71 protein-coding genes and 2 other annotated features (1 of these 73 only partly in view) are annotated in these 55,182 nt (G+C 39.7%); of the genes, 68 read left to right on the top strand and 3 right to left on the bottom strand.

Annotation, left to right across the window (positions count from 1 at the left end; all coding sequences use genetic code 11):
- From clpC to AC1VNJ_RS23435, 67 genes are all read left to right on the top strand, one after another.
- Positions 1 to 1,090: the final stretch of an ATP-dependent protease ATP-binding subunit ClpC gene (clpC, locus tag AC1VNJ_RS23765; protein WP_014462041.1), read on the top strand. The gene continues 1,352 nt to the left of window position 1, outside the view; 1,090 of the gene's 2,442 nt are visible here — the last part of the coding sequence; the start codon falls outside the window, past its left edge; its stop codon occupies positions 1,088 to 1,090.
- Between the two features lie 123 nt (positions 1,091 to 1,213).
- Positions 1,214 to 2,590, top strand: coding sequence for a DNA repair protein RadA (radA, locus tag AC1VNJ_RS23760; RefSeq protein WP_013054899.1), 1,377 nt, complete (start codon positions 1,214 to 1,216; stop codon positions 2,588 to 2,590).
- Between the two features lie 3 nt (positions 2,591 to 2,593).
- A complete protein-coding gene (gene disA / locus AC1VNJ_RS23755) occupies positions 2,594 to 3,673 on the top strand; it encodes a DNA integrity scanning diadenylate cyclase DisA (RefSeq protein WP_013054900.1) in 1,080 nt (359 codons plus the stop codon).
- A gap of 147 nt (positions 3,674 to 3,820) precedes the next feature.
- Entirely contained in the window at positions 3,821 to 4,918 is a 1,098-nt protein-coding gene (locus tag AC1VNJ_RS23750) for a PIN/TRAM domain-containing protein (protein WP_014462040.1), read from the top strand.
- Between the two features lie 25 nt (positions 4,919 to 4,943).
- Positions 4,944 to 5,645 carry a 2-C-methyl-D-erythritol 4-phosphate cytidylyltransferase gene (ispD, locus tag AC1VNJ_RS23745; RefSeq protein WP_328174114.1) on the top strand — a complete coding sequence of 234 codons (702 nt, stop codon included), beginning with the start codon at positions 4,944 to 4,946 and terminating at the stop codon, positions 5,643 to 5,645.
- Positions 5,642 to 6,121 carry a 2-C-methyl-D-erythritol 2,4-cyclodiphosphate synthase gene (gene ispF, locus AC1VNJ_RS23740; RefSeq protein ID WP_013054903.1) on the top strand — a complete coding sequence of 160 codons (480 nt, stop codon included), beginning with the start codon at positions 5,642 to 5,644 and terminating at the stop codon, positions 6,119 to 6,121. The genes ispD and ispF overlap by 4 nt, the downstream gene beginning before the upstream one ends.
- Before the next feature lie 105 nt (positions 6,122 to 6,226).
- On the top strand, positions 6,227 to 7,684 hold the full coding sequence (gene gltX, locus AC1VNJ_RS23735; RefSeq protein ID WP_028412658.1) for a glutamate--tRNA ligase: 1,458 nt from the start codon (positions 6,227 to 6,229) through the stop codon (positions 7,682 to 7,684).
- 39 nt (positions 7,685 to 7,723) lie between these two features.
- Positions 7,724 to 7,947 (top strand) — a binding site (T-box leader).
- A gap of 72 nt (positions 7,948 to 8,019) precedes the next feature.
- A complete protein-coding gene (cysE, locus tag AC1VNJ_RS23730) occupies positions 8,020 to 8,676 on the top strand; it encodes a serine O-acetyltransferase (RefSeq protein WP_025753192.1) in 657 nt (218 codons plus the stop codon).
- A complete protein-coding gene (cysS, locus tag AC1VNJ_RS23725) occupies positions 8,666 to 10,063 on the top strand; it encodes a cysteine--tRNA ligase (protein WP_033580789.1) in 1,398 nt (465 codons plus the stop codon). Before cysE ends, cysS begins: the two co-directional genes overlap by 11 nt.
- Positions 10,064 to 10,070: 7 nt before the next feature.
- Positions 10,071 to 10,496 carry a Mini-ribonuclease 3 gene (locus AC1VNJ_RS23720; RefSeq protein ID WP_013054907.1) on the top strand — a complete coding sequence of 142 codons (426 nt, stop codon included), beginning with the start codon at positions 10,071 to 10,073 and terminating at the stop codon, positions 10,494 to 10,496.
- Positions 10,486 to 11,229, top strand: a complete 744-nt coding sequence (rlmB, locus tag AC1VNJ_RS23715) for a 23S rRNA (guanosine(2251)-2'-O)-methyltransferase RlmB (protein WP_014462034.1) — start codon at positions 10,486 to 10,488, stop codon at positions 11,227 to 11,229. The genes AC1VNJ_RS23720 and rlmB overlap by 11 nt, the downstream gene beginning before the upstream one ends.
- 2 nt (positions 11,230 to 11,231) lie before the next feature.
- Positions 11,232 to 11,741: an NYN domain-containing protein gene (locus AC1VNJ_RS23710; RefSeq protein ID WP_013081364.1), complete on the top strand. Its 510-nt coding sequence runs from the start codon at positions 11,232 to 11,234 to the stop codon at positions 11,739 to 11,741.
- Between the two features lie 68 nt (positions 11,742 to 11,809).
- Positions 11,810 to 12,460: an RNA polymerase sporulation sigma factor SigH gene (gene sigH, locus AC1VNJ_RS23705; protein ID WP_028412660.1), complete on the top strand. Its 651-nt coding sequence runs from the start codon at positions 11,810 to 11,812 to the stop codon at positions 12,458 to 12,460.
- 81 nt (positions 12,461 to 12,541) lie between these two features.
- A complete protein-coding gene (gene rpmG / locus AC1VNJ_RS23700) occupies positions 12,542 to 12,691 on the top strand; it encodes a 50S ribosomal protein L33 (RefSeq protein ID WP_013081365.1) in 150 nt (49 codons plus the stop codon).
- Between the two features lie 53 nt (positions 12,692 to 12,744).
- On the top strand, positions 12,745 to 12,924 hold the full coding sequence (gene secE / locus AC1VNJ_RS23695; RefSeq protein ID WP_013054912.1) for a preprotein translocase subunit SecE: 180 nt from the start codon (positions 12,745 to 12,747) through the stop codon (positions 12,922 to 12,924).
- A 195-nt stretch (positions 12,925 to 13,119) separates the two neighbouring features.
- Positions 13,120 to 13,653 carry a transcription termination/antitermination protein NusG gene (gene nusG / locus AC1VNJ_RS23690; protein WP_014462032.1) on the top strand — a complete coding sequence of 178 codons (534 nt, stop codon included), beginning with the start codon at positions 13,120 to 13,122 and terminating at the stop codon, positions 13,651 to 13,653.
- 165 nt (positions 13,654 to 13,818) lie between these two features.
- Complete coding sequence (gene rplK / locus AC1VNJ_RS23685) at positions 13,819 to 14,244, top strand: 50S ribosomal protein L11 (RefSeq protein ID WP_013054914.1); 426 nt, start codon at positions 13,819 to 13,821, stop codon at positions 14,242 to 14,244.
- Between the two features lie 110 nt (positions 14,245 to 14,354).
- Positions 14,355 to 15,050, top strand: coding sequence for a 50S ribosomal protein L1 (gene rplA / locus AC1VNJ_RS23680; RefSeq protein ID WP_013054915.1), 696 nt, complete (start codon positions 14,355 to 14,357; stop codon positions 15,048 to 15,050).
- Between the two features lie 65 nt (positions 15,051 to 15,115).
- Positions 15,116 to 15,259: a sequence feature (ribosomal protein L10 leader region), on the top strand.
- 40 nt (positions 15,260 to 15,299) lie between these two features.
- Positions 15,300 to 15,800: a 50S ribosomal protein L10 gene (gene rplJ / locus AC1VNJ_RS23675; protein ID WP_013054916.1), complete on the top strand. Its 501-nt coding sequence runs from the start codon at positions 15,300 to 15,302 to the stop codon at positions 15,798 to 15,800.
- Between the two features lie 44 nt (positions 15,801 to 15,844).
- Positions 15,845 to 16,207, top strand: a complete 363-nt coding sequence (gene rplL / locus AC1VNJ_RS23670; protein WP_013054917.1) for a 50S ribosomal protein L7/L12 — start codon at positions 15,845 to 15,847, stop codon at positions 16,205 to 16,207.
- A gap of 112 nt (positions 16,208 to 16,319) precedes the next feature.
- The gene (locus AC1VNJ_RS23665; RefSeq protein ID WP_034263652.1) at positions 16,320 to 16,922 is read left to right on the top strand and encodes a class I SAM-dependent methyltransferase; all 603 of its coding nucleotides are present in this window, start codon (positions 16,320 to 16,322) and stop codon (positions 16,920 to 16,922) included.
- 245 nt (positions 16,923 to 17,167) lie between these two features.
- Positions 17,168 to 20,731, top strand: a complete 3,564-nt coding sequence (rpoB, locus tag AC1VNJ_RS23660; RefSeq protein ID WP_028412662.1) for a DNA-directed RNA polymerase subunit beta — start codon at positions 17,168 to 17,170, stop codon at positions 20,729 to 20,731.
- A gap of 62 nt (positions 20,732 to 20,793) precedes the next feature.
- On the top strand, positions 20,794 to 24,387 hold the full coding sequence (gene rpoC, locus AC1VNJ_RS23655) for a DNA-directed RNA polymerase subunit beta' (RefSeq protein ID WP_013081369.1): 3,594 nt from the start codon (positions 20,794 to 20,796) through the stop codon (positions 24,385 to 24,387).
- 131 nt (positions 24,388 to 24,518) lie between these two features.
- Entirely contained in the window at positions 24,519 to 24,767 is a 249-nt protein-coding gene (locus AC1VNJ_RS23650) for a 50S ribosomal protein L7ae-like protein (RefSeq protein ID WP_013054921.1), read from the top strand.
- Positions 24,768 to 24,866: 99 nt separating this feature from the next.
- Complete coding sequence (gene rpsL / locus AC1VNJ_RS23645; RefSeq protein ID WP_013054922.1) at positions 24,867 to 25,289, top strand: 30S ribosomal protein S12; 423 nt, start codon at positions 24,867 to 24,869, stop codon at positions 25,287 to 25,289.
- Positions 25,290 to 25,339: 50 nt separating this feature from the next.
- Positions 25,340 to 25,810, top strand: a complete 471-nt coding sequence (rpsG, locus tag AC1VNJ_RS23640; RefSeq protein WP_013054923.1) for a 30S ribosomal protein S7 — start codon at positions 25,340 to 25,342, stop codon at positions 25,808 to 25,810.
- A 57-nt stretch (positions 25,811 to 25,867) separates the two neighbouring features.
- On the top strand, positions 25,868 to 27,946 hold the full coding sequence (fusA, locus tag AC1VNJ_RS23635; protein WP_028412663.1) for an elongation factor G: 2,079 nt from the start codon (positions 25,868 to 25,870) through the stop codon (positions 27,944 to 27,946).
- A gap of 116 nt (positions 27,947 to 28,062) precedes the next feature.
- A complete protein-coding gene (tuf, locus tag AC1VNJ_RS23630; protein WP_013081371.1) occupies positions 28,063 to 29,253 on the top strand; it encodes an elongation factor Tu in 1,191 nt (396 codons plus the stop codon).
- A gap of 315 nt (positions 29,254 to 29,568) precedes the next feature.
- A complete protein-coding gene (rpsJ, locus tag AC1VNJ_RS23625; RefSeq protein ID WP_013054926.1) occupies positions 29,569 to 29,877 on the top strand; it encodes a 30S ribosomal protein S10 in 309 nt (102 codons plus the stop codon).
- A 41-nt stretch (positions 29,878 to 29,918) separates the two neighbouring features.
- Positions 29,919 to 30,548, top strand: coding sequence for a 50S ribosomal protein L3 (rplC, locus tag AC1VNJ_RS23620; RefSeq protein ID WP_013054927.1), 630 nt, complete (start codon positions 29,919 to 29,921; stop codon positions 30,546 to 30,548).
- A gap of 28 nt (positions 30,549 to 30,576) precedes the next feature.
- Positions 30,577 to 31,200, top strand: coding sequence for a 50S ribosomal protein L4 (rplD, locus tag AC1VNJ_RS23615; RefSeq protein ID WP_013081372.1), 624 nt, complete (start codon positions 30,577 to 30,579; stop codon positions 31,198 to 31,200).
- A complete protein-coding gene (gene rplW / locus AC1VNJ_RS23610; protein WP_028412664.1) occupies positions 31,200 to 31,487 on the top strand; it encodes a 50S ribosomal protein L23 in 288 nt (95 codons plus the stop codon). The genes rplD and rplW overlap by 1 nt, the downstream gene beginning before the upstream one ends.
- A gap of 27 nt (positions 31,488 to 31,514) precedes the next feature.
- Complete coding sequence (gene rplB, locus AC1VNJ_RS23605; RefSeq protein ID WP_013081374.1) at positions 31,515 to 32,345, top strand: 50S ribosomal protein L2; 831 nt, start codon at positions 31,515 to 31,517, stop codon at positions 32,343 to 32,345.
- Positions 32,346 to 32,402: 57 nt separating this feature from the next.
- Positions 32,403 to 32,681, top strand: coding sequence for a 30S ribosomal protein S19 (rpsS, locus tag AC1VNJ_RS23600; RefSeq protein ID WP_013054931.1), 279 nt, complete (start codon positions 32,403 to 32,405; stop codon positions 32,679 to 32,681).
- Between the two features lie 19 nt (positions 32,682 to 32,700).
- A complete protein-coding gene (gene rplV / locus AC1VNJ_RS23595; protein ID WP_013054932.1) occupies positions 32,701 to 33,042 on the top strand; it encodes a 50S ribosomal protein L22 in 342 nt (113 codons plus the stop codon).
- Positions 33,043 to 33,045: 3 nt separating this feature from the next.
- A complete protein-coding gene (gene rpsC, locus AC1VNJ_RS23590) occupies positions 33,046 to 33,702 on the top strand; it encodes a 30S ribosomal protein S3 (RefSeq protein ID WP_013054933.1) in 657 nt (218 codons plus the stop codon).
- Between the two features lie 2 nt (positions 33,703 to 33,704).
- Entirely contained in the window at positions 33,705 to 34,139 is a 435-nt protein-coding gene (gene rplP / locus AC1VNJ_RS23585) for a 50S ribosomal protein L16 (RefSeq protein ID WP_013054934.1), read from the top strand.
- Positions 34,129 to 34,329, top strand: coding sequence for a 50S ribosomal protein L29 (gene rpmC, locus AC1VNJ_RS23580; RefSeq protein ID WP_013054935.1), 201 nt, complete (start codon positions 34,129 to 34,131; stop codon positions 34,327 to 34,329). Before rplP ends, rpmC begins: the two co-directional genes overlap by 11 nt.
- 25 nt (positions 34,330 to 34,354) lie before the next feature.
- Positions 34,355 to 34,618 (top strand): 30S ribosomal protein S17, encoded by a 264-nt coding sequence (gene rpsQ / locus AC1VNJ_RS23575; RefSeq protein ID WP_013054936.1) that lies wholly within the window; start codon positions 34,355 to 34,357, stop codon positions 34,616 to 34,618.
- A gap of 51 nt (positions 34,619 to 34,669) precedes the next feature.
- Complete coding sequence (gene rplN / locus AC1VNJ_RS23570; RefSeq protein WP_013054937.1) at positions 34,670 to 35,038, top strand: 50S ribosomal protein L14; 369 nt, start codon at positions 34,670 to 34,672, stop codon at positions 35,036 to 35,038.
- A 49-nt stretch (positions 35,039 to 35,087) separates the two neighbouring features.
- Positions 35,088 to 35,399 (top strand): 50S ribosomal protein L24, encoded by a 312-nt coding sequence (gene rplX, locus AC1VNJ_RS23565; RefSeq protein ID WP_013054938.1) that lies wholly within the window; start codon positions 35,088 to 35,090, stop codon positions 35,397 to 35,399.
- A gap of 31 nt (positions 35,400 to 35,430) precedes the next feature.
- Positions 35,431 to 35,970: a 50S ribosomal protein L5 gene (gene rplE, locus AC1VNJ_RS23560; protein ID WP_013054939.1), complete on the top strand. Its 540-nt coding sequence runs from the start codon at positions 35,431 to 35,433 to the stop codon at positions 35,968 to 35,970.
- Between the two features lie 33 nt (positions 35,971 to 36,003).
- Positions 36,004 to 36,189 (top strand): type Z 30S ribosomal protein S14, encoded by a 186-nt coding sequence (locus tag AC1VNJ_RS23555; RefSeq protein ID WP_013054940.1) that lies wholly within the window; start codon positions 36,004 to 36,006, stop codon positions 36,187 to 36,189.
- A 30-nt stretch (positions 36,190 to 36,219) separates the two neighbouring features.
- Complete coding sequence (gene rpsH, locus AC1VNJ_RS23550; protein WP_013054941.1) at positions 36,220 to 36,618, top strand: 30S ribosomal protein S8; 399 nt, start codon at positions 36,220 to 36,222, stop codon at positions 36,616 to 36,618.
- 30 nt (positions 36,619 to 36,648) lie between these two features.
- Entirely contained in the window at positions 36,649 to 37,188 is a 540-nt protein-coding gene (gene rplF, locus AC1VNJ_RS23545) for a 50S ribosomal protein L6 (protein ID WP_013054942.1), read from the top strand.
- 32 nt (positions 37,189 to 37,220) lie between these two features.
- Positions 37,221 to 37,583, top strand: a complete 363-nt coding sequence (gene rplR, locus AC1VNJ_RS23540) for a 50S ribosomal protein L18 (RefSeq protein WP_013054943.1) — start codon at positions 37,221 to 37,223, stop codon at positions 37,581 to 37,583.
- 20 nt (positions 37,584 to 37,603) lie between these two features.
- Positions 37,604 to 38,104, top strand: a complete 501-nt coding sequence (gene rpsE, locus AC1VNJ_RS23535; protein ID WP_013054944.1) for a 30S ribosomal protein S5 — start codon at positions 37,604 to 37,606, stop codon at positions 38,102 to 38,104.
- 14 nt (positions 38,105 to 38,118) lie between these two features.
- A complete protein-coding gene (gene rpmD / locus AC1VNJ_RS23530) occupies positions 38,119 to 38,301 on the top strand; it encodes a 50S ribosomal protein L30 (RefSeq protein ID WP_013054945.1) in 183 nt (60 codons plus the stop codon).
- Between the two features lie 33 nt (positions 38,302 to 38,334).
- Positions 38,335 to 38,775, top strand: coding sequence for a 50S ribosomal protein L15 (rplO, locus tag AC1VNJ_RS23525; RefSeq protein WP_013054946.1), 441 nt, complete (start codon positions 38,335 to 38,337; stop codon positions 38,773 to 38,775).
- Positions 38,775 to 40,067, top strand: a complete 1,293-nt coding sequence (secY, locus tag AC1VNJ_RS23520) for a preprotein translocase subunit SecY (protein WP_013054947.1) — start codon at positions 38,775 to 38,777, stop codon at positions 40,065 to 40,067. The genes rplO and secY overlap by 1 nt, the downstream gene beginning before the upstream one ends.
- 66 nt (positions 40,068 to 40,133) lie before the next feature.
- The gene (locus AC1VNJ_RS23515) at positions 40,134 to 40,787 is read left to right on the top strand and encodes an adenylate kinase (protein WP_013054948.1); all 654 of its coding nucleotides are present in this window, start codon (positions 40,134 to 40,136) and stop codon (positions 40,785 to 40,787) included.
- Positions 40,784 to 41,530 carry a type I methionyl aminopeptidase gene (map, locus tag AC1VNJ_RS23510; protein WP_482641363.1) on the top strand — a complete coding sequence of 249 codons (747 nt, stop codon included), beginning with the start codon at positions 40,784 to 40,786 and terminating at the stop codon, positions 41,528 to 41,530. The genes AC1VNJ_RS23515 and map overlap by 4 nt, the downstream gene beginning before the upstream one ends.
- 235 nt (positions 41,531 to 41,765) lie before the next feature.
- A complete protein-coding gene (gene infA / locus AC1VNJ_RS23505; protein ID WP_010285101.1) occupies positions 41,766 to 41,984 on the top strand; it encodes a translation initiation factor IF-1 in 219 nt (72 codons plus the stop codon).
- Between the two features lie 37 nt (positions 41,985 to 42,021).
- Positions 42,022 to 42,135 (top strand): 50S ribosomal protein L36, encoded by a 114-nt coding sequence (rpmJ, locus tag AC1VNJ_RS23500; RefSeq protein ID WP_003156543.1) that lies wholly within the window; start codon positions 42,022 to 42,024, stop codon positions 42,133 to 42,135.
- A gap of 24 nt (positions 42,136 to 42,159) precedes the next feature.
- Positions 42,160 to 42,525, top strand: coding sequence for a 30S ribosomal protein S13 (gene rpsM, locus AC1VNJ_RS23495; RefSeq protein WP_013054950.1), 366 nt, complete (start codon positions 42,160 to 42,162; stop codon positions 42,523 to 42,525).
- Between the two features lie 23 nt (positions 42,526 to 42,548).
- Positions 42,549 to 42,938 (top strand): 30S ribosomal protein S11, encoded by a 390-nt coding sequence (gene rpsK / locus AC1VNJ_RS23490; RefSeq protein ID WP_028412666.1) that lies wholly within the window; start codon positions 42,549 to 42,551, stop codon positions 42,936 to 42,938.
- Between the two features lie 180 nt (positions 42,939 to 43,118).
- Positions 43,119 to 44,063 (top strand): DNA-directed RNA polymerase subunit alpha, encoded by a 945-nt coding sequence (locus AC1VNJ_RS23485; RefSeq protein WP_013054952.1) that lies wholly within the window; start codon positions 43,119 to 43,121, stop codon positions 44,061 to 44,063.
- A gap of 44 nt (positions 44,064 to 44,107) precedes the next feature.
- Complete coding sequence (gene rplQ / locus AC1VNJ_RS23480; RefSeq protein ID WP_013054953.1) at positions 44,108 to 44,470, top strand: 50S ribosomal protein L17; 363 nt, start codon at positions 44,108 to 44,110, stop codon at positions 44,468 to 44,470.
- A gap of 138 nt (positions 44,471 to 44,608) precedes the next feature.
- On the top strand, positions 44,609 to 45,448 hold the full coding sequence (locus AC1VNJ_RS23475; protein ID WP_013054954.1) for an energy-coupling factor ABC transporter ATP-binding protein: 840 nt from the start codon (positions 44,609 to 44,611) through the stop codon (positions 45,446 to 45,448).
- On the top strand, positions 45,424 to 46,293 hold the full coding sequence (locus AC1VNJ_RS23470) for an energy-coupling factor ABC transporter ATP-binding protein (protein ID WP_034263658.1): 870 nt from the start codon (positions 45,424 to 45,426) through the stop codon (positions 46,291 to 46,293). Before AC1VNJ_RS23475 ends, AC1VNJ_RS23470 begins: the two co-directional genes overlap by 25 nt.
- Positions 46,290 to 47,087 carry an energy-coupling factor transporter transmembrane component T family protein gene (locus tag AC1VNJ_RS23465; protein WP_028412724.1) on the top strand — a complete coding sequence of 266 codons (798 nt, stop codon included), beginning with the start codon at positions 46,290 to 46,292 and terminating at the stop codon, positions 47,085 to 47,087. The genes AC1VNJ_RS23470 and AC1VNJ_RS23465 overlap by 4 nt, the downstream gene beginning before the upstream one ends.
- An 18-nt stretch (positions 47,088 to 47,105) precedes the next feature.
- Complete coding sequence (gene truA, locus AC1VNJ_RS23460) at positions 47,106 to 47,846, top strand: tRNA pseudouridine(38-40) synthase TruA (protein WP_013054957.1); 741 nt, start codon at positions 47,106 to 47,108, stop codon at positions 47,844 to 47,846.
- 156 nt (positions 47,847 to 48,002) lie between these two features.
- Positions 48,003 to 48,440, top strand: a complete 438-nt coding sequence (gene rplM, locus AC1VNJ_RS23455) for a 50S ribosomal protein L13 (protein WP_013054958.1) — start codon at positions 48,003 to 48,005, stop codon at positions 48,438 to 48,440.
- Positions 48,441 to 48,462: 22 nt separating this feature from the next.
- Positions 48,463 to 48,855, top strand: coding sequence for a 30S ribosomal protein S9 (rpsI, locus tag AC1VNJ_RS23450; protein WP_013054959.1), 393 nt, complete (start codon positions 48,463 to 48,465; stop codon positions 48,853 to 48,855).
- Positions 48,856 to 48,966: 111 nt separating this feature from the next.
- Positions 48,967 to 49,389, top strand: coding sequence for a DUF2521 family protein (locus tag AC1VNJ_RS23445; protein ID WP_028412723.1), 423 nt, complete (start codon positions 48,967 to 48,969; stop codon positions 49,387 to 49,389).
- A gap of 70 nt (positions 49,390 to 49,459) precedes the next feature.
- On the top strand, positions 49,460 to 50,167 hold the full coding sequence (cwlD, locus tag AC1VNJ_RS23440) for an N-acetylmuramoyl-L-alanine amidase CwlD (protein ID WP_014462005.1): 708 nt from the start codon (positions 49,460 to 49,462) through the stop codon (positions 50,165 to 50,167).
- A gap of 90 nt (positions 50,168 to 50,257) precedes the next feature.
- A complete protein-coding gene (locus AC1VNJ_RS23435; protein ID WP_014462004.1) occupies positions 50,258 to 51,331 on the top strand; it encodes an Mrp/NBP35 family ATP-binding protein in 1,074 nt (357 codons plus the stop codon).
- Positions 51,332 to 51,369: 38 nt separating this feature from the next.
- Here AC1VNJ_RS23435 and AC1VNJ_RS23430 read toward each other — a convergent pair whose 3' ends face one another.
- Positions 51,370 to 52,278, bottom strand: a complete 909-nt coding sequence (locus AC1VNJ_RS23430) for a LysR family transcriptional regulator (RefSeq protein ID WP_482641362.1) — start codon at positions 52,276 to 52,278, stop codon at positions 51,370 to 51,372.
- Positions 52,279 to 52,465: 187 nt separating this feature from the next.
- Positions 52,466 to 53,095 (bottom strand): spore germination lipoprotein GerD, encoded by a 630-nt coding sequence (gerD, locus tag AC1VNJ_RS23425; RefSeq protein WP_033580786.1) that lies wholly within the window; start codon positions 53,093 to 53,095, stop codon positions 52,466 to 52,468.
- Between the two features lie 145 nt (positions 53,096 to 53,240).
- Between gerD and AC1VNJ_RS23420 the strand changes: the two genes are divergently transcribed.
- Positions 53,241 to 53,861: a KinB-signaling pathway activation protein gene (locus AC1VNJ_RS23420; RefSeq protein ID WP_176544787.1), complete on the top strand. Its 621-nt coding sequence runs from the start codon at positions 53,241 to 53,243 to the stop codon at positions 53,859 to 53,861.
- A 44-nt stretch (positions 53,862 to 53,905) separates the two neighbouring features.
- Here the strand turns inward: AC1VNJ_RS23420 and pdaB are convergent, their stop codons facing one another.
- Positions 53,906 to 54,670, bottom strand: a complete 765-nt coding sequence (gene pdaB, locus AC1VNJ_RS23415; RefSeq protein ID WP_482641361.1) for a polysaccharide deacetylase family sporulation protein PdaB — start codon at positions 54,668 to 54,670, stop codon at positions 53,906 to 53,908.
- Positions 54,671 to 55,182 lie beyond the last annotated feature (512 nt).

Genomic DNA, 55,182 nt, shown 5'->3' with positions numbered 1-55,182 from the left:
CGAAGAATTAGAAGACACAAAGAAAATTTGGAAAGAGCAGCAAGGTAAAGAAAACTCAGCTGTAACCGTAGAAGATATTGCGATGGTGGTATCTAGCTGGACGGGTGTACCGGTCTCTAAACTGGCACAGGAAGAGACAGAAAGACTGCTAAACATGGAAGAGATTCTTCACTCTCGTGTAATTGGGCAAGAAGAAGCGGTAAAAGCAGTTGCAAAAGCTGTGCGCCGTGCTAGAGCAGGCTTGAAAGATCCAAAACGCCCAATTGGTTCATTCATTTTCTTAGGACCAACAGGGGTTGGTAAAACAGAGCTTGCACGCGCATTAGCGGAGTCAATCTTTGGCGACGAAGACGCAATGATTCGTATCGATATGTCTGAGTACATGGAGAAACATTCTACTTCACGCTTAGTAGGTTCACCTCCAGGATATGTTGGATACGAAGAAGGCGGCCAGTTAACGGAAAAAGTAAGAAGAAAACCTTACTCAGTTGTTCTTTTAGACGAAATTGAAAAAGCACATCCGGATGTATTTAACATTTTATTACAAGTGTTAGAAGATGGACGCTTAACAGATTCAAAAGGCCGTACAGTTGATTTCCGTAATACGATTTTAATTATGACATCAAACGTAGGTGCGGACACATTAAAACGAAGCAAGCACTTAGGGTTCACAGTAGAAGCAGAAGGCCAAGACTACAAAGATATGAAAGGAAAAGTAATGGCGGAAATGAAGCGCGCATTCCGTCCGGAGTTCCTAAACCGTATCGATGAAATTATCGTCTTCCATTCATTGGAGAAACCTCACTTAGCTGAAATCGTTAAATTAATGGCGGACCAGTTAACAAAACGCTTAAAAGAGCAAGAAATTGATCTTGAATTAACAAAAGAAGCAATTGATAAGATTGCAGAGGAAGGTTTTGACCCAGAATACGGCGCTCGTCCACTTCGTAGAGCAATTCAAAAACATATTGAAGACCGTTTATCTGAAGAGCTGCTAAAAGGGGTTGTTCAAAAAGGTCAGAAAGTGACGCTAGATGTAGACAAAGGAGAATTTGTTGTTAAATCCTCCGCTCCAAGCAGCATCAGCTAAATTTACTCAAACCAAGACGAGGCATACGAAAAAACACGTATGCCTCCCTTTTTATTTTAGCTTAGGAAATAGTGTACAATAGAGATAGAAATCGATTGAATGAACGGAGAGATTGATAACATAATGGCGAAACGAAAAACAAAATTTGCATGTCAGCATTGCGGATATGAATCCGCAAAATGGATGGGGAAATGTCCTGGATGCGGAAGCTGGAATTCGATGGTGGAAGAAATGGAAGAAACGAAATCATCACGCCGAGGAGCTTTTTCCGGAGCTACTGCTTCTAAAGTTCAAAAACCTCAGTCAATTACAGCGATTGAATCTACAACAGAACCACGGATTTTTACACCTTCTGCAGAGTTAAACCGTGTATTAGGAGGCGGTATTGTCAGAGGGTCACTCGTTTTAATAGGGGGAGATCCGGGTATCGGAAAGTCTACTTTACTTTTGCAAACCTCCGCGCAGTTAGCAATGAAACAAAATAAAGTACTATATATTTCGGGAGAGGAATCAACCAAACAAACGAAGTTAAGAGCGGACAGGCTAGGTGTAAAAGCTGAAGAGCTTTATGTTCACGCAGAAACAAACTTAGAATTAATACTAGAGGCCATCTCAAGCATGCAGCCTGATTTTGTGGTGATTGATTCAATTCAAACCATTTACCATGCTGATGTGACATCAGCGCCAGGAAGCGTCTCACAGGTGCGAGAGTGTACGGCTGAACTAATGCGTGTTGCTAAAACGAATGGCATTGCCATCTTTATTGTGGGTCATGTAACGAAAGAAGGGGCCATTGCGGGTCCAAGACTTCTTGAGCATATGGTAGATACGGTTCTTTATTTTGAAGGAGAGCGCCATCATACGTATCGTATATTAAGAGCGGTTAAGAACCGATTTGGATCTACAAATGAAATGGGCATTTTTGAAATGAAAGAAAGTGGGCTAGAAGAAGTATTGAATCCATCTGAAATCTTTCTAGAAGAACGGTCTCAGGGAGCAGCAGGTTCGGTTGTTGTCGCTTCAATGGAAGGGACAAGACCCGTATTAGTAGAGCTGCAGGCGCTAATCAGTCCAACGAGCTTTGGAAACCCTAGAAGAATGGCGACAGGAGTAGATCATAATCGCGTTTCGCTTATCATGGCTGTCTTAGAAAAGCGTGTAGGAATGCTGCTGCAGAATCAAGATGCTTATTTAAAAGTAGCAGGTGGAGTGAAATTAGATGAACCAGCAATCGATTTAGCTGTAGCCGTTAGCATTGCTTCAAGCTTCAGAGATGCTGCTTCTAGCGCTACAGATGTTATTGTAGGAGAGGTAGGATTAACAGGCGAAGTACGCCGAGTGTCTAGAATTGAACAGCGCGTTCAAGAAGCGGTAAAATTAGGGTTCCAACGAATTATTATTCCGGAGAAAAATTTAGGAGGATGGAAAGTCCCAGATGGTATTGATGTGATTGGGGTATCAACAGTAGCGGAGGCTCTGCAATATACATTAGGAGGATAAGCAGTGGAAGGAGAAAAAACAACAGTTAGTCAAAAACAAATATCAGAAATTCTGCAGTTTGTAGCACCAGGAACCCCTATTCGTGACGGTATCGATAACGTCTTGCGGGCAAAGACGGGCGGCTTAATTGTTATGGGCTACAATGAACAAGTCAAAAAGATGGTAGATGGAGGATTTTCGATTAATTGTGCATTTACACCTGCGCATTTATACGAGTTAGCCAAAATGGATGGAGCGCTTATTTTAAACGACAGCGGAAGCAAGATATTGTTTGCTAATGCTCAGCTCATGCCAGATCCCTCTACCCCTTCTTCACAGACAGGAATGCGTCACCGTACAGCGGAGCGCGTAGCTAAGCAGTCAGGTGTATTGGTGATAGCCATTTCACAAAGACGGAATGTGATTACGCTTTACAAAGGGTCTCTGCAGTATGTATTGAAAGACATTAGCGTTATTTTAGCAAAAGCGAATCAAGCGCTTGGAACCCTTGAAAAGTACAAGGCGGTATTAGATGAATCGATTACAAGTCTCAGTGCATTAGAGTTTGAAGAGCAAGTAACTCATACAGATGTGCTGCAGTCGCTTCATCGTACAGAAATGGTTTTGCGTATTAAAAATGAAATTTTGAGCTATATTAGCGAGTTAGGAACAGAAGGAAGGCTAATTCGTCTCCAAATGAATGAACTGCTTTCTCACTTAGAGGAAGAAGCAACTTTATTAATCAAAGATTATATGTATGACCTCAGCTTTGACCCTTACCGAGTGATTGAACGCATGCAGCAGCCGTCAAATAATGTTCTTCTCGATGACCAAACGCTCCTTCGCTTAATGGGATATCCTATGTATACAAGCTTTGAAGACAGCGTTATTCCTAGAGGGTATCGAATGCTTCATAAAATTCCAAGACTTCCATCGATTATTATTGAAAATCTCATTGATGAATTAGGGGATTTAAAAACGATAGCAGATGCGTCGGTAGAAGAATTGGATGAGGTAGAAGGCATCGGTGAAATTCGAGCACGGAAAATTAGAGAAGGCCTAAAAAGACTAAAAGAGCAGCATCTTACAAATCGTCAGCTATAGGATATTAATTGACATTAAATGTTTGATTCATTAAGATATTGTGAAAATACAAAAAAAGTGACAGTTTGTTTACAAATTCTGTTTTTTGGTTAAATAACAGGTTTCAATCATTGTAAACTGTTTATAATGATAAAGGGAGGTGAAGGCGTGTTAAAACGTTTTGTACAGTTATTTTTTATTATTACAGGTGGTACATTGGGCGTCTTTTTTATACCTGAACTTATTCAATTATTAAATCTGCAAGATGTAGCATTTCTAGAAAAACCTTACGTCGATGCAATACTGGGAGCTATTTTGTTTTTCCTTGTCACGTTTTGGATTGTTGATTATATAGTTGAATTAATTCGCCGAGTGGAAGAGGCGTTGCTGAAGGCGCCTGTAACGGATGTACTTTTTGGTAGCTTAGGATTGATTTTAGGGCTTATTGTAGCCTACTTGGTCGGAGCTTTTTTAGGCAGAATTCAACTTCAAGTAGTAAGTACCATTTTACCAATCTTTCTAAGTATTCTTTTAGGTTACTTAGGGTTTCAAGTCGGGTTTAAAAAACGTGATGAGCTTGTGAACGTGTTTTCCATGCCATCTCGAATTGGGAAGAAAAAAGGGCAAGAAGAAGAAGCAGATAATGAAGAATCACTAAAGTCTCTTAAAATTTTAGATACAAGCGTTATTATTGACGGTCGTATCGCAGATATTTGTCAAACAGGATTTTTAGACGGAACGATTGTTATTCCGCGCTTTGTGCTTGAGGAACTTCAGCATATTGCTGATTCGTCGGATGTTCTAAAACGAAACAGAGGTAGACGAGGTCTAGATATTCTAAACCGTATTCAAAAGGAACTGGCAATGAAGGTAGAAATTTATGAAGGCGATTTCGAAGACATTCAAGAAGTGGACAGTAAGCTGGTCAAATTGGCAAAGCTGACTTCTGGGTTGGTCGTTACAAACGACTTTAATTTAAATAAAGTATGTGAACTTCAAAATGTCGGCGTCTTAAATATTAATGACTTAGCAAATGCCGTTAAGCCAATTGTGCTTCCGGGAGAAGAAATGAATGTGTTGGTTATAAAAGACGGTAAAGAGCATAATCAAGGTATTGCCTATCTTGATGACGGTACAATGATCGTGGTAGAAGAAGGAAGAAATTACATTGGAAAGCAAATTGATGTACTGGTGACGAGCGTACTCCAAACCTCAGCAGGCCGTATGATTTTTGCGAAACCCAAGTTATTAGAAAAAGCACTGTGACGTAACAGGTAAAGGGAGTATACCTATGAAGTATGAAATTATCGTTTTAGCTGCAGGGCAGGGGAAGCGAATGAAAGCGGGGCGGAACAAACAATTTTTAACTATTCAAAACGTTCCGCTTATCATTCATACGCTGCAAAAATTCGAACAAGATCCTTGGTGCAGTGGAATTGTACTAGTTGTAAACGAAAAAGAAGTGGCGATTTTTGAAGAGTTATTAACTGAATATCCAATTCAAAAGGTTCAATCATTGACAGTTGGAGGCGATGAACGTCAACATAGCGTTTATAACGGCCTTAAAAGTCTAAAGCAGGCTCAGATGGTATTAATTCATGATGGCGCTCGACCATTTGTTCAACAAAACACAATCCATGAGTTAGTAGAAAAAGCTTCTAGTGATAAGGCTGCTGTACTGGCTGTTCCAGTAAAAGACACAATTAAGCGTGTGGAACAGGGGACTGTCATTGAAACAGTTGAGCGCTCTAGCTTGTGGGCTATTCAAACGCCGCAGGCTTTTCTTTTTGATGTAGTAATGGATGCACACGAAAAAGCAAAAACAAATGAATACTTAGGCACCGATGATGCAAGCTTAGTAGAAAAAGCAGGACAAAAAGTATCGATTGTAGAGGGAAATTACGATAATATAAAACTAACAACACCAGAAGATTTGTTATATGCAGAAGCTATATTAACAAAGCTAAACAGGACTGAAGGAGTGGAAAAATGAACATTCGAGTAGGACAAGGTTTCGACGTACATGAATTTGCAGAAGGAAGACCTTTAATCATCGGCGGTTTAGAAATTCCGTATGAAAAAGGATTATTAGGCCACTCAGATGCAGATGTGCTGTTACATACAATCGCAGATGCCTTATTAGGAGCGGCGGCTAAAGGAGATATCGGAAAGCATTTTCCGGATACAGACCCTGAATTTAAAGATGCTGATTCAGCAAAGCTTCTTCAACACGTATGGAAACTACTAAAAGATGAAGGTTATGAATTAAGCAATGTAGATTGCACGATTATCGCGCAAAAACCTAAAATGGCTCCTTACATTGAACCAATGAGAGAGCGTATTGCGCAGCTGTTAGAAGCAAGCATTTCTCAAATTAACGTCAAGGCAACAACAACAGAAAAGTTAGGTTTTACGGGACGTGAAGAAGGAATCGCTGCCCAAGCAGCCGTTTTAGTTTATCAAAAATAAAAACAGTTGACTTTGACAGATACCTATTTGGTGATAAAATTAGAACATGTCTAAAACATATAAATACATACTATAAGTAATATTAAATTGGAGGTCATCTTAGTTATGTCAAGCGAAGTAAGAGTTCGTTATGCCCCGAGTCCAACTGGACATCTTCATATAGGGAATGCAAGAACAGCACTATTTAATTATTTATTTGCACGAAATCAAAACGGTAAATTTATTATCCGTATTGAAGATACAGATCAAAAGCGTAATATCGAAGGCGGCGAAGAAAGTCAGCTGCGCTATTTAAAATGGTTAGGTATTGAATGGGATGAAAGTATCGACGTAGGCGGGGAGTACGGTCCTTACCGCCAGTCTGAACGTACGGAAATCTATCAAAAATATACGGAAGAACTTCTTGAAAAAGGATTAGCTTATCACTGTTACTGTACGTCAGAAGAGCTTGAAAAAGAGCGTGAAGAACAGCAGGCGAACAGTCAAATGCCGCGCTATTCAGGTAAGTGCCGTAACTTAACAGCTGAACAGCGTGCTGAACTAGAAGCAGAAGGCCGTGAGCCGAGCATTCGCTTCCGTGTTCCTAGTAACACAGAAATTAAGTGGAATGATATTGTCAAAGATGAAGTATCGTTTGAGTCTGAAGGCATTGGTGATTTCGTTATTGTGAAAAAAGACGGTACACCAACATATAACTACGCTGTAGCCATTGATGATTATCTAATGAAGATGACACATGTTCTACGCGGAGATGACCATATTTCCAATACACCGAAGCAAATTCTTGTGTATGAAGCTTTAGGCTGGACGCCTCCTGTATTTGGTCATATGACGTTAATCGTAAATGAAAATCGTCGCAAGCTAAGTAAACGTGATGAGTCAATCATTCAGTTTATCGAGCAATATAAAGAATTAGGCTACTTGCCAGAAGCACTATTTAATTTTATTACAATGCTTGGCTGGTCACCTGTGGGAGAAGAAGAGATTTTCTCTAAAGAACAGTTTATTGAAATTTTTGACCCAGCTCGTTTATCAAAATCTCCAGCACTATTTGATACAAGCAAATTACGTTGGATGAACAACCAATACATGAAACAATTGGATTTAGACGAGGTAGTAGCTTTATCAGTTCCTCACTTAGTGAAAGCTGGAAAAGTTGAAGAAACGCGCGATGCAGAAACAGAACAATGGGTACGTGACTTAGTCGCTCTATACCAAGAACAAATGAGCTTTGGCGCTGAGATTGTTGAACTTACTGAAATGTTCTTTAAGAAAGAAATTGATTACAGTGAAGAAGCAAAAGCAGTACTTGCTGAAGAACAAGTACCGGAAGTGTTAAAAGCATTTGCTGAAGAGATTTCTTCCTTAGAAGAATTCAGCGCTGATGAAATTAAGGCAGCAACAAAGGCTGTACAAAAAGCAACAGGTCAAAAAGGTAAAAAACTATTTATGCCAATTCGTGTAGCAACAACAGGCGAAACACACGGTCCCGAGCTTCCAAAAGCTATTTCTCTTTTAGGGAAAGAAACAGTTTTAGCTCGTCTAGAAAGCATTTATAGTTAACAAATTTCTATTTTGCCCATATGATAAAATAATCAAATATGGATATCGTTGAGAAGGAAGAGTAGGCAAGTTCATTGCATATCAGAGAGGGTTATCACCGGCTGAAAGTAACCTATGACAAAACTTGTTGAAGTGCGCCTTTGAGTCTTTTGTTGAATGCTACTAAGTAAGTAGGCAAAAGCGGTTACTTTCACGTTATGAGAGAAGAGTTGGGATTGTTTGTTGATCCAAACAGAGTGGAACCGCGTATATACGTCTCTGTGTCATTTGACATAGGGGCGTTTTTTTATACAATCAATGAGTAGATAAAGGAATAGCGGAATTGGGGTGAGATGATGCTAAAGTTGTTAAAGGAAGACATTGAGGCCATATTTGAACAAGATCCTGCAGCAAGAAGTTATATTGAAGTGATATTAACCTATTCAGGGTTGCATGCTATTTGGGCACATAGATTCGCTCACGGGCTTTTTAAAAGAAAGTGGTTTTTTCTGGCACGTGTAATCTCACAAATTAGCCGATTCTTCACAGGGATTGAAATTCATCCGGGTGCGAAAATTGGCCGCCGCTTTTTTATTGACCACGGAATGGGAATTGTTATTGGGGAAACGTGCGAAATTGGAGATAATGTAACAGTATATCAAGGAGTAACACTCGGAGGAACAGGGAAAGAAAAAGGAAAGCGTCACCCGACGATTGAAGACAATGTCTTAATTGCAACAGGTGCTAAAGTGCTAGGGTCGATTACGATTCATGCGCACTCCAAAATTGGAGCAGGCTCAGTTGTGTTAAATGACGTCCCAGAAAACTCAACGGTTGTTGGTATCCCTGGCCGAGTCGTCATTCAAAATGGCGTCCGGATTCCAAAAGATTTGAATCATCAAGATTTGCCAGATCCAGATGCAGAGCGTTTCAAACAGCTAGAGAAAGAAATTTTACACCTGCAAAATCAATTAAAGGAATTAAAAGAAGGGAAGATTCACCATGGCAATTAAGCTATATAACACGTTAACACGTCAAAAAGAGACGTTTGTACCGCTAGAAGAAAACAAAGTCAAAATGTACGTGTGCGGACCGACCGTGTATAACTATATTCATATTGGAAATGCACGTCCTGCGATCGTATTTGATACGGTGCGCCGCTATTTAGAATTTAGAGGCTACGACGTGGAGTATGTCTCAAACTTCACAGATGTGGATGATAAATTAATTAAGGCAGCAAAAGAGTTAGGAGAAGATGTTCCAACGATCGCAAACCGCTTTATCGATGCCTACTTTGAAGATACGTCAGCTCTTGGATGCAAGCATGCCGATGTGCATCCACGCGTAACTGAAAATATGGATATCATTATTGAATTCATTGATGAACTGGTGAAAAAAGGCTATGCGTATGAGTCAGAGGGCGACGTATACTATCGTACGCGTAAATTTGAAGGATACGGAAAATTATCACATCAGTCCATTGATGAATTGCAATCCGGTGCTCGCATCGAAGTTGGAGAAAAGAAAGAAGATCCATTAGACTTTACTCTTTGGAAAGCAACCAAAGATGGAGAGATTGCATGGGATAGTCCTTGGGGTCAAGGAAGACCAGGCTGGCATATTGAATGCTCGGCGATGGCGCGCAAGTATTTAGGTGATACAATTGATATCCACGCAGGAGGTCAGGATTTAGCTTTCCCTCATCACGAAAATGAAATTGCTCAATCAGAAGCGCTCACTGGGAAATCGTTTGCGAAATACTGGCTTCATAACGGATATATCAATATTGATAATGAAAAGATGTCTAAATCACTAGGGAACTTCGTGTTAGTTCATGACATTATTAAAAAGCATGATCCTTCCCTACTTCGATTCTTTATTTTATCTGTTCACTATCGTCACCCAATTAACTATAACGAAGAAATTTTAGAGAATACGCGCAAAGGGTTTGAGCGTCTGCAAACAGCTTACGGCAACTTAACTCACCGTCTAGAGGCAGCAACAAATCTTCAAGAAGATGCTTCAGAATGGTTTGAAAAGCTAAAAGAGCTTCGCGAGACCTTTGTTGAAGAGATGGATGATGATTTTAATACGGCAAATGCCATTTCTGTTCTGTTCGAGCTAGCAAAGCAAGCTAACTTGTATTTATTAGAACAAACAACGTCTACAGATGTAATTGAAGCCTTTATTAAAGAGTTTAAAGAACTAGGTGCTGCAATAGGCATTGCGTTTGGAGAAGCTGAACTTTTAGACGAAGAAATTGATCAATTGATCCAAGATCGTATTCAAGCTCGTAAAGATCGTAATTTCCAATTAGCAGATCAAATTCGAGATGAATTAAAGGCTAAAAATATTATTTTAGAAGATACGGCGCAAGGAACAAGATGGAAAAGAGGATAATAGTGTTATGAGCAGCAGTAAATTAGATGTAAAACAGCTAAATAGCTTAGCTCTTGCTTATATGGGTGATGCGGTGTTTGATTTACATGTTCGCCGCCACCTGCTGGTGTTAGGGACAGTGCGCCCTAACCAGCTTCATAATAAAGCTAAAAAATATGTATCAGCAAAAGCACAAGCACAAATCGTATATTATTTTAAAAATGAAAACTTTTTTACTGAAGAAGAAGAAGGTGTACTGCGCCGAGGACGCAATGCAAAGTCTGGTACAGTCCCTAAAAACACAGATGTGCAAACGTATCGCTACAGTACAGCATTTGAAGCGGTCGTAGGCTATTTGTATCTTTTAGGTGAAGAAGAAAGAATGATGGAACTTATTACTAAAGCTATCTCTTTCGTCGATGAAGGAGAGGGAGGAATGAATCATGGAACATGAATTTATCATTGGACGTAATCCGGTCCTAGAAGCCCTAAAGTCTGGGCGTGACATTAACAAGCTATGGATTGCCGAAGGATCGCAAGGCGGTTCTATGGGGCAAATCACGCAGTTAGCAAAACGTAATGGTGTATTGGTGCAGTTTGTACCGAAAAAGAAAATTGAGCAAATGGTAGACGGTATTCATCAAGGAGTAGCTGCACAAGTTGCTGCTTATCAGTATGCAGAGTTAGATGATTTATTTAACTTAGCGGAAAAACGTAATGAAAGTCCGTTTTTCCTTCTGTTAGATGAGCTCGAAGATCCCCATAATTTAGGTTCTATTATGCGAACAGCCGATGCCGTTGGCGCACACGGTATCATTATTCCAAAGCGCCGTTCAGTTGGATTAACGGCCACTGTAGCAAAGGCGTCTACAGGAGCGATTGAACATATTCCTGTAGCAAGGGTAACAAACCTATCAAGGACGATTGATGAATTAAAAGATCGAGGCGTATGGATTGTTGGAACGGATGCGAAAGAAAGTGACGATTACCGCAACTTAGATGGAGGTATGCCGCTTACGTTAGTGATTGGAAGTGAAGGAAAAGGCATGAGTCGTTTGATTCGTGAAAAATGCGACTTTCTTGTACAGCTTCCAATGGTTGGGCATGTTACATCGTTAAATGCATCTGTAGCAGCTAGTCTTCTCATGTATGAGGTTTACCGAAAACGCCATCCTCTAGGTGAATAGAAATGGATATTCTACTGGTGGATGGTTATAACATGATAGGTGCGTGGCCCGACCTAAGAAAGCTTAGAGATAATGATTTAGCGGGTGCTCGAGACCTGTTAATTGAAAAGATGGCAGAGTATCAAGCATATATGGGGTATCGTGTCATTATTGTCTTCGATGCTCATATGGTCGAAGGAATTGAAAAGAAGGCAAAAAATCATAAGGTTGACGTTGTATTTACACGAGAAAATGAAACAGCGGATGAGTACATTGAAAAGCTGGCTCAAGAGCTAAACAATGTAAAGACACAGATTCATGTTGCTACATCTGATTTTACGGAGCAGTGGGCAATCTTTGGACAAGGTGCGCTTAGAATTTCTGCTCGAGAATTGTACAACGAAATTGAGCAAATTGAGAAACATATTAATCTTGATGTGAAGTCTATTCAAAATCAAAAGCCAGCGGCACGCATTCAACTTTCCAATCAAGTAGCCGAAATTTTCGAAAAATGGCGCCGGGGACAGCGGTGAGGTTATTGACGGTACGGAATTAGCTACTGTATAATATTTCTATCTACTGTGCGGTCGGGGGGATCGATATGGGCGATACTTATGGGAGAAAACTGCATGCTCATTTCGAACAACAAGAGGATGAAACAGTTGTCGATCTTGTGCATAAAGGCGATATTGACGCATTAGAGTATTTGATTCATAAATACAAAAACTTTGTGCGAGCAAAGGCGCGGTCGTATTTTTTAATTGGGGCAGACCGTGAAGATATTGTACAAGAAGGTATGATAGGGTTATACAAGGCAATTAGAGATTTTAGAGAAGATAAGCTAACTTCGTTTAAAGCTTTTGCTGAACTTTGCATTACCAGGCAAATTATTACCGCTATTAAAACCGCAACAAGGCAAAAACATATTCCATTAAACTCTTATGTATCATTGGACAAGCCAATATATGATGAAGAGTCCGACCGAACCTTAATGGATGTTATTTCGGGGACAAAAGTAGCAAATCCAGAAGAGTTGCTCATTAATCGAGAGAAGTTTGATGATATTGAATTAAAGATGGCTGAACTGTTAAGTGATCTTGAGCGAAAAGTTCTCGTTCTTTATTTAGATGGTCAATCTTATCAAGAAATTTCAGAAGAGTTAAACCGCCACGTCAAATCCATCGATAATGCACTTCAGCGTGTGAAGAGGAAATTAGAGCGCTACCTCGAGATTCGTGAAATCACAATGTAGCCTTCTATCCTCATATTGACATGCTAAGAAAGTCTGTGATACTTTTTTATAGACATTATCACTCTATAGGTGGTTGACATTATGCGTAAAAAAGTTGTACTTGCGTGTGTGCAATGCGCTAGTCGTAACTATACGACTATGAAAAACACACAGCAAAACGAAGAGCGTTTAGAAATGAAGAAGTTTTGCAAAACGTGTAACGCACATACGATTCATCGTGAAACAAAGTAGATCAATAATCTGCACAGACTAATACCCCTTTTAATTTATTGGAGGTTACAAACATGAACCGTGTAGGAAATTTCTTGCGTGATGTTGGGCGTGAGATGAAGAAGGTAAGTTGGCCTAAAAAAAATGAGCTAACTCGTTATACAATTACTGTTATTTCTACAGTTGTATTTATGACACTCTTTTTTGTAGTAGTTGATTACGGAATTTCGTCACTTATTCGTTTAATCCCTTGAATAAATTGACTTAAATCATGGTATAATAAAGCTAAATTATGTTTTTTTCAGAAAAGCCCGGAGACGGGTTTTTTAATTTGCTTTAAGAATGATTGTGCTAGGAGTCAACTATTTTCCTAGTGCGTTGTCTGTGCAATAGATTAGGACATCTTATTTTATAGTGAGCTGGGAGGGAAGGACGTATAGTCCTCAGAAATGGAGAAAAATTGGTATGTAGTCCATACTTATTCTGGATATGAAAATAAAGTAAAAACAAATTTAGAAAAGCGCGTAGAAACAATGGGTATGCAAGATAAAATTTTCCGCGTTGTTGTTCCTGAAGAAGAAGAAAGAGAAATTAAGAACAACAAAGAAAAGATTACAAAGAAAAAAGTATTCCCAGGGTACGTGTTAGTTGAAATCATCATGACAGATGATTCATGGTATGTAGTTCGTAATACACCTGGCGTTACGGGCTTTGTAGGTTCAGCAGGTTCTGGATCAAAGCCAACTGCTCTTCTACCAGAAGAAGTAGAAATGATCTTAAAACAAATGGGCATGGACGAGCAGCATGCTGACTTTGACTTTGAACTAAAAGAAACAGTATTGGTTCAAGAAGGTCCGTTTGCAAACTTCGAAGGTACCATTGAAGAAATCGATACAGATAAACGTAAAGTTAAGGTTCATGTCGATATGTTCGGAAGACAAACGCCAGTAGAGCTAGACTTTACACAAATTGAAAAAATATAATCTGTAAGACCTTGCAATTCATGAAGTTTAATGTTAATATTTCATAAGTCAGTATGTCTCAAAACTAGAGACTAAAACAACTATTTCTTTATTTTATATATAAAGAACATTGAGTGGGAGGGCATCGCCCTATTACCACATCACGGACTTAAGGAGGTGTGTCTCGTGGCTAAAAAAGTAATTAAACTTGTTAAGTTACAAATTCCTGCAGGTAAAGCAAATCCAGCGCCACCAGTTGGTCCTGCATTAGGTCAAGCCGGTGTTAACATCATGGGTTTCTGTAAGGAGTTTAACGCTCGCACAGCTGATCAAGCTGGTCTTATCATTCCTGTTGAAATCACGGTATTTGAAGACCGTTCATTTACATTTATTACGAAAACTCCACCTGCTGCTGTACTACTTAAGAAAGCGGCTGGTATTGAGTCTGGTTCTGGTGAACCAAACCGTAATAAAGTTGCAACAGTCAAGCGTGACAAAGTGCGTGAGATTGCTGAAACTAAAATGCCTGACTTAAACGCTGCTAGCGTTGAATCTGCAATGCGCATGGTAGAAGGTACAGCGCGCAGTATGGGAATCGTAGTTGAAGACTAATTCCATTTGATTGGGTGTTAGAAGGTTGCGAGAAATGGAAGTTTTCCTATGCTCGCAACCTTTATTAGTGGGAGGTTATTCCGTTAAAACCACATAAGGAGGAAACAAAAATGGCTAAAAAAGGTAAAAAGTACGTTGAAGCTGCTAAGCTTGTAGATCGTACACAAACTTATTCAGTACAAGAAGCGATTGAATTAGTAAAGAAAACAAACACAACTAAATTTGATGCAACTGTAGAAGTAGCATTCCGTTTAGGAGTTGACCCTAAGAAAGCTGACCAACAAATTCGTGGTGCAGTAGTACTACCAAACGGTACAGGTAAAACTCAACGTGTATTAGTATTCGCTAAAGGCGAAAAAGCTAAAGAAGCTGAAGCTGCAGGCGCTGACTACGTTGGCGATGCTGACTACATCAACAAAATCCAACAAGGTTGGTTCGAGTTCGATGTAATCGTAGCTACTCCAGACATGATGGGTGAAGTTGGTAAACTTGGTCGTGTATTAGGACCTAAAGGTTTAATGCCAAACCCTAAAACTGGTACAGTAACATTTGATGTTCAAAAAGCAGTTAACGAAATCAAAGCTGGTAAAGTAGAATACCGTGTTGATAAAGCTGGTAACATCCACGTACCAATCGGTAAAGTATCTTTCGAAGAGAGCAAGTTAGTTGAAAACTTCACTACAATCTTCGAAACTATGGTAAAAGCTAAGCCGGCAGCAGCAAAAGGCACATACATGAAGAACGTAGCTGTTACTTCAACAATGGGCCCTGGTATCAAAGTTGATACTGCTTCATTCTCTGCTTAATAAATTTGGAAATAAATCGGTGTTGACTTTTTGAAAGTCCCTGATTATAATAGATAATGTTGTTAAAAAGAATAACATTTGTACCGTAGACAGTAGGTGCTGCAAAGCTTAATTTCCTACCGAGGTGTGTGAGATAAATTAGTGAAACGTTATGGTTCGCTTACTACACCTCCATGTCTTTATTGTCATGGAGGTTTTTTATTGCACCTTGTCTGAGTGTACGGAAGGAAATCTACAGGAGGTGTAAAGATGAGCAACGTAATTGAACAAAAGAAACAAGTCGTAGACGAAATTGCTGAAAAACTTCAAGCGAGTAACTCAATAGTTGTCGTTGACTACCGTGGTTTGAATGTTGCTGAAGTTACTGAACTTCGTAAGCAATTACGTGAAGCAGGCATTGAGTTCAAAGTTTACAAAAACACTTTAACTCGCCGTGCTGTAGAAAAACTTGAACTAACAGATCTTAATGATGCGTTAGTAGGTCCAAATGCAATCGCATTTGGTGGAGAAGATGTTGTTGCTCCAGCTAAAATTTTAAACAACTTCGCTAAAGAACACGAAGCGTTAGAAATCAAAGCTGGTGTAATTGAAGGTAATGTTGCATCTGTTGAAGAAATTAAAGCACTTGCAGAACTACCATCTCGCGAAGGCTTACTTTCTATGTTGCTTAGCGTGCTTCAAGCTCCAATTCGCAACCTTGCTCTTGCTACAAAAGCTGTGGCAGATCAAAAAGAAGAACAAGGTGCATAATCTAGTCTGTTATATATAACACAATCACAAGGAGGAAATTAACAATGACTCAAGAACAAATCATTGAAGCAGTTAAAAATATGACTGTTTTAGAACTTAACGATTTAGTAAAAGCAATCGAAGAAGAATTTGGCGTAACTGCTGCTGCTCCTGTAGCTGTAGCTGGCGGTGCTGCTGGTGAAGCTGCTGCTGAGAAAACTGAATTTGACCTAGTACTTGAAAGTGCTGGCGGACAAAAAATCAAAGTTATCAAAGTAGTACGTGAAATCACTGGTCTTGGCTTAAAAGAAGCTAAAGAAATCGTTGATAACGCTCCAAAAGCTCTTAAAGAAGGTATTTCTAAAGAAGAAGCTGAAGAAGCAAAAGCTAAACTTGAAGAAGTTGGCGCTTCTGTAGAAGTTAAGTAATTATTGCTTAACAACTGATATAAAAAAGCTCGCTTGTACAAGCGAGCTTTTTTGCTTCTGTCATCCTTTTCATTTATAGTAAAGAAGAACATATTGATTAGGAGGTTCTATTTTGACAGAACATTATTTTTCTAATACACCATCGTCTGCAAGTAATGAAGAGCGCTTTTCATTTGAATTGAGAGGAACCTCTTTTTCATTTACGAGTGACAGCGGTGTTTTTTCAAAAAAAGAGATCGATTTTGGATCGCGCCTGTTAATTGAAACGTTTCAAATGCCTGAGAGTCCCGGCCCGCTTCTGGATGTTGGGTGCGGATATGGCCCGATTGGGTTGGCTCTTGCAAAAGAGGATAGCCAAAGAAACGTTCATATGGTCGATGTTAATGAACGTGCATTAGCACTAGCTCAAAAAAATGCTGAAGTTAATTCAGTATCAAATGTTTCAATCTATCAAAGCTCTTGCTATGAAAATGTGAAGGAAACGAATTTTGCAGCTATTCTTAGTAATCCGCCGATCCGTGCGGGTAAAAAAGTTGTTCATGAAATTCTAGAAAAGTCATTAGATCACCTTGCTGACCAAGGAGAACTTTGGATTGTGATTCAGAAAAAGCAAGGAGCGCCATCTGCTCTTGCGAAATTAGAATCTCTATTTAATGAAGTAGAAGTAGTAGAAAAGAAAAAAGGGTATTATATCATATGTGCTAAAAAATGTTGACTAATATTTTTTAGTATGTTAGCATTATAAAATGCCAATATATAAATATTCCATATAAGCTCGGGTTATACATAAAATAAAAGGTATAATTTTGAATTATATGGGAAAAACTAATAAAATCAATAGTACGTTTTTATGAAATTGTGGTTTTCTATTTAAAGAGACCATTTTTCTTTTGTTCAATAATAAACATATGGTTTATTATATATTTTGAATAATAACGCTTGATTTGAGGGGTGAATCAGTTGACAGGTCAACTAGTTCAGTATGGACGCCACCGCCAACGCAGAAGTTATGCTCGTATTAGTGAAGTTTTAGAGTTACCGAACTTAATCGAGATTCAAACGGCTTCATACCAATGGTTTTTAGATGAAGGTTTACGAGAAATGTTCCAAGATATTTCTCCAATTGATGATTTTACAGGTAACTTATCACTAGAATTTATTGATTACAGCTTAGGTGAGCCAAAGTATTCAGTAGGAGAGTCTAAAGAACGTGATGTAACTTATGCAGCACCTCTTCGTGTTAAGGTGCGGTTAATTAATAAAGAAACAGGTGAAGTAAAAGACCAAGATGTGTTCATGGGAGATTTCCCATTGATGACCGAAACAGGTACCTTTGTAATTAATGGTGCTGAGCGTGTTATCGTATCACAGTTGGTTCGTTCACCAAGTGTTTACTATAGTGGAAAGCTTGATAAAAACGGTAAAAAAGGATATACAGCAACTGTTATCCCTAACCGTGGTGCATGGCTAGAATATGAAACTGATGCAAAAGATGTAGTATACGTGCGTATTGATCGTACTCGTAAACTGCCAGTAACAGTGCTGTTACGCGCGCTAGGTTTCGGTTCTGACCAAGAGATTATCGATTTAATCGGTGATAATGAATACATCCGTAATACGCTTGAAAAAGATAATACGGAAACAACGGAAAAAGCGCTATTAGAAATCTATGAGCGTTTACGTCCGGGTGAACCACCGACAGTTGAGAATGCGAAGTCTCTATTAGTATCTCGCTTCTTTGATCCAAAACGATATGACTTAGCGAACGTAGGTCGCTATAAAATTAATAAAAAGCTTCATATCAAACATCGCTTATTTAATCAAAAGCTAGCTGAAACATTAGTTGATCCTGAAACAGGTGAAATTATTGCAGAAAAAGGCGCAATGATTGATCGCCGTCTGCTAGATCGCTTGATTCCGATGCTTGAAGGTGGAGTAAACTTCAAAACTTATAGTCCGGTTGGTGGAGTAGTAGAAGACGATGTTACATTACAATCTATTAAGATTTATGCGCCAAATGATCCAGAAGGTGAAAAAGTCATCACTGTATCAGGCAACGCTTATGTAACAGAAGAAGTTAAAAATATCACACCTGCTGATATTTTAGCATCAATCAGTTACTTCTTTAACTTGCTTCATCAAGTAGGAGACACAGATGATATCGACCACTTAGGTAACCGTCGTCTGCGTTCTGTAGGTGAATTGTTACAAAACCAATTCCGTATCGGTTTATCTCGTATGGAACGTGTTGTTCGTGAAAGAATGTCAATTCAAGACACGAATACAATCACACCTCAACAATTAATTAATATTCGTCCAGTTATTGCGGCGATTAAAGAGTTCTTTGGAAGTTCTCAATTATCACAGTTCATGGATCAAACGAATCCATTAGGCGAATTGACGCACAAACGTCGTCTTTCAGCTCTAGGACCTGGTGGTTTAACGCGTGAACGCGCTGGTTTCGAAGTGCGTGACGTTCACTACTCCCACTATGGCCGTATGTGTCCGATTGAAACGCCAGAGGGTCCGAATATCGGGTTAATCAACTCACTTTCTTCTTATGCAAAAGTAAACAAATTCGGTTTCATCGAAACACCTTACCGTCGTATCGATCCTGAAACAGGTAAAGTGACAGAGCGAATTGACTACTTAACAGCTGATGAAGAAGATAACTATGTTGTAGCCCAAGCGAACGCTCGTCTAGGTGATGATGGTTCATTCTTAGATGAAAATGTCGTTGCACGTTTCCGTGGAGAAAACACGGTTATCCGTCGCGATCGTTTAGACTATATGGATGTATCACCAAAACAAGTTGTATCTGCCGCTACAGCATGTATCCCATTCTTAGAGAACGATGACTCTAACCGTGCATTAATGGGTGCGAACATGCAACGTCAAGCAGTACCTTTATTAAATCCTGAAGCACCAATCGTAGGTACAGGTATGGAATATGTATCTGGTAAAGACTCTGGTGCAGCCGTGATTTGTAAATACCCTGGCGTTGTAGAGCGCGTAGAAGCAAAACAAATTTTTGTTCGCCGCTATGAAGAAGTAGACGGACAAAAAGTTAAAGGTAACTTAGATCAATACAAATTATTAAAATTCGTTCGTTCTAACCAAGGTACTTGTTACAACCAGCGTCCAATTGTTTCAGTTGGCGACGAAGTAGTAAAAGGTGAGATCTTAGCCGACGGTCCTTCAATGGAAAAAGGTGAGCTTGCTTTAGGACGAAACGTAATGGTTGGTTTCATGACATGGGATGGTTACAACTATGAGGATGCCATCATCATGAGTGAACGCCTTGTGAAAGACGATGTATATACGTCTGTTCATATTGAAGAATATGAATCTGAGTCTCGTGATACGAAACTTGGACCTGAAGAAATTACGCGTGACATTCCAAACGTAGGTGAAGATGCGCTTCGCAACTTAGATGAGCGTGGAATCATCCGCATTGGTGCAGAAGTAAAAGATGGAGATCTTTTAGTTGGTAAAGTAACGCCAAAAGGTGTAACAGAACTAACAGCTGAAGAACGTCTTCTACACGCTATTTTCGGTGAAAAAGCGCGTGAAGTTCGTGATACTTCTCTTCGTGTACCGCACGGCGGCGGTGGAATTATCCTTGATGTTAAAGTCTTCAACCGTGAAGATGGCGACGAATTACCACCAGGTGTAAACCAATTAGTCCGTGTATACATTGTTCAGAAGCGTAAAATCTCTGAAGGTGACAAAATGGCCGGTCGTCACGGTAACAAAGGTGTAATTTCACGTATTTTACCGGAAGAAGATATGCCTTACCTACCAGACGGTACGCCAATTGACATCATGTTAAACCCATTAGGGGTACCATCTCGTATGAACATCGGTCAGGTGCTAGAGCTTCATTTAGGTATGGCTGCTCGTAAGCTTGGCATTCACGTTGCGTCTCCAGTATTTGATGGTGCGCGTGAGGAAGATGTTTGGGCAACAATCGAAGAAGCTGGCATGTCTCGTGATGCTAAAACAGTTCTATATGATGGTCGAACAGGTGAACCATTCGATAACCGTGTATCAGTAGGAATCATGTACATGATCAAACTTGCTCACATGGTAGACGATAAACTTCACGCTCGTTCTACTGGACCATACTCACTTGTTACACAACAACCACTTGGTGGTAAAGCGCAGTTCGGTGGACAGCGTTTTGGTGAGATGGAAGTATGGGCACTTGAAGCATACGGTGCTGCTTATACATTACAAGAGATCTTAACAGTGAAATCAGACGACGTAGTAGGTCGTGTGAAAACATACGAAGCAATTGTTAAAGGTGAAAACATTCCAGAACCTGGCATACCTGAATCGTTCAAAGTATTAATCAAAGAACTACAAAGTTTAGGTATGGATGTGAAGATGCTTTCTGCTGACGAGCAAGAAATTGATATCATGGACTCAGAAGAGGACCATGAGCAACCAACAGAATCAATTATTGCAGATAACGAAGAAAGCCTTTCTGAAGGACAAAAAGATCCTGTCACAAAAGAGTAAGGAATTACTTTCATATAAACGTTAAGGGAAAAAACCTGTAGATTAAAAGGGAGGTAGGCTCCTTGCTAGATGTAAATAACTTTGAGTATATGAAAATCGGTCTAGCTTCGCCAGATAAAATTCGTTCTTGGTCGTACGGTGAGGTAAAAAAACCTGAAACGATCAACTATCGTACGTTAAAACCTGAAAAAGACGGCTTATTCTGTGAGCGTATTTTTGGTCCACAAAAGGACTGGGAATGTCACTGCGGAAAATATAAGCGCGTTCGTTATAAAGGTGTTGTATGTGATCGTTGTGGCGTAGAAGTTACGCGCGCAAAAGTTCGTCGTGAACGCATGGGTCACATCGAACTAGCTGCACCTGTTTCACATATTTGGTACTTCAAAGGTATTCCTAGCCGCATGGGACTTGTCTTAGACATGTCCCCTCGTGCGCTAGAGGAAATCATTTATTTTGCTTCTTATGTAGTAACAGATGCTGGTGATACACCACTTGAAAAGAAACAGCTTTTATCAGAGAAAGAATACCGTGCGTATCGTGAGAAGTACGGACAAACTTTCCATGCAGCAATGGGTGCTGAAGCTGTTAAAAAATTATTGCATGACATCGATCTTGATAAAGAAGTAGATGCTTTGAAAGAAGAATTGAAAACTGCTCAAGGTCAACGTCGTACACGTGCTATTAAACGTTTAGAGGTACTAGAGGCTTTCCGTCATTCTGGTAACGAACCTTCTTGGATGATTTTAGACGTTCTACCGGTTATTCCGCCAGAACTTCGTCCAATGGTTCAATTAGATGGTGGACGCTTTGCTACGTCTGATCTAAATGATTTATATCGCCGTGTAATTAACCGTAACAACCGCTTAAAGCGTTTATTAGACCTTGGAGCTCCTAGCATTATCGTTCAAAACGAAAAGCGTATGCTTCAAGAAGCTGTAGATGCATTAATCGATAATGGTCGTCGTGGCCGTCCGGTAACAGGACCAGGTAACCGTCCATTAAAATCTCTTTCTCACATGTTAAAAGGTAAGCAAGGTCGCTTCCGTCAAAACTTATTAGGTAAACGTGTTGACTACTCTGGCCGTTCGGTAATCGTTGTAGGTCCGAACTTAAAGATGTATCAATGTGGTCTTCCAAAAGAAATGGCGTTAGAGCTTTTCAAACCTTTCGTAATGAAAGAGCTTGTTGAACGCGGTTTAGCTCATAACATCAAGAGTGCAAAACGTAAAATTGAACGTGTGCAACCTGAAGTATGGGACGTATTAGAATCGGTTATTAAAGAGCATCCAGTTCTTTTAAACCGTGCACCAACGCTACACAGACTAGGTATTCAAGCATTTGAACCTACGCTTGTAGAAGGTCGCGCTATTCGTCTTCATCCGCTTGTATGTACAGCATATAACGCTGACTTTGACGGTGACCAAATGGCGGTTCACGTTCCATTATCTGCGGAAGCACAAGCAGAAGCACGTATCTTAATGCTTGCTGCTCAAAATATCTTGAACCCTAAAGATGGTAAACCAGTTGTTACACCTTCACAGGATATGGTATTAGGTAACTACTACTTAACGCTTGAGCGTGAAGAGGCAGTTGGAGAAGGCATGGTGTTCAAGGATACAAATGAAGCACTATTAGCGTACCAAAACGGTTATGTGCATCTTCATACACGTGTAGGTGTGTATGCAGGTTCTTTAAACAACGAAACGTTTACAGAAGCACAAAATCAACAGTTGCTTGTTACAACGGTTGGTAAATTAGTTTTCAACGAAATTTTACCAAAATCGTTCCCATACATTAACGAACCAACAAGAGAAAACTTAGAAGTGAAAACTCCTGAGAAGTACTTTGTTGAAAAAGGTGCAGATGTGAAGGAATTCATCAAGAATCAACCGGCTATCGCACCGTTTAAGAAAAAAATCTTAGGTAATATTATCGCTGAAGTATTTAAACGTTTCAAAATTACTGAGACTTCTAAAATGCTTGACCGTATGAAAGACCTAGGTTTCAAATATTCTACTAAAGCTGGTATTACAGTTGGTGTAGCTGATATCGTGGTTTTAGGAGAAAAAGAAGTTATCTTAACAGAAGCGCAAGCTAAAGTAGATAACGTACTAAAACAATTCCGTCGCGGTTTAATTACTGAAGATGAGCGTTATGAGCGTGTTATCTCTGTATGGAGTAGCGCGAAAGACGTTATCCAAGGTAAATTAATGGCGTCATTAGACAAACGCAACCCAATCTTCATGATGAGTGACTCTGGTGCCCGTGGTAACGCATCTAACTTCACTCAGCTTGCAGGTATGCGTGGACTAATGGCCAACCCGTCTGGTCGTATCATTGAGTTACCAATCAAATCTAGTTTCCGTGAAGGTTTAACAGTATTAGAGTACTTTATCTCTACCCATGGTGCACGTAAAGGTCTTGCCGATACGGCTCTTAAAACAGCTGACTCAGGTTACCTTACTCGTCGTCTGGTTGACGTGGCACAAGACGTTATCGTACGTGATGACGACTGTGGTACAGACCGCGGTATTCTGGCTGTTGCAATCAAAGAAGGAACAGAAGAAATTGAGAAACTTGATGAGCGTCTAATTGGACGTTATGCGAGAAAAACACTACTTCACCCAGGAACAAACGAAGTGTTAGTGAAAGAAAACGAACTAATTACAGAAGACCTAGCTGAAACAATTGTGGATGCTGGTGTTGAAGAAGTATGGATTCGTTCTGCATTCACATGTAACACTCGCCACGGTGTATGTAAAAAATGTTACGGTCGTAACCTTGCAACTGGTTCAGAAGTTGAAGTGGGTGAGGCAGTTGGTATCATCGCTGCTCAATCTATCGGTGAGCCAGGTACACAGTTAACGATGCGTACATTCCATACAGGTGGGGTTGCTGGAGACGATATCACTCAAGGTTTACCGCGTATCCAAGAGATCTTCGAAGCGCGTAACCCTAAAGGTCAAGCCGTTATTTCTGAAATTGAAGGTACAATTGCCGGCATTTCTGAAGGACGCGATCGTCAGCACGAAATTACTGTTCAAGGAGAGATTGAAACTCGTTCTTACACAGCTCCGTACAGTGCACGCCTGAAAGTTATTGAAGGACAGCGCATTGCACGTGGTCAAGAATTAACGGAAGGTTCAATTGATCCTAAAGAATTACTAAAAGTAAAAGACATCACGGCTGTACAAGAGTACTTGCTTCGTGAGGTGCAAAAAGTATACCGTATGCAAGGGGTAGAAATTGGAGATAAACACGTAGAGGTAATGGTTCGCCAAATGCTTCGTAAAGTGCGCGTAATGGATTCAGGAGATACAGATGTATTACCAGGTTCATTACTTGATATTCACCAATTCACTGATGCTAATGAAAAAGTATTACTTGAAGGCAATCGTCCAGCGACAGGCCGTCCTGTATTACTTGGTATTACAAAAGCATCTCTTGAAACTGATTCCTTCTTATCTGCTGCGTCATTCCAAGAAACAACTCGTGTTCTTACAGATGCTGCAATCAAAGGAAAACGTGATGAGTTGCTTGGACTTAAAGAGAATGTTATCATTGGTAAGCTAGTTCCGGCTGGTACAGGTATGACGAGATATCGTAATGCTGAACCAATCAAAAACCAAGCTGAAGAAACGGTAACAATCGACTAATTATAAAATCATTACTCTAGAATGGATGTTTTTTAAAAAAACTACGAAACGTTAGTTGACATCCATTCTAGGGAATGATACTATATCAAAGGTGCTCCTATAAACTACCTGTTACTTTGGAGGATATGATAATGTCTTATGAAAAAGTATTACAGGCTGATCATATTATTGTAGGAACAAAGCAGACGGTGAAAGCATTAAAAAAAGGTACAGTAAAGGAAGTCATCATTGCTGAAGACGCTGATTTTTATGTCACATCCATTGTGGCAAAAACGGCACAGCAAGAAAACGTTCCGTATACGTATGTCCCTTCTATGCGAAAGCTTGGTCAAGCTTGTAGGATAGAAGTTAACGCTGCAACTGTTGCAATTATTAGTTAACACGTTTTTGAACTTTTAGTTTCAAAGACTTTGTTTTTTGCTAAAAAATGAACCACCTGGATGTGTGGTCTTACAAAAGGCGAAAGGAGGAAAAATTAAATGCCTACTATTAACCAATTAATCCGTAATGGTCGTGTGAGTAAAGGTAAAAAATCTGACTCACCTGCTTTAAACAGAGGTTACAACAGCTTCAAGAAAGCTCAAACTAACCAATCTTCTCCACAAAAACGTGGTGTATGTACACGTGTGGGTACTATGACACCGAAGAAACCGAACTCGGCTCTTCGTAAATATGCTCGTGTACGTTTAACAAACGGTATCGAGGTAACAGCTTATATCCCAGGTATTGGTCACAACTTACAAGAACACAGCGTGGTACTTATCCGCGGTGGACGTGTAAAAGATTTACCAGGGGTACGTTACCATATCGTACGTGGTGCACTTGATACTGCTGGTGTGGATGGCCGTATGCAAGGTCGTTCTAAATATGGTACTAAGCGACCAAAAGCAGCTAAAAAATAATAGCTTAACAATTAATAGATAAACTTTTAAAAGTGAAAGGAGGAAGTAGAATGCCACGTAAGGGACCTGTTGCAAAAAGAGACGTATTACCAGATCCGATTTACAATTCTAAGCTTGTATCTCGCTTAATCAACAAAATGATGCTTGATGGAAAGCGCGGTAAGTCACAAGCTATTCTTTATAGAGCATTCGATTTAGTACAAGAGCGCAGTGGTAAAGAAGCTATGGAAGTATTCGACCAAGCTCTTAAAAACATCATGCCTGTACTAGAAGTTAGAGCACGCCGTGTAGGGGGTTCTAACTACCAAGTTCCTGTAGAAGTACGCCCAGAGCGTCGTACTACTTTAGGTCTTCGTTGGTTAGTAAACTATGCTCGTCTTCGTGGAGAAAAAACGATGGAAGAGCGTTTAGCTAACGAAATCCTTGACGCAGCTAACAACACTGGTGCTGCAGTTAAGAAACGTGAAGATACTCACAAAATGGCAGAAGCTAATAAAGCATTTGCTCATTACCGTTGGTAATCTTTTAACGAAACTTTTTAAAAAACAAATTATAATATGGAAGGAGAAATACCTAAGATGGCAAGAGAGTTCTCCTTAGAAAACACTCGTAATATTGGGATCATGGCTCACATTGATGCTGGTAAAACAACAACAACTGAGCGTGTTCTTTATTATACTGGCCGTATCCATAAAATTGGTGAAACTCATGAAGGAGCTTCACAAATGGACTGGATGGAGCAAGAGCAAGAACGTGGTATCACTATCACGTCTGCTGCGACAACTGCTTCTTGGAAAGGTCACCGCGTTAACATCATCGATACTCCTGGACACGTAGACTTCACTGTTGAAGTTGAGCGTTCATTACGTGTACTTGATGGCGCTGTGGCAGTTCTTGATGCTCAATCTGGTGTTGAGCCTCAAACAGAAACAGTATGGCGTCAAGCGACTACGTACGGTGTTCCCCGTGTCGTATTCGTTAACAAAATGGACAAAATTGGTGCTGACTTCTTGTACTCTGTAAAAACGATCCACGATCGTTTAGGTGCAAATGCTCACCCAATTCAGTTGCCAATCGGTGCTGAAGATGACTTCGAAGCAATCATTGACCTTGTGGAAATGAAAGCATACTTCTACGAAGATGACTTAGGTACTCGTTCAGAATCTCGTGAAATTCCTGAGGAATACAAAGAGCAAGCTGAAGAATACCGTGCAAGCCTAGTAGAAGCTGTTGCAGAACTTGACGAAGAGTTAATGATGAAGTACTTAGACGAAGGCGAGCTTACAGTTGAAGAACTAAAAGCTGGTATCCGTAAAGGTACTTGTGACGTTGAATTCTACCCAGTTATCTGTGGTTCAGCATTCAAAAACAAAGGTGTACAATTAATGCTAGATGCGGTAATTGATTACCTACCATCTCCAGTTGATGTACCAGCAATCCAAGGTATCGTACCTGACACAGAAGAAGAAGTTACGCGTGAGTCTAGCGACAACGCTCCTTTCTCAGCATTAGCGTTCAAAGTTATGACGGACCCTTATGTTGGTAAATTAACGTTCTTCCGTGTGTACTCTGGTGTACTAAGCTCTGGTTCATACATCAAAAACTCTACAAAAGGTAAGCGTGAGCGTGTAGGTCGTATCCTACAAATGCATGCTAACTCTCGTGAAGAGATTTCTGAAGTATACGCTGGAGATATCGCGGCAGCTGTAGGATTAAAAGATACTTCTACTGGTGATACTCTATGTGACGAAAAGAGTCTTGTAATTCTTGAGTCTATGGAATTCCCAGAGCCAGTTATCTCTTTATCTGTTGAGCCAAAATCAAAAGCTGACCAAGATAAAATGACGACAGCTCTTCAAAAGTTACAAGAAGAAGATCCAACTTTCCGTGCGGAAACTAATACAGAGACTGGTCAAATCATCATCTCTGGTATGGGTGAGCTTCACCTTGATATCATCGTTGACCGTATGCGTCGCGAATTCAAAGTAGAAGCAAACGTTGGTGCTCCTCAAGTAGCTTACCGTGAAACTTTCCGCGCTGGTGCGAAAGTTGAAGGTAAATTCGCTCGTCAATCTGGTGGTCGTGGACAATTCGGTCACGTTTGGATTGAGTTCGAACCTAACGAAGAAGGAAAAGGCTTTGAATTTGAGAACAAAATCGTTGGTGGTGTAGTTCCACGTGAATACATCCCTGCAGTTCAAGCTGGTCTTGAAGATGCATTACAAAACGGTGTTCTTGCTGGTTATCCATTAATCGATATCAAAGCTGCTTTAGTTGATGGATCTTACCATGACGTTGACTCAAGTGAGATGGCGTTTAAAATTGCCGCTTCTATGGCTCTTAAAAACGCAGTATCAAAATGTAACCCAGCTATCCTTGAACCAATGATGAAGGTTGAAGTTGTTATCCCTGACGAATACTTAGGAGATATCATGGGTGACGTTACGTCTCGTCGTGGACGTGTAGAAGGTATGGAAGCACGCGGTAACGCTCAAGTTGTACGTGCATTCGTTCCACTTTCTGAAATGTTTGGTTATGCAACTGCATTACGTTCAAACACTCAAGGTCGCGGAACATATTCTATGCACTTCGATCACTACGAAGAAGTTCCTAAATCAATTTCAGAAGAAATTATTAAAAAAAATAAAGGTGAATAATTGATTTTCACTCTTTATTGAAGTATAACTACTTATGTACGCTGTGAAAGTGGAGCTCATTCCCTTTCACGGCCTCATAAACCATAAACTACATGAATTTTAAGGAGGATTTTCGAATGGCTAAGGAAAAATTCGACCGTTCAAAAACACATGCCAATATCGGTACAATTGGTCACGTTGACCATGGTAAAACAACTTTAACAGCTGCTATCACTACTGTTCTTGCTAAGAAAAGTGGTAAAGGTGCAGCAATGGCTTACGACATGATCGACGCTGCTCCAGAAGAGCGCGAGCGTGGAATCACAATCTCAACTGCACACGTTGAGTATGAAACTGACACTCGTCACTATGCACACGTTGACTGCCCAGGACATGCTGACTATGTTAAAAACATGATCACTGGTGCTGCTCAAATGGATGGCGGTATCTTAGTAGTATCTGCTGCTGATGGTCCAATGCCACAAACTCGTGAGCACATCCTTCTTTCTCGTCAAGTAGGTGTACCTTACCTAGTTGTATTCTTAAACAAATGTGACATGGTAGACGACGAAGAGCTACTTGAATTAGTAGAAATGGAAGTACGTGACCTTCTTTCTGAATACGACTTCCCTGGTGACGATGTACCAGTAATCAAAGGTTCTGCTCTTAAAGCTCTTGAAGGCGAAGCTGATTGGGAAGCTAAAATCATCGAGCTTATGGACGCTGTTGATGAGTACATCCCAACTCCAGAACGTGACACTGAAAAACCATTCATGATGCCAGTTGAGGACGTATTCTCAATCACTGGTCGTGGTACAGTTGCTACAGGTCGTGTAGAGCGTGGACAAGTTAAAGTTGGTGACGTTATCGACATCATCGGTTTAACTGAAGAGCCAAAATCTACTACTGTAACAGGTGTAGAAATGTTCCGTAAGCTTCTTGACTATGCTGAAGCTGGCGACAACATCGGTGCTTTACTTCGTGGTGTAGCACGTGAAGAAATCCAACGTGGACAAGTATTAGCTAAACCAGGCTCAATCACTCCACACACTAAATTTACTGCTGAAGTATACGTTCTTTCTAAAGACGAAGGTGGACGTCACACTCCATTCTTCACAAACTACCGTCCACAGTTCTACTTCCGTACAACTGATGTAACTGGTATTTGTAACTTACCTGAAGGCGTAGAAATGGTAATGCCTGGCGACAACATCGAAATGACTGTTGAACTTATCGCTCCAATCGCGATTGAAGAAGGTACTAAATTCTCAATCCGTGAAGGTGGACGTACAGTAGGCGCTGGCGTTGTAGCTAAAATCAGCGAGTAATTTCTCGTTTCAGTAAAGGGAGTAGGGTAACCTACTCCTTTTTTATTTGGTGATAAAAGGTAAAGATAGTTTTTACTATTACACTTGCAAAATGATCTCCTTTTATATATAATGAAAAAAGTGTGCGACACATAAAAAAGTTTTTTAACTTTATTGTTGCAATATGAACCCATTTTTAGTATAATAAAAATGTTGGTCTTTGACTGCGATGATGCGGAAGGTTGCCGACACACCCGGCCGCTTTGCCATGGCGAGTGTGGGGAAATTTCCGCGGAGAATGTCTATTGTAAAATAGGCGAAAAAGGAGGGAAAATAATGGCAAAAGAAAAAATTCGCATTCGTTTAAAAGCATATGATCACAGAATTCTTGATCAATCTGCTGAGAAAATCGTAGAAACTGCAAAACGTTCTGGTGCGGCTGTATCTGGTCCGATTCCATTACCGACTGAAAAATCAATTTATACAATTCTACGTGCAGTACACAAATATAAAGATTCTCGTGAGCAGTTCGAAATGCGCACGCATAAACGCTTAATTGATATCGTGAATCCAACACCACAAACTGTTGATTCATTAATGCGTTTAGACTTACCATCTGGTGTAGATATCGAAATTAAACTTTAATTTAAAATAAAGAATGAAAAGATACTTAGGAGGTGTGACTAATGGCCAAAGGAATCTTAGGAAGAAAGATCGGTATGACTCAAGTATTTGCTGAAAATGGTGACTTGATCCCAGTAACAGTAATTGAAGCTTCTGCTAACGTAGTTCTTCAAGTTAAAAACGCTGAGACAGACGGTTACGAAGCAATCCAATTAGGTTTCGAAGATATCCGTGAAAAACTATCTAACAAACCTGCAAAAGGACATGCTACTAAAGCTAATACTGCTCCTAAGCGCTTCATCCGTGAGTTACGCGGTGTGGACGCTTCAGCATATGAAGTTGGTCAAGAAGTCAAGGTTGATATTTTCGCAGAAGGCGATGTAATTGATGTAACAGGAATCTCAAAAGGTAAAGGTTTCCAAGGTGCTATTAAACGCCACGGACAATCTCGCGGACCTATGTCTCATGGTTCTCGCTACCACCGTCGCCCAGGTTCAATGGGTCCTGTAGCTCCAAACCGCGTATTTAAAGGTAAATTATTACCAGGACGCATGGGTGGAGAGCGCATCACTGTGCAAAACTTATCAATCGTTAAAGTTGACGCAGAACGCAATCTTTTATTAGTAAAAGGTAACGTGCCAGGAGCTAGAAAATCTCTAGTTACTGTTAAATCTGCAGTTAAATCTAAATAATAATTCTTCGAGAAAGGAGGAATAACCAATGCCAAAAGTAGCATTGTTTAACCAAAACGGTGAAAACGTTGGAGAGATCGAACTTCAAGATGCCGTTTTCGGTATCGAACCAAACAACAAAGTACTTTTCGACGCGATCGTAATGCAACGCGCATCTCAACGTCAAGGTACTTCTAAAGTTAAAAATCGTTCTGAAGTAAGAGGCGGTGGCCGTAAGCCATGGCGTCAAAAAGGTACTGGTCGTGCTCGTCAAGGATCTATCCGTTCTCCACAATGGCGTGGTGGTGGCGTAGTATTTGGTCCAGTTCCAAGAAGCTATAGCTACAAATTACCTAAAAAAGTTCGTCGTTTAGCAATTAAGTCTGCATTATCAACTAAAGCTCAAGATAACAGCATCGTTGTTCTTGAAGCTCTTTCTTTTGACGCTCCAAAAACAAAAGAAATGGTAGCAGTTCTTAAAAACCTAACAGTAGAACGCAAAGCATTAGTAGTAACTGCTGATCTTAACGAAAATGTTGCACTTTCAGCACGTAATATTCCTGGTGTAACAGTTGTTGCAGCTAATGGTTTAAGCGTATTAGACGTTATGAACCATGATAAGCTTGTAATCACTAAAGACGCAGTTGAAAAAGTAGAGGAGGTGCTTGCATAATGAAAGATCCTCGTGATATTATTAAGCGCCCCGTAATTACAGAACGTTCAACAGACTTAATGGCTGAGAAAAAATATACGTTTGATGTTGATGTAAAAGCTAATAAAACTGAGGTTAAAGATGCTATCGAAAAAATCTTTGACGTAAAAGTTGAAAAAGTAAACATCATGAACTACAAAGGTAAATTCAAGCGTGTAGGTCGCTACAGTGGTCTTACTAACCGTCGTCGTAAAGCGGTAGTAACACTAACTCAAGAGAGCAACGAAATCGAATTCTTCGAAGCTTAAGATTACTAGAGAAGGAGGGAAATTGAGATGGCGATTAAAAAGTATAAACCAACCTCAAATGGTCGTCGTGGTATGTCAGTTTCTGATTTCGCTGAAATTACTACTGACAAACCAGAAAAATCGTTACTTGCACCTGTCAAGAGAAAAGGTGGTCGTAACAACCAAGGTAAATTGACTGTTCGTCACCAAGGTGGTGGGCACAAGCGTCAATACCGTATCATCGATTTTAAACGCGATAAAGATGGAATACCTGGACGCGTTGCTACAATCGAATATGATCCAAACCGTTCAGCTAACATCGCATTAATTCATTATGCTGATGGTGAAAAACGTTACATCCTTGCTCCTAAAAACCTAAAAGTAGGTTTAGAAGTTATGTCAGGTCCTGAAGCTGACATTAAAGTAGGTAACGCGCTTCCTTTAGCTAACATCCCTGTTGGTACAGTAGTACACAACATCGAATTGAAACCTGGTAAAGGTGGACAATTAGTTCGTTCTGCAGGTACATCTGCTCAAGTACTTGGTAAAGAAGGTAAATACGTATTAGTACGTTTAACTTCTGGTGAAGTACGCATGATCCTTGCAACTTGTCGTGCAACTGTAGGTCAAGTTGGTAACGAACAACACGAGTTAATCAACATCGGTAAAGCCGGTCGTTCTCGTTGGTTAGGTATTCGTCCAACTGTACGTGGTTCTGTAATGAACCCTAACGATCACCCACACGGTGGTGGTGAAGGACGTTCTCCAATCGGACGTAAGTCTCCAATGAGTCCATGGGGTAAACCAACACTTGGTTACAAAACTCGTAAGAAGAAAAACAAATCCGATAAATTTATCGTTCGTCGTCGTAAAAAATAACGGGATTGAGCTACGGTTCAAACGAACCGTAGGACAATCACGAAGGGAGGTTCATTTATGGGTCGCAGCTTAAAGAAAGGACCTTTTGTAGATGACCATTTAATCAACAAAATTGAGAAGTTAAACGAAACTGACAGCAAGCAAGTAGTAAAAACTTGGTCTCGTCGTTCAACTATCTTCCCTCAGTTCATTGGTCATACAATTGCTGTATATGACGGTCGTAAACATGTACCAGTTTATGTTACTGAAGACATGGTAGGTCACAAACTTGGTGAATTCGCACCATCTCGTACTTACAAAGGTCACGCAAGTGATGATAAGAAAACAAGACGCTAATATGAGAGGAGGCTTTTAAATGCAAGCTAAAGCTGTCGCGAGAACAGTACGTATTGCTCCTCGTAAAGTTCGTTTAGTTGTAGATTTAATTCGAGGTAAGCAAGTGGGTGAAGCGCTAGCAGTGCTACTTCACACGCCAAAGGCTGCTTCTCCAGTCGTTGAGAAAGTATTAAAATCTGCTATTGCCAATGCAGAACACAATTATGAAATGGACGCTAACAATTTAGTTATTACTGACGCTTTTGTTAACGAAGGTCCAACTTTAAAACGTTTCCGTCCACGCGCTATGGGACGTGCAAGCCAAATTAACAAGCGCACAAGCCACATCACAATCGTGGTATCAGAAAAGAAGGAGGGATAATTCATGGGTCAAAAGGTAAATCCGGTCGGTCTTCGCGTCGGTGTCATCCGTGATTGGGAATCAAGATGGTTCGCTGGCAAAGACTACGCTGACTTATTACATGAAGACTTAAAAGTACGTGAATATATCGCTAAACGTTTAAACGATGCAGCTGTTTCTAAAGTTGAAATCGAACGCGCTGCTAACCGCTTAAACGTAACGATCCACACTGCAAAACCTGGTATGGTAATTGGTAAAGGTGGTACTGAAGTAGAATCACTTCGTAAAGCTCTTAACCAATTAACAGGCAAGCGTGTACACATTAACATCCTTGAAATTAAACGAGCAGATTTAGATGCTAAACTAGTAGCTGAAAACATCGCTCGCCAACTTGAGAACCGTGTATCATTCCGTCGTGCTCAAAAGCAAGCTATCCAACGTAGTATGCGTGCTGGCGCACAAGGTATCAAAACAATGGTATCTGGTCGTTTAGGCGGAGCTGATATTGCTCGTTCTGAATATTACAGTGAAGGTACAGTTCCACTTCATACACTTCGCGCTGATATTGACTATGCTCACGCTGAAGCAGATACTACTTATGGTAAACTTGGTGTGAAAGTATGGATCTATCGTGGAGAGGTTCTTCCTACTAAAAAGAAAACTGAGGAAGGAGGAAAATAATTATGTTATTACCAAAACGCGTTAAATATCGTCGCGAACATCGCGGAAAAATGCGTGGACGCGCTAAAGGTGGTACGGAAGTACATTTCGGTGAATTCGGTTTACAAGCTACTGAAGCTTCTTGGATTACAAACCGTCAAATCGAAGCTGCTCGTATCGCAATGACTCGTTACATGAAACGTGGCGGTAAAGTATGGATTAAAATTTTCCCTTCTAAACCTTATACTGCTAAGCCTCTAGAAGTCCGAATGGGTTCTGGTAAAGGTGCTCCTGAAGGTTGGGTAGCAGTTGTTAAACCTGGAAAAGTAATGTTTGAAATTTCAGGTGTATCTGAAGAGGTTGCACGTGAAGCTTTACGTTTAGCTGCACACAAGCTACCTGTAAAATGTAAGTTTGTAAAACGTGAAGAAATTGGTGGTGATTCTAATGAAAGCTAATGAAATTCGTGACCTTACCACTGCTGAAATTGAACAAAAAGTTAAGGCTTTAAAAGAAGAGTTGTTTAACCTTCGTTTCCAATTAGCGACTGGACAATTAGAGAATACTACTCGTATTCGCGAAGTGCGCAAATCGATCGCTCGTATGAAAACTGTAGTTCGTGAAAGAGAGATTGCTGCTAATAAATAATTAAGTCTGAGAGGAGGCTTTCAGAATGAGTGAACGCAACCAACGTAAAGTTTACACTGGCCGCGTAGTTTCTGACAAAATGGATAAGACTGTTACTGTTCTTGTTGAAACTTACAAAAAGCATTCGCTTTATGGCAAGCGTGTAAAATACTCAAAGAAATTCAAAGCTCACGATGAAAACAATACAGCTCAACTAGGCGATATCGTGAAGATCATGGAAACTCGTCCGTTATCAGCTACTAAACGTTTCCGTCTAGTAGAAGTTGTAGAAAAAGCTGTTATCATCTAATAGTTAAGATAGATCGGATAAGAATGATTCATCCGAAGGGAGGTTTCGTACATGATTCAACAAGAATCTCGTTTAAAAGTTGCAGACAACTCTGGTGCACGTGAGGTACTTACTATTAAAGTACTTGGTGGTTCAGGTCGTAAGACAGCAAACATTGGTGATGTTATCGTTTGTACGGTGAAACAAGCAACACCAGGAGGCGTTGTTAAAAAAGGTGACGTTGTTAAAGCTGTTGTTGTACGTACAAAAAGTGGTGTTCGCCGTACTGACGGTTCTTACATCCGTTTCGACGAAAATGCTTGCGTAATCATCCGTGACGACAAAGGACCACGTGGTACTCGTATCTTCGGACCAGTTGCTCGTGAATTACGTGATAACAACTTCATGAAGATCGTATCATTGGCTCCAGAAGTTATCTAATTGATATATAGAACAAATACAAAATGCCTTTTAAGGAGGTGCGAATAGGATGCATGTTAAAAAGGGCGACAAAGTAGTGGTTATCTCTGGTAAAGACAAAGGTAAGCAAGGTGAAGTACTTGCAGCTTTCCCAAAGAAAGACCGTGTACTTGTTGAAGGCGTGAACGTTGTGAAAAAACACTCTAAACCTTCTCAAGTAAATCCACAAGGTGGAATCGTTAGCCAAGAGGCACCTATCCACGTATCAAACGTAATGCCGTTGGATCCTAAATCTGGTGAGCCAACTCGTGTTGGGTACCAAGTTATCGATGGCAAAAAGGTACGTGTAGCAAAAAAATCTGGTGAAACTTTAGATAAATAATTAATGAAATGTGAAGGGAGGTTTAGTTCACATGAACCGTCTTAAAGAGAAATTTACAAAAGAGATTACTCCTGCTCTAGTTAGCAAGTTTAATTATGAATCTGTAATGCAAGTGCCAAAAATCGACAAGATCGTAATCAACATGGGTATCGGTGATGCTGTTTCTAACTCAAAAGCTTTAGATAACGCTGTTGAAGAACTAGCTGAAATCACTGGTCAAAAACCTGTTGTAACTCGTGCGAAAAAATCTATCGCTGGTTTCCGTCTTCGTGAAGGTATGCCAATCGGTGCGAAAGTTACTTTACGCGGCGAGCGTATGTACGAATTCTTCGATAAATTAGTATCAGTATCACTTCCACGTGTGCGCGATTTCCGTGGTGTATCTAAAAAAGCATTTGATGGTCGTGGAAACTACACGTTAGGTGTTAAAGAACAATTGATCTTCCCAGAGATCGATTATGATAAAGTAACTAAAGTTCGTGGTATGGATATCGTTATTGTTACAACAGCAAACACTGATGAAGAAGCTCGTGAGCTTTTAACTCAGTTCGGTATGCCATTCCAGAAGTAATAACTGCCAACGTTAAGCAGAGGAGGCGAAAATGTGGCTAAAAAATCAATGATTGCGAAGCAAAAACGCCAGCAAAAATTCCAAGTACAAGAGTATACACGTTGCGAACGTTGTGGACGTCCACACTCAGTACTACGTAAATTCAAGCTTTGCCGTATTTGTTTCCGTGAGCTTGCTTATAAAGGTCAAATTCCTGGTGTTAAAAAAGCTAGTTGGTAAAACCCAAGTTTGGGAAGGAGGTAAATTAATATGGTAATGACTGATCCTATTGCAGATTTACTAACTCGTATCCGCAATGCGAACATGGTTCGTCATGAGAAAATTGAAGTTCCTGCTTCTAACATTAAGAAGCAAATTGCAGAAATCCTTAAGCGTGAGGGTTTCGTACGTGATGTAGAATACATCGAAGACAACAAACAAGGTATTATCCGTATCTTCTTAAAATACGGTTCAAATAACGAACGTGTAATTACAGGCTTAAAACGTATCAGTAAACCTGGTCTACGTGTTTATGCAAAAACTAACGAAGTACCACGTGTACTTAACGGTTTAGGTATCGCAATCGTTTCTACTTCTCAAGGTGTTTTAACTGACAAAGAAGCTCGTCAAAAGCAAACTGGTGGAGAAGTATTAGCGTACGTTTGGTAATAAGTTTTAAATGTGAATGGAGGTGTAACTATGTCACGTGTTGGTAAAAAGCCTTTAGAACTTCCAGCAGGTGTTACAGTTACGAACGAGAGCAACACTGTAACTGTAAAAGGACCAAAGGGTGAATTAACTCGTACATTCCACCCTGAAATCGAAATTAAAGTTGAAGACAACGTATTAGTTGTTAATCGTCCTAGTGACAATAAAGAGCACCGCGCTCTTCATGGAACTACTCGTAGCCTTTTAGGTAACATGGTTGAAGGTGTTACTAAAGGATTCGAACGTGGTTTAGAATTAGTCGGTGTAGGTTACCGTGCACAAAAATCTGGTAGCAAATTAGTATTGAGCGTTGGATACTCTCACCCAGTTGAGATTACTCCTGAAACAGGAATCGAAATCGAAGTTCCTTCTCAAACTAAGATCGTTATTAAAGGTATTGATAAAGAACGCGTAGGTGCATTAGCTGCAAATATTCGTGACGTTCGTCCACCAGAGCCTTACAAAGGTAAAGGTATTCGTTACGAAGGCGAATATGTACGTCGTAAAGAAGGTAAAACTGCTAAGAAGTAATGCCGGTTAGGTAAAAGAAAGGAGTGCCCGAAATGATCACGAAGCTTGATAAAAACAAAGTTCGTAAAAAAAGACATGCTCGTGTTCGTGCGAAGTTATCTGGAACTGCAACTCGTCCGCGTTTAAACGTGTTCCGTTCTAATCAACATATTTACGCACAAGTTATCGACGATTTAAATTCAGTAACAATCGCAAGTGCTTCAACGTTAGATAAAGACCTGACTTTAGAAAGCACTGGTAACACTGAAGCTGCTATCAAAGTTGGCGAATTAGTCGCTAAACGCGCAGTAGAAAAAGGTGTAAACGAAGTAGTATTCGACCGTGGCGGTTATTTATATCATGGCCGTGTTAAAGCATTAGCTGACGCTGCTCGTGAAGCTGGATTACAATTCTAATTGTAAAAGGAGGGAAAATCATGCGTCGTATTGATCCAAATAAATTAGAGCTTGAAGAACGTGTTGTTACCGTTAACCGCGTAGCTAAAGTTGTGAAAGGTGGACGTCGTTTCCGCTTCGCTGCATTAGTTGTAGTTGGTGACAAAAACGGTCACGTTGGATTCGGTACTGGTAAAGCACAAGAGGTACCAGATGCAATCCGTAAAGCAATTGAAGATGCGAAGAAAAACTTAATTACTGTACCTATGGTTGGTACAACTATTCCACACGAAATCCTTGGACAATTTGGTGCAGGTCAAATTTTCTTAAAACCTGCTTCTGAAGGTACAGGAGTTATCGCTGGTGGCCCAGTTCGTGCGGTACTAGAATTGGGTGGAGTAAGTGATATTCTATCTAAATCTTTAGGTTCAAACACTCCAATCAACATGGTACGTGCAACTCTTAACGGTTTAGCTAACCTAAAACGTGCTGAAGATGTTGCAAAACTACGTGGCAAGACTGTAGAAGAACTGTTAGGATAAGGGAGGGATATGGAATGGCAAACAAACTAGCAATTACCCTTACTCGTAGCGTAATTGGTCGTCCAGAAGATCAACGTGTAACTGTTCGTACACTTGGCCTACGTAAGTTAAATCAAACTGTCGTTCAAGACGATAATCCTGCAATTCGCGGAATGATTAACAAAGTAGCTCACCTTGTTACAGTAAAAGAGCAATAAGTATAAATTGTCACTCTAAGGAGGTGCTCCGGAATGAAACTTCATGAATTGAAACCAGCTGAAGGTTCACGTAAAGTACGTAACCGTGTAGGTCGTGGTACTGGTTCAGGTAACGGAAAGACTTCAGGTAAAGGTCACAAAGGGCAAAACGCTCGCTCTGGCGGTGGCGTAAGACCTGGCTTCGAAGGTGGTCAAACTCCTTTATTCCGTCGTCTTCCAAAACGTGGGTTCACTAATATCAATCGCAAAGAATACGCGATCGTTAATTTAGAAGCTCTTAACCGTTTTGAAGATGGAACTGAAGTAACACCAGAATTATTAATCGAAACTGGTTTAGTAAGCAAAGCAAAAGCTGGCGTTAAAGTACTAGGAAACGGTACATTAAACTCTAAGCTAACTGTTAAAGCTGCTAAATTCTCTTCAACTGCTAAAGAAGCTATCGAAGCTGCTGGCGGTACAGTTGAGGTGATCTAATGTTTCAAACAATCTCCAATTTAATGCGCGTGCGTGAAATAAGACAAAAAATCTTTTTCACTTTGTTAATGTTAATTGTCTTCCGAATTGGTACATTTATTCCTGTACCAAGTGTTAATACGGATGTACTAAAATTGCAAGATGGGTTAAATGTATTCGGAGTTCTGAATACATTTGGCGGCGGCGCGTTAAAAAACTTTTCCATTCTTGCTATGGGCATTATGCCTTATATTACAGCATCCATCATCGTCCAATTATTGCAGATGGATGTTGTACCTAAGTTTACAGAATGGTCAAAGCAGGGAGATGTTGGGCGCCGTAAATTAGCTCAAGTAACTCGTTATGGAACAATTGTGCTTGGATTTATCCAGGCTTTAGGTATGTCTATAGGATTCAACAATATTTCGGGCGGACAATTGATCGCTAATCCAGGAATTTCTACGTATCTTCTAATTGCTACAGTGTTAACGGCAGGTACTGCCTTCTTAATGTGGTTAGGAGAACAGATTACTGCAAAAGGCGTAGGTAATGGTATTTCTATCATTATCTTTGCTGGGATTGCAGCTGGTATTCCGACAACATTAAATCAAATTTATGCACAGCAATTTGAAGACGTTGGGGATCAATTATTCATTCGTATCGTAACGGTAGTTTTAATTGCGATTGCAGTTTTAGCTATTATTGTTGGGGTTATTTACTTCCAACAAGCGCTACGAAAAATTCCTATTCAATATGCAAAGGGTTCAGCTGGTCGTAATCCTGTTGGAGGTCAATCCACTCATTTACCGTTAAAAGTAAATGCTGCTGGGGTTATTCCTGTTATCTTTGCAGTTTCATTTATTATCACACCACCAACAATTGCATCATTTTTCGGTCCAAATGATGTAACGACGTGGATTCAGAATACATTTGACTATACTAAGCCAATTGGTATGATAGTGTATGTAGCGTTAATCATTGCTTTTTGTTATTTCTATACATTTGTTCAAGTTAACCCTGAACAAGTAGCAGAGAACTTGAAAAAGCAAGGTGGCTACATCCCAGGCATTCGTCCTGGTAAAAGCACACAAGCTTATTTAACGAAAGTGTTATATCGTCTGACATTAATCGGTTCGATATTCCTTGCGTTAATTGCTGTGTTGCCGGTTCTGTTCATCAAAATTGCAAACCTACCCTCATCTGCTCAGATCGGCGGTACTAGTTTGTTAATTGTTGTCGGTGTAGCTCTTGAGACAATGAAACAACTTGAGAGTCAATTAGTGAAACGCCATTATAAGGGATTTATTAAGTAAAGCTGTTTAGTGGGAGGCAGGCTGCTTTCCCATTAAACGGATAAGATACTGAGGGGGAAGCAAGAAATGAATTTAGTGTTAATGGGCCTTCCTGGTGCTGGGAAAGGTACTCAAGCAGAAAAAATCGTTGAGCATTACGATATCCCTCATATCTCAACAGGAGATATGTTCCGAGCTGCAATTAAAGAAGGAACGCAACTAGGTTTAAAAGCTAAATCATTTATGGACCAAGGTAACCTTGTTCCTGATGAAGTAACAATTGGAATTGTGCGCGAGCGTTTAAACAAACAAGATTGTGAAAACGGCTTTTTACTTGATGGCTTCCCGAGAACAGTAGCCCAAGCAGAAGCTCTTGAAACAATTACAAAAGAACTAAACAAGCAAATTGATTATGTGATTAATATTGATGTAGATCAAAGCATTTTAATGGAGCGTCTTACTGGACGCCGCATTTGTAAAGATTGCGGAGCTACTTACCACTTAGTATTCAATCCTCCTGCGAAAGAAGGAGTTTGTGACAAATGTGGCGGAGAGCTTTATCAACGTGCAGATGACAATGCTGAGACGGTTTCAACTAGACTTTCAGTTAATGTTAAACAATCTCAACCTCTACTTGATTTCTATCAAGAAAAAGGTTATCTACGCAATATTAATGGTAATCAAGATATTAACATTGTGTTTGAGGATGTTCGTCAATTACTTGCTGGGGTTAAGCAATGATCATTTGCAAGACACCAGAGGAAATTGAGGTCATGCGTGAAGCTGGACGAATCGTGGCTTTAACTCATCAAGAGTTGAAAAAACATATCGTTCCAGGTATTACGACTATAGAATTGGATGCAATTGCTGAAAATTTTATTCGTCAACATGATGCAATTCCGTCTTTTAAAGGGTATAATGGTTTTCGCGGCAGTGTATGTGCTTCTGTGAATGAAGAATTAGTTCATGGTATTCCGGGAGAACGCAAGCTTAATGAAGGGGATATCATCAGTTTAGACATCGGAGCTAAATTCGGTGGCTATCACGGTGACTCAGCTTGGACATATGGAGTAGGAAAGATTTCATTAGAAAATCAAGAGCTGCTTGATGTGACTGAGCAATCTCTCTACAAAGGATTAGCAGAAGCGAAGCCGGGTGAGCGTTTGTCGAATATTTCACATGCTATTCAACAGTACGCAGAATCACGTAACTTTTCGATTGTAAGAGAATATGTTGGCCATGGTGTCGGCAAAGACTTACATGAAGATCCGCAAGTACCTCATTATGGTCCACCGAATAAAGGACCGCGTCTACGTCCAGGCATGGTATTGGCAGTTGAGCCAATGGTGAATGCTGGTATTCGATATGTAAAAACATTACCTGATAACTGGACAGTTGTGACAGTGGATGGTAAAATGTGTGCGCACTTCGAACATACTATTGCAATTACTGAGACGGGATATGAAATTCTGACAGCATTGTAATGTTAAAGGATGTTATCTCTATCCATTCCTCGCTAGATGCACTGGACAGTAAACAGTAATTATCTAAATTCACGATGATCGTTTTTCGTCTGAATTGCTGTTAAAATGGTAAAGATGTATATTAGCGTCAATCATCTTGAATTTAATGATTACGATCTCCGGATGTTCAGAACAGGTTCTTTTTAAGTCGTTTAATGATAGCTTGTTACTGTTTCAAAGAAAGGAGAGCACTTTAATGGCAAAAGACGATGTAATTGAAGTTGAAGGTACAGTTGCTGAGACTTTACCTAACGCTATGTTCAAGGTAGAATTAGAAAATGGTCATACAGTACTTGCTCACGTATCAGGAAAAATTCGCATGCATTTCATTCGAATCTTACCTGGTGATAAAGTAACTGTAGAATTGTCACCATACGATTTAACTCGCGGTAGAATTACGTACCGTTTCAAATAAAACCTATGCACTCCGTACTATCAAGGAGGTATGAAACATGAAAGTCAGACCATCAGTTAAACCAATCTGCGAAAAATGTAAAGTTATCCGTAGAAAAGGTAAAGTAATGGTAATTTGTGAAAACCCTAAGCATAAACAAAAACAAGGTTAATCAATAAGGAGGTGCACTATTCATATGGCACGTATTGCTGGTGTTGATATTCCTCGTGACAAGCGTGTAGTAATTTCATTAACATACATTTTTGGTATTGGTCGTCCAACTGCTGAAAAAGTTCTAGCTGAAGCTGGAGTTTCTGAAGATACTCGCGTTCGTGACTTAACAGAAGAAGAATTAGGTAAAATTCGTGATATTTTAGATAGCTATAAAGTAGAAGGCGATCTTCGTCGTGAAGTTTCTTTAAACATCAAACGTTTAATTGAGATTGGTTCATACCGTGGTATCCGCCACCGTCGTAGTTTACCAGTTCGTGGTCAAAACAGTAAAAACAATGCTCGTACACGTAAAGGCCCACGCCGTACTGTAGCGAACAAGAAGAAATAATTAGTAAGGGAGGTCATTAACAGATGGCACGTAAAACTAATACACGTAAACGTCGCGTGAAAAAGAATATTGAAGCTGGTGTAGCTCATATTCGCTCAACGTTTAACAACACTATTGTAACAATTACAGATGTTCACGGTAATGCGATTGCTTGGTCTAGTGCAGGCGCACTTGGCTTCAGAGGTTCTCGTAAATCCACTCCATTTGCTGCGCAAATGGCTGCTGAAGCTGCTGCAAAAGTTTCTATGGATAACGGAATGAAAACTCTTGAAGTTACAGTTAAAGGCCCTGGTGCTGGTCGTGAAGCAGCTATCCGTGCTCTTCAAGCTGCAGGTTTAGAAGTAACAGCTATTAGAGATGTTACTCCTGTACCTCACAACGGATGCCGCCCACCAAAACGTCGTCGTGTATAATTAATATGTATAGATTCTATTTCGTTGTCTATAATGATGATGGTGTAGAATTTATTCATGCAACGAAATGTTTTCCATTTGTTGTGCACATTCGGGAACTGTCTAATAGGGAATTTCGGTTAGGCATTTGAGAAATCAGCCGTCTAGCCGAGGTTTCGACGTTTTGAAGGAGGGTTTATATTGATAGAGATTGAAAAGCCAAAAATCGAAACGGTAGAAATCAGCGATGATAGAAAGTACGGTAAATTCGTCGTCGAACCACTTGAGCGTGGATATGGTACTACTTTGGGTAACTCCTTACGTCGTATCCTATTATCCTCACTCCCTGGTGCAGCTGTAACATCTATTCAAATTGAAGGTGTATTACATGAATTTTCAACAGTTCCTGGAGTTGTTGAAGATGTAACAAACATCATTTTAAACGTTAAAAAGTTAGCGTTAAAGATTTACTCTGATGAAGAGAAAACACTTGAGATCGATGTTAAAGGTCCTGGTACAGTAACGGCTGCTGACATTCAAGCAGACAGTGATATCGAAGTTCTAAATCCGGATCTTCATATTGCAACACTTGAGTCAGATGCTCATTTCCGTATGAGACTTACTGCTCGCACAGGTCGAGGTTATAATCCTGCCGATGCTAACAAGCGTGAAGACCAACCAATTGGTGTACTTCCAATTGACTCAATCTATACGCCTGTTACTCGCGTATCGTATTATGTAGAAAATACTCGTGTTGGTCAAATGACAAATTACGATAAGTTAACGTTGGATGTTTGGACTGACGGTAGCATCGAGCCAGAAAAAGCTGTTGCTTTAGGTGCAAAGATTCTAACGGAACACTTAAATATCTTCGTTAACTTAACAGATGAAGCTCAAAAAGCAGAGATCATGGTAGAAAAAGAAGAAGACCAGAAAGAAAAAGTTCTAGAGATGACGATCGAGGAACTGGATTTATCTGTTCGTTCTTACAACTGCTTAAAACGAGCAGGCATCAATACTGTACAAGAGCTTGCTAATAAAACAGAAGAAGATATGATGAAAGTTCGTAACTTAGGCCGTAAATCTTTAGAAGAAGTTAAAGCTAAACTTGAAGAATTAGGTTTGGGTCTACGTAAGGACGACTGATTATATCTACCTGTTTAACTACTTAACAAAGGAGGGGACCTCACATGTCTTACCGTAAATTAGGTCGTACAAGCGCACAACGCAAGGCGCTTCTTCGTGATTTAACAACTGATTTAATCATCAGTGAACGCATTGAGACAACTGAAGCTCGTGCAAAAGAATTACGTTCAACTGTTGAAAAAATGATTACTTTAGGTAAACGTGGAGATCTACACGCTCGTCGTCAAGCTGCATCTTACATCCGTAATGAAGTAGCTAACGAGGAAGCTGGTCAAAGCGCTTTACAAAAACTATTCAGCGATATCGCTACTCGCTACGAAGATCGCCAAGGCGGTTACACTCGTATCTTAAAAGTTGGACCTCGCCGTGGTGACGGTGCTCCAATGGTTATCATTGAATTAGTTTAATATTTTTAATACAGATAGAAAAGGGCGAGACAGTGTGTAACTAGTCGTTGCCCTTTTTTTATACCTTAAACCGGGTAAATAGCGTAAAAAACCAATGTAGGCAATGCTGCAATAGAAAAAGCTGAGAGGAAGATAGCGTTGAAAGAAATGTCTTTAGAGGTAAAAGATTTATGCTTTCGATACGATCCTGAAGCAGACCTAACATTAGATCACCTTTCTCTCTCTGCTTATAAAGGTGAATGGTTAGCGATAGCTGGACATAATGGATCTGGGAAATCGACGCTGGCACGAATTCTAAACGGCCTTTTGCTACCTGAAAAAGGAACGGTTCGAGTGGGCGATACTCTTTTATCTGAAGAAACAATATGGGATGTGCGCAAGCAGATTGGAATGGTGTTTCAAAACCCAGATAATCAATTTGTTGGCTCAACCGTTCAAGATGATATTGCGTTTGGGCTTGAAAACAACGGGATTCCATTTGAAATTATGGAAAAACGTATACCTGAAGCAATCGAAATGGTCAATATGAGTGCTTTTCTGGATCAAGAGCCTCATCAGCTATCAGGTGGACAAAAACAGCGTGTGGCCATTGCGGGTATAATTGCCGTACAGCCATCTGTTATCATTCTAGATGAAGCAACATCTATGTTAGATCCTATTGGACGAACTGAAGTACTTGAAACTGTTAGAAAATTAAAAGAAGAAAAACAACTGACGGTTATTTCAATTACCCACGATTTAGATGAAGTAGCAATGGCTGACAGAGTCGTTGTGATGAACAAAGGGAAGATCTATGCAACAGGTACTCCACGCGAAGTATTTGCATTAGGTTCCAAGTTAACGGATATTGGACTAGACTTGCCGTTTTCCGTTAAACTAAGCCATCGTTTTGCTTCCGTAGGAATTCCTTTATCAAAAATTCATTTAACAGATGAGGACTTGGTGGACGAACTATGGACATTATATTCAAAGAAGTAGAGCATCGTTATCAAGTTAATACACCATTTGAACGAATTGCTCTGCATGACTTAAATTTAAGCATTCAATCAGGTACATTTTTGGCTGTTATTGGCCATACTGGTTCTGGGAAATCAACAATCATACAGCATCTGAATGCCTTATTGAAGCCAACTGCTGGTGAAATTCAAATCGGTGAGCGCACTATTAAAGCCAATCGAAAAGAAAAGAATTTAAAAGCTATTCGTCAGCAAGTAGGCGTGGTGTTTCAATTTCCAGAACATCAGCTTTTTGAAGAAACGGTGGAAAAAGATATAGCTTTTGGACCAATGAATTATGGCGTTTCGGAAGAAGAAGCAAAGCAAAAAGCACGAGAGCTTATCAAGTTAGTGGGGTTGCCAGAAGACATTCTCACCAGATCTCCTTTTGATTTGAGTGGTGGACAAATGCGTCGTGTAGCGATAGCAGGTATTCTAGCGATGAATCCTAATGTGCTAATTTTAGATGAGCCAACTGCTGGATTGGACCCTAGAGGCCGTCAAGAAATTATGAATATGATTTATCGTCTTCATAAAGAAAAAGGCTTGACGACGATTCTCGTGACTCACAGCATGGAAGATGCAGCTATGTACGCTGATGAGCTAATTGTAATGAATAAAGGAACGATTGCGATGAAAGGGTCACCTAGAGAAGTTTTCGGTCAGCATACGCAGCTAAAAGAATATGGATTGGATGTTCCAGAATCGCTTCGCTTTATGCTGAAGCTGCAAGAGAAATTTCAGCTTGAAGCATCGGATACGGTTATTACCTTTTCTGAAGTGGTAGAGAAAGTGCAGCACCTTATGCAGCAAGGTGAACGAATATGATGAACTCAATCATTATTGGTAAGTATGTCCCGGGTCATTCTGTTGTCCATCGAATGGATCCTCGGGCCAAGCTGCTTCTCGTATTTGCGTATGTATTAATTGTGTTTTTAGCAAATAACCCTATCGGCTATGCTTTTTTAGGTGTGTATACCCTTGTGATAGTGGCCATGAGTAAAGTGCCCGTTTCCTTTATTTTAAGAGGGTTAAAGCCCGTTCTATTTATTATTATCATCACGTTTCTTTTGCACATTTTTATGACGAAGGAAGGTCCTCTTTTGTTTGAATGGGGATGGTTTTCTGTCTATAAAGGCGGCCTTATTCAAGGTGTTTTAATTTCCTTGCGCTTCTTGTTCTTAATTTTAATTACGACGATGCTAACGTTAACGACTACGCCCATTGAAGTAACAGATGGAATGGAAAGCTTGTTGAATCCATTTAAAAAGCTCAAGCTTCCTGTTCATGAATTAGCTTTAATGATGTCCATTTCTCTTCGCTTTATTCCTACATTGATGGAAGAGACAGATAAAATTATTAAAGCGCAGACAGCACGAGGAGTGGACTTTAGCAGCGGTCCCGTTACGGATCGGTTGAAAGCTGTCGTTCCTTTGCTTGTTCCTTTATTTATAGGTTCATTTAAGCGTGCTGAAGAGCTAGCTATTGCCATGGAGGCAAGAGGATATAAAGGCGGAGAAGGGCGTACAAAGTATCGTCAATTAAAATGGGGAAGCATAGATACAATTATGCTTTTACTTCTGCTGGCAGTAGCAGTTGTTTTAGTGCTGATTAGAACGTAAAGATTGTTTGGTGAAAAGATGAAACGTTTAAAATGTATAGTTGCATACGACGGCACACACTTTTCAGGTTATCAAGTTCAGCCCAATAAGCGAACAGTTCAACTGGAGATTGAAGCCGTTTTAGAGAAAATGCATAACAAAAAAGTTCCGATTTACGCCTCTGGACGAACGGACACAAATGTTCATGCACAGGGGCAAGTCATTCATTTTGACACAAACCTAAATATTCCATGTGATAAGTGGAAAAAAGCATTGAATTCAATGCTACCAGATGATATTGTAATGAAGAATGTATGTGAAGTTGATGCACATTTTCACGCCCGGTATGACGTTACTTCAAAAGAGTATCGCTATCATATTTTGCGCGGCGAAGATCGAAATCCTTTCACTCGTTCTTATGCATACCATTACCCTTATCCATTAGACTACTCAAAAATGAAAAAAGCCATCACATATTTACTCGGTACACACGACTTTACAAGCTTTTGTTCAGCGAGGACAGAAGTGGAAGATAAGATTCGTACGATTTACAAGATTGATATGTATGAAGAGAATAGTCAGCTTGTGTTTAGATTCGTTGGAAGTGGCTTTCTGTATAATATGGTTCGTATTCTTGTTGGAACGCTTTTAGAAGTAGGACAAGGCCGTATTGAACCAGATGCTATAAAAGATATTCTAGAAAGCAAATCACGTCCTCGTGCAGGGAAAACTGCGCCTTCGCAAGGACTATATTTATGGCGCGTTTTCTATGACAACTAAACCTGGTGTAACATTTTCTTGACATTAGTAGCTTAAAGATATAATATATCATATGGTATGTATTTTAACCCCACGGTTAGCCCCGGAAATTAATCGTGTTGAAATAGAAGGTTGAAATAATTTTATAATTGATGATGAAAATTAGGAGGGAAACTCATGCGTACAACTTTCATGGCGAAAGCAAACGAAGTAGAGCGTAAATGGTATGTTGTCGATGCTGAAGGTAAAACTTTAGGTCGTTTAGCAAGTGAAGTAGCATCAATCTTACGCGGTAAACATAAACCAACTTTTACACCACATGTTGATACTGGTGATCACGTGATCCTTATCAATGCGTCAAAAATCGAATTAACAGGTAAAAAATTAACTGATAAAATTTATTACCGTCACAGCATGCACCCAGGTGGTTTGAAACAACGTACAGCATTAGAAATGCGTACTAACTACTCTGAGAAAATGCTTGAATTAGGAATCAAAGGCATGCTTCCAAAAGGTAGCCTAGGCCGTCAAATGTTCAAAAAATTACATGTGTATGCTGGTGAAACACATCCACATGAAGCACAAAAACCAGAAGTTTACGAACTTCGCGGATAATTAATAAGAGGAGGTTATTATCTTGGCACAGGTACAATATTACGGAACTGGTCGTCGTAAAAGCTCTGTTGCTCGTGTACGTTTAGTACCAGGTAACGGTCGCGTAACAATCAACGGTCGTGAAATCGAAGAATACATTCCATTTGCTGCACTACGTGAAGTAGTAAAACAACCACTTGCTTTAACTGAAACTGTAGGTAACTATGACGTATTTGTAAACGTTAATGGTGGAGGTTATGCAGGTCAAGCTGGCGCTATTCGTCACGGAATCTCTCGTGCTTTATTAGAAGCAGACCCTGAATACCGTGGAACATTAAAACGTGCTGGTCTATTAACTCGTGACGCTCGTGCGAAAGAACGTAAAAAATACGGTCTTAAAGGCGCTCGTCGTGCACCACAATTCTCAAAACGTTAATTTTATATTACGTTTCAAGCCTTGGTCTTTGGACCAAGGCTTTTTTTATTTGTTGTTTGCGTATGAGACGAAGGCTTGTGCAGACAATATGTAAAAAAGGGAGGCGTTATCGTGAACGAGGTTACATATTTAAAAGAAAAACGTTATGAAAAAGAAATGAAATATGAACGCAAAGTCCTAAGGGAACTATCGTTTGATTTGCTTCAAGAGAGGCTGCGCCGTTATTTTCATCCAATGTTTCAGTGGAATATGCTAGGAGACGAACATGTGGAGGAGTACTGTCTTGACATTGCTATCGAATCATTTTTATTAGGTGCCCGGGTGAGTAAACGTGGTAAAGGCTACGAAGATGTTCAGAAGCACAGTAAGCAAGAAGAGTCTCTTTTAATTGATACATTGTACGGAGCCGTCAGCATGTCTGTAACAGATCTTTATCAAGATGGCCTGTATTATTTGTGTCAAGGATATGTGCAAGACTGGTGGAAAGAAGGTTATCGAACCGCAGAAAAAAGACGCCGTTTACGTTTGCATTAAAAAGTACTCATAATTCCCGTTCTTGTCCCATATAGAAATAAATAGGTGAGGCAAGAAGGGAAGGGATAAAATGTCTAAAGTAAAAATAATGAGCACAATTATAGCGCTTCTCGTTCTTTTTGTCATTGTACAATATCAAATAGATCATAGAACATCATCCGGTTCGCTTTCACTTCCTCTTAGCGGGAAAGTTATTGTACTAGATCCTGGACATGGCGGTGTTGATGGAGGAGCGGTAGGAGAGGATGAGGTGCTTGAAAAAGAAATAACTCTTAAAATTTCGTTAATGCTTCGAGACTATCTGCAAGAGCAAGGGGCACTTGTTATTATGACGAGAGAAAAAGACGAAGACCTAGCGGCCAAAGATACAAGAGGATACAGTCGCAGAAAAGTAGAAGACTTAAAAAATCGCTTAACGATGATTAATAAATCCAACGCTGATTTGTACTTAAGTATTCACTTGAATGCTATTCCATCCTCTGCGTGGAGAGGGGCTCAAACTTTCTATTACGGATCCCTAAAAGAAAACGAGCAAGTGGCCAAACTCATTCAACAAGAGCTAAGAAATAATCTGGACAATACGACCCGTGAAGCAAAAGCTATTCAAACTCTTTACCTTCTTAAGCATTCTAAGCCACCCGGTGCTTTGGTTGAAGTAGGATTCTTGTCAAATCCTACAGAACGTAAAATGCTTCAATCGAAACGCTATCAAAAAAAGTTAGCTGAATCCATTTATGAAGGAGTCAGCCGGTATTTTACTGGAGAAAAGCCTAAATAAAAAGCATAGCACCCTTCTATTCAGAAAAATCTAATATGTATGATATACTTGATAGTATAAATAAATAGATTTTAACATGGTGGTGGGAGTATGCTAACGGAAAAGCAAGTAAAAGAAGTAGTAGGGGAAATTACAGATCCATTTTTAAATAAAAAACTATCAGAAACAGATGCGATTAAAGAAATAACAATTAAAGCTGAAAAACAGCATATAAGCCTGAAGATTGCTGTTGCAAAAACAGGTACGAGTGAACAGTTGAGCCTGCAAGGCACAATTGTAGAAGAATTAAAAAAAGCAGGTGTACAGTCGGTTGGACTGCGATTTGTTGAGTTTACGCCTGAGGAACTTCAGCAGTACCGCGCTGAGCAGCCGAATACTGGCAACTTACTAACTAGTCCGAATGCACCAGAATTTATTGCTATTGCCAGCGGTAAAGGAGGCGTTGGTAAATCAACAGTCTCTGTTAACTTAGCCGTTTCTCTAGCTCGTTTAGGAAAAAAAGTTGGTTTAATTGATGCTGACATTTATGGATTCAGCGTCCCAGACATGATGGGAATCACACAACGTCCTGTAGTAGAAGGTGAAAAGATTATTCCAGTTGATCGTTTCGGAGTAAAAGTTATTTCCATGGGCTTCTTTGTAGAAGATAATTCACCTGTTATCTGGCGAGGACCTATGCTCGGAAAAATGTTGACGAGCTTCTTTACAGAAGTTGAATGGGGAGAATTAGATTATCTTTTACTAGACTTACCTCCAGGAACAGGTGATGTCGCATTAGACGTTCACTCCATGCTTCCTGCTTGTAAAGAAGTGATTATTACAACACCACATCCTACAGCGGCATTTGTTGCAGCTAGAGCGGGTGCTATGGCTTTGAAAACCGATCATGAGGTCATTGGAGTTGTAGAAAATATGGCTTACTTTGAAAGCCAGCTAACAGGGGAAAAAGAGTATGTATTTGGTAAAGGCGGGGGTCCAAAACTGGCTGAGGAACTTCAGACAGAGCTGTTAGGACAGCTTCCGTTAAGTCAGCCTGATTGGAATGAAGAAGATTTTGCACCTTCCATTTACGACGAATCACATCGTTTAGGTCAAATATATGGAGAGATTGCAAGCAAGATTGCATTTATTTGCGAAAATGAAAAAGCAGCAACAGGAAAATAATAAAAAGCACGCGCTGTTCGAGCGCGTGCTTTTTATTATTATACAGAGAGTTCAATCTGCGTCTTTTTTAAATCAAATGCGAGGTTTTGTTTTAAGAGAGCTAAAAATGTTTTTCCAGCTGTACTTACGGTGTGAGACTGGTGCTTTAAAATGCCGATTGCAGGCCCCTCATGTAAGTCATGAATCGTTTTAACCACCACTTGATCCGGCGGAAGAGTTGCGCTTATTTGTGGAACAACGGCTATTCCTAAGTTTTCTTTTACAAAATGCTGAAGTGTGCTAATAGTGCCTAACTGGACTTTAGCAGGCAGCTGTCCTGTTCGTTCAAAGATTAGCTGCTCAATTTTCTTTTGAACGGAAAATTGTCCAGCTGTAATCAGCGTTTCGTGTATTAAATCTTTTGCAAAGATTGTTTTTCTTTTTGTTAGCGCATGATTGAATGGTAGTAGCAGCACAAGTTTTTCTGTTAGCAATGCCTCAAACTCTATATCTCTGAACGATTCTGATACAGTGCCAATCGCGAAATCAATTTCTTGATTGCGTATATGTTGATGAAGGTGCTTTTCGTCTGCAACGAGTAAGCTAATTTCTGTGTTGGGATATCTTTTTTTAAATAATGAGAGAATGGAAGGCAGTCGACTGCTTGCTGTAGGCTCTGCAGCACCTATACGGATCGTGCCAGCTTCGCCTGTTGAATAATCCTTTAAGGTATTATTTAGATATTCATATTCCTTTAGTAAAATATTTGCCCGTTCGTAAAAGATTTTACCTGCTTCAGTAAGTTTAATGCTTTTTCCTCGTTCTAAAAGCTTAAATCCTAGTTCGGATTCTAACTTTTGAATGTGCAGTGTAATGGTAGGCTGAGAGTACTTTAAATATTCAGCGGCTAATTGAAAGCTTCCTAAACGAACAATGGTTTGAAACGTTTTAATAACGCGAAATTCCATCGAATTCCCTCCTTTTGCTATAAAACGATTGTGTTAATTTCTAATATTTTACCATAAAGCTAAGAATTAAAGTTTACAATTCCAATAAAAATACTAAGTATTAAAAAATATAAAGAAGTCATTTAGGTTTTTTAATAAAAATAAATGACATAATTAAATACGCATCTCATGTGAGATGCGTATTTAATCACTGCTGTTGCTGTTCTCCCCCTGAGTCAGATCCAGCGGAAGAAGAACCGCCATCGTCGCTGCTTTGTTTTTGTCCACCTTGTGTTTCTTCAGCGGCTTTCAAAAGAATGTCTTGAATTTTAGATTGATAAAGAGGGCTATCAAACGTTTCGGTCATAATCTTTTGTAAATAAGTGCGATATTCTTTACTCTTTAAAACAGTCAGTACTTCTTTTTCCATAGCCGGATCCTTTAAAACATCTTGAAGCATTCCTTGATATTCAGGATCTTTCATTAGTTGTTTGATGACCGTCTTATTTTCTTTTTCCAAACTTTTAGCAAAGCTTTCAGCAAACTTCGGATCATCCATGGCTTTTTTCCAAAATTCCACGCCCTTATCTGATACTAAGGTTTGAGAAATTGTATCTTTTATCGCGTTTTGATCCATTAAAATATCTTGTCTAACAGAAGGGTCTTTCATAATTGCCTCGACTGCTTTTTTTCCTTCATCTGTTTTTAAAATATCAACAACCATTTTCTTTGTTTGATCATAATCCATACCATTGTTCTCTTCATCTTGCGGTGCACAGGCTGTAGCTAAAAGCATACACATTCCTATATAAATGAGGAGCATGAGTCGCTTTTTCATAGTAATGAGCTCCTTTCCTAATATGCTTACGCTTAATATGAGATAATCAAGGTTTTTTATTCATAAAAGAGCTCTAGATTTTTCAAAACGTGATTGGTACAATTTATGAAAAGGTACAATTTTGCAACTTATGGGGGAGATGGAAGTGAATAGTCGAAATTGGGTTCGTCTATTTCTAACCACGTTAGCTGTTGGGGGTATAAGTACAGCTGTTGTTGGGTTTGCGGTGCGCTGGGGGGAATACGGTCACTTATTTCAACAAGGAAAGATAGGAGAAATTGTTGCTGTTTTAACATGGCTCGTAGGCGTAGGGTTTATTTTTAGTTTAATTAGCCAAATGGGGTTCTTTGCATATTTAACTATTCACCGATTTGGGCTGGGAATTTTTAAATCTGCATCTCTTTGGAAATCGGTTCAAATTGTATTTGTTTTATTTGTATTATTTGACGTTGCTTATTTTCGATATAAGTTCTTTCAACAAGGGGGAGAAGGCATAGGTAAGTATATTTTGTTAAGCGTTTTCTTGTTAGCGGTGGGGTTGTTAGTGGCGTATGCAAAGAAAAAGCAGACGAATAAAGAGGCTTTTGTACCAGCGCTGTTTTTTATGATTGTTGTAACGACAATTGAATGGTTCCCAGCGCTGCGAACGAATGAAGAAAGCTGGCTTTACCTTATGTTGTTTCCACTTCTAATTTGTAATATGTATCAACTTCTTATTTTGCCGAAACTTCTTACGCACGCAAGAATAGCAAAAGCAGACAAATAGTATATTTGTCTGCTTTTGCTTTCCATATACAGTGGGAATAAATCTTAGCGGATATCTTTTACTTGGGTTCTTGAATTTGAAATTAATGTTGAAATACTTACGTTTGAGACTTTTTTATTTTGTAATGAATCCTTGATATATGGAATAGCCTTTGCTGTTTGTTGAGCGGAGTCAGACGCGTGCAGCAATATAATATCTCCCCCGTCTAAAGGCTTTGTAACATTCGAGACAATTTTTTCAACCCCTGGATTTGTCCAGTCTTTAGAATCAATGCTCCAGTGAACAGTAGTATATCCTATATCTGCTGTTAATTTTAAGATGTCTTTATTAAATTGCCCGTTAGGAGGACGAAGAAGGTGAACATCTTTAAGGCCTAGAGAATCAAAGACTTTCTTTGATTTTGCAAGATCCTGTCTAATCTCATTAGGTTTTAGGCTTGTATAAGAAGTATAGTCATAGCCCATTGTGCCAATTTCGTGACCTTCTTTCTTAATGCGCTCTACAATATCTGGGTGACGTTCAGCCCATGAAGCAGATAAAAAGAAAGTAGCATGTTCAATATGCTGTCTTTTTAGTTCATTCAGAATGGGAATAGCTCTTTCATCTCCCCAGCTGATGTTAAAGGTCAGAGCAACTTCCGGATTTTTATCATCCGCCTTATAAACAGCTCTTGGACCGTTATCCGTTGAAAACACGGGAAAGTGAAACGTCTGCTGAGCATAGAGAAAAAAACTTGTAAAAAACGCAGCAGCTACGATAAGCATGGTCTGTTTGATTCTTTTGGCTCGAATAGTATAAAACATATTCATTTTGTCACCTCATTTAATAAGTAGTACTTGTCTAATTTGTATGCGTTTTGTCTACAATTAATAACAGGTAAGGAAAAGAACAACTGATTTTATTTTGATGTGTGAGAATCAATGTCGCAAAAAGCAGGTGAATCAATGAAAATTTGTTTATTTAATCAGGTGGAGTGTTTAGAGTTAGAAGCACTACTTAGAGAAGAAATAAAGAGATCAAACGTTGCTTTTCAACAAAGTTTGAATCATGTAGTTCTTGAACGAAACATTCAAGAAAAGTATCAAATCCTTTCAAAGATCTTGCTAAGATTCGGCGAAAGCAGGGAAGTAAATAAGATTTTTTGATAAAACGAAAAAAACTTTTCAAAAAGTGTTGACTTTTATATAGCACAGATGTTAAATTATTAAATGTCGCTGATGAGTGATTGGAAAACAATCGCAATTCATCAGAAATAAAATATTAAAAAGTTGTTGACAAATAAAAGACAACTTGTTAATATAAGAAAGTCGCTCAAGAGCGG

The sequence above is a fragment of the Priestia sp. 3CA3 genome, from assembly GCF_056836725.1.
This window is presented reverse-complemented; position numbering and strand designations above follow the sequence as displayed.

What these genes read in the sequence shown, in the direction of transcription:
- radA (WP_013054899.1), top strand. Translation starts at nt 1,214, where the DNA reads ATGGCGAAACGAAAAACAAAATTTGCATGTCAGCATTGCGGATATGAA.
- ispD (WP_328174114.1), top strand. Translation starts at nt 4,944, where the DNA reads ATGAAGTATGAAATTATCGTTTTAGCTGCAGGGCAGGGGAAGCGAATG.
- ispF (WP_013054903.1), top strand. Translation starts at nt 5,642, where the DNA reads ATGAACATTCGAGTAGGACAAGGTTTCGACGTACATGAATTTGCAGAA.
- gltX (WP_028412658.1), top strand. Translation starts at nt 6,227, where the DNA reads ATGTCAAGCGAAGTAAGAGTTCGTTATGCCCCGAGTCCAACTGGACAT.
- cysE (WP_025753192.1), top strand. Translation starts at nt 8,020, where the DNA reads ATGCTAAAGTTGTTAAAGGAAGACATTGAGGCCATATTTGAACAAGAT.
- cysS (WP_033580789.1), top strand. Translation starts at nt 8,666, where the DNA reads ATGGCAATTAAGCTATATAACACGTTAACACGTCAAAAAGAGACGTTT.
- AC1VNJ_RS23720 (WP_013054907.1), top strand. Translation starts at nt 10,071, where the DNA reads ATGAGCAGCAGTAAATTAGATGTAAAACAGCTAAATAGCTTAGCTCTT.
- rlmB (WP_014462034.1), top strand. Translation starts at nt 10,486, where the DNA reads ATGGAACATGAATTTATCATTGGACGTAATCCGGTCCTAGAAGCCCTA.
- AC1VNJ_RS23710 (WP_013081364.1), top strand. Translation starts at nt 11,232, where the DNA reads ATGGATATTCTACTGGTGGATGGTTATAACATGATAGGTGCGTGGCCC.
- sigH (WP_028412660.1), top strand. Translation starts at nt 11,810, where the DNA reads ATGGGCGATACTTATGGGAGAAAACTGCATGCTCATTTCGAACAACAA.
- rpmG (WP_013081365.1), top strand. Translation starts at nt 12,542, where the DNA reads ATGCGTAAAAAAGTTGTACTTGCGTGTGTGCAATGCGCTAGTCGTAAC.
- secE (WP_013054912.1), top strand. Translation starts at nt 12,745, where the DNA reads ATGAACCGTGTAGGAAATTTCTTGCGTGATGTTGGGCGTGAGATGAAG.
- nusG (WP_014462032.1), top strand. Translation starts at nt 13,120, where the DNA reads ATGGAGAAAAATTGGTATGTAGTCCATACTTATTCTGGATATGAAAAT.
- rplA (WP_013054915.1), top strand. Translation starts at nt 14,355, where the DNA reads ATGGCTAAAAAAGGTAAAAAGTACGTTGAAGCTGCTAAGCTTGTAGAT.
- rplJ (WP_013054916.1), top strand. Translation starts at nt 15,300, where the DNA reads ATGAGCAACGTAATTGAACAAAAGAAACAAGTCGTAGACGAAATTGCT.
- rplL (WP_013054917.1), top strand. Translation starts at nt 15,845, where the DNA reads ATGACTCAAGAACAAATCATTGAAGCAGTTAAAAATATGACTGTTTTA.
- AC1VNJ_RS23650 (WP_013054921.1), top strand. Translation starts at nt 24,519, where the DNA reads ATGTCTTATGAAAAAGTATTACAGGCTGATCATATTATTGTAGGAACA.
- rpsL (WP_013054922.1), top strand. Translation starts at nt 24,867, where the DNA reads ATGCCTACTATTAACCAATTAATCCGTAATGGTCGTGTGAGTAAAGGT.
- rpsG (WP_013054923.1), top strand. Translation starts at nt 25,340, where the DNA reads ATGCCACGTAAGGGACCTGTTGCAAAAAGAGACGTATTACCAGATCCG.
- fusA (WP_028412663.1), top strand. Translation starts at nt 25,868, where the DNA reads ATGGCAAGAGAGTTCTCCTTAGAAAACACTCGTAATATTGGGATCATG.
- tuf (WP_013081371.1), top strand. Translation starts at nt 28,063, where the DNA reads ATGGCTAAGGAAAAATTCGACCGTTCAAAAACACATGCCAATATCGGT.
- rpsJ (WP_013054926.1), top strand. Translation starts at nt 29,569, where the DNA reads ATGGCAAAAGAAAAAATTCGCATTCGTTTAAAAGCATATGATCACAGA.
- rplC (WP_013054927.1), top strand. Translation starts at nt 29,919, where the DNA reads ATGGCCAAAGGAATCTTAGGAAGAAAGATCGGTATGACTCAAGTATTT.
- rplD (WP_013081372.1), top strand. Translation starts at nt 30,577, where the DNA reads ATGCCAAAAGTAGCATTGTTTAACCAAAACGGTGAAAACGTTGGAGAG.
- rplW (WP_028412664.1), top strand. Translation starts at nt 31,200, where the DNA reads ATGAAAGATCCTCGTGATATTATTAAGCGCCCCGTAATTACAGAACGT.
- rplB (WP_013081374.1), top strand. Translation starts at nt 31,515, where the DNA reads ATGGCGATTAAAAAGTATAAACCAACCTCAAATGGTCGTCGTGGTATG.
- rpsS (WP_013054931.1), top strand. Translation starts at nt 32,403, where the DNA reads ATGGGTCGCAGCTTAAAGAAAGGACCTTTTGTAGATGACCATTTAATC.
- rplV (WP_013054932.1), top strand. Translation starts at nt 32,701, where the DNA reads ATGCAAGCTAAAGCTGTCGCGAGAACAGTACGTATTGCTCCTCGTAAA.
- rpsC (WP_013054933.1), top strand. Translation starts at nt 33,046, where the DNA reads ATGGGTCAAAAGGTAAATCCGGTCGGTCTTCGCGTCGGTGTCATCCGT.
- rplP (WP_013054934.1), top strand. Translation starts at nt 33,705, where the DNA reads ATGTTATTACCAAAACGCGTTAAATATCGTCGCGAACATCGCGGAAAA.
- rpmC (WP_013054935.1), top strand. Translation starts at nt 34,129, where the DNA reads ATGAAAGCTAATGAAATTCGTGACCTTACCACTGCTGAAATTGAACAA.
- rpsQ (WP_013054936.1), top strand. Translation starts at nt 34,355, where the DNA reads ATGAGTGAACGCAACCAACGTAAAGTTTACACTGGCCGCGTAGTTTCT.
- rplN (WP_013054937.1), top strand. Translation starts at nt 34,670, where the DNA reads ATGATTCAACAAGAATCTCGTTTAAAAGTTGCAGACAACTCTGGTGCA.
- rplX (WP_013054938.1), top strand. Translation starts at nt 35,088, where the DNA reads ATGCATGTTAAAAAGGGCGACAAAGTAGTGGTTATCTCTGGTAAAGAC.
- rplE (WP_013054939.1), top strand. Translation starts at nt 35,431, where the DNA reads ATGAACCGTCTTAAAGAGAAATTTACAAAAGAGATTACTCCTGCTCTA.
- rpsH (WP_013054941.1), top strand. Translation starts at nt 36,220, where the DNA reads ATGGTAATGACTGATCCTATTGCAGATTTACTAACTCGTATCCGCAAT.
- rplF (WP_013054942.1), top strand. Translation starts at nt 36,649, where the DNA reads ATGTCACGTGTTGGTAAAAAGCCTTTAGAACTTCCAGCAGGTGTTACA.
- rplR (WP_013054943.1), top strand. Translation starts at nt 37,221, where the DNA reads ATGATCACGAAGCTTGATAAAAACAAAGTTCGTAAAAAAAGACATGCT.
- rpsE (WP_013054944.1), top strand. Translation starts at nt 37,604, where the DNA reads ATGCGTCGTATTGATCCAAATAAATTAGAGCTTGAAGAACGTGTTGTT.
- rpmD (WP_013054945.1), top strand. Translation starts at nt 38,119, where the DNA reads ATGGCAAACAAACTAGCAATTACCCTTACTCGTAGCGTAATTGGTCGT.
- rplO (WP_013054946.1), top strand. Translation starts at nt 38,335, where the DNA reads ATGAAACTTCATGAATTGAAACCAGCTGAAGGTTCACGTAAAGTACGT.
- secY (WP_013054947.1), top strand. Translation starts at nt 38,775, where the DNA reads ATGTTTCAAACAATCTCCAATTTAATGCGCGTGCGTGAAATAAGACAA.
- AC1VNJ_RS23515 (WP_013054948.1), top strand. Translation starts at nt 40,134, where the DNA reads ATGAATTTAGTGTTAATGGGCCTTCCTGGTGCTGGGAAAGGTACTCAA.
- map (WP_482641363.1), top strand. Translation starts at nt 40,784, where the DNA reads ATGATCATTTGCAAGACACCAGAGGAAATTGAGGTCATGCGTGAAGCT.
- infA (WP_010285101.1), top strand. Translation starts at nt 41,766, where the DNA reads ATGGCAAAAGACGATGTAATTGAAGTTGAAGGTACAGTTGCTGAGACT.
- rpmJ (WP_003156543.1), top strand. Translation starts at nt 42,022, where the DNA reads ATGAAAGTCAGACCATCAGTTAAACCAATCTGCGAAAAATGTAAAGTT.
- rpsM (WP_013054950.1), top strand. Translation starts at nt 42,160, where the DNA reads ATGGCACGTATTGCTGGTGTTGATATTCCTCGTGACAAGCGTGTAGTA.
- rpsK (WP_028412666.1), top strand. Translation starts at nt 42,549, where the DNA reads ATGGCACGTAAAACTAATACACGTAAACGTCGCGTGAAAAAGAATATT.
- rplQ (WP_013054953.1), top strand. Translation starts at nt 44,108, where the DNA reads ATGTCTTACCGTAAATTAGGTCGTACAAGCGCACAACGCAAGGCGCTT.
- AC1VNJ_RS23470 (WP_034263658.1), top strand. Translation starts at nt 45,424, where the DNA reads ATGGACATTATATTCAAAGAAGTAGAGCATCGTTATCAAGTTAATACA.
- AC1VNJ_RS23465 (WP_028412724.1), top strand. Translation starts at nt 46,290, where the DNA reads ATGATGAACTCAATCATTATTGGTAAGTATGTCCCGGGTCATTCTGTT.
- truA (WP_013054957.1), top strand. Translation starts at nt 47,106, where the DNA reads ATGAAACGTTTAAAATGTATAGTTGCATACGACGGCACACACTTTTCA.
- rplM (WP_013054958.1), top strand. Translation starts at nt 48,003, where the DNA reads ATGCGTACAACTTTCATGGCGAAAGCAAACGAAGTAGAGCGTAAATGG.
- cwlD (WP_014462005.1), top strand. Translation starts at nt 49,460, where the DNA reads ATGTCTAAAGTAAAAATAATGAGCACAATTATAGCGCTTCTCGTTCTT.
- AC1VNJ_RS23435 (WP_014462004.1), top strand. Translation starts at nt 50,258, where the DNA reads ATGCTAACGGAAAAGCAAGTAAAAGAAGTAGTAGGGGAAATTACAGAT.
- AC1VNJ_RS23430 (WP_482641362.1), bottom strand. Translation starts at nt 52,278, where the DNA reads ATGGAATTTCGCGTTATTAAAACGTTTCAAACCATTGTTCGTTTAGGA.
- gerD (WP_033580786.1), bottom strand. Translation starts at nt 53,095, where the DNA reads ATGAAAAAGCGACTCATGCTCCTCATTTATATAGGAATGTGTATGCTT.
- pdaB (WP_482641361.1), bottom strand. Translation starts at nt 54,670, where the DNA reads ATGAATATGTTTTATACTATTCGAGCCAAAAGAATCAAACAGACCATG.